Source organism: Aeromonas allosaccharophila (assembly GCF_000819685.1).
GTDB classification, from domain to species: domain Bacteria; phylum Pseudomonadota; class Gammaproteobacteria; order Enterobacterales; family Aeromonadaceae; genus Aeromonas; species Aeromonas allosaccharophila.
The window spans coordinates 1-57,671 of sequence record NZ_CDBR01000107.1; the positions used below are offsets into that span (position 1 = coordinate 1).

The window sequence follows — 57,671 nt, forward strand, 5'->3', positions numbered from 1 at the left end:
GTTCATGATCTTGCCCTGGGGTGGTGATACACCTTATATATAACAGCAGGAATGCTCTCTATGGAAGTTATTGAAACTAGTAACTACTACCAATTGCTCCAACATAAATCTTCTCGAAAGTTATTGGTGGTATGCTCTTCACTTGACACTCGGGCTCCCAAATTTACTTTTTGGAAGTTAGCACAAAAACTAAATTGCAATTGTTTGTTTCTGAATAGTCCAATGACTCATTGGTATAGGAATGGAGTTGTAGGCATTCCGAATGGAGTTTATGGTGTTAGAGATAAAATTTGGGATGTTCAAAAAAAGTTATTGATTGAGGAGACAATATTTTTTGGTGTAAGTATGGGGGGGTATGGGGCCATATTATTTGGTTCATTATCAAATGCAGACCACATAATATCTTTTTCTGTAGAACCACTACTTGGTGTGCCCGGTGGGCGTACAGAGGTTACTAGAAATAAATTTCAACCGTTATATCCGGACCTGCGGTCATTAAAAATACCTAAACTCACTCTTATTTATGGCGAAATGGATATCGCTGATACAATTGGCGCATCTCTTCTCAATGAGTACTGTGATAACATAATCGTATATAAGCTGCCATATGCCGAGCATGATGTGGCAAATAGCTTGAATTATAGAGGTGAGCTTCTTCCTCTTTTGGAGAAACTTATTTATGGGGGAGAGGTTACAAATACATCTATAGTGAGAACGTCTATATCACCAGGTGTTTTTAACCTCATTTACCATATTAATAATGATTACCGGGCTCGTAGATGGGAACTTGTAAAGACGACATTAGAAAATCATACCTCAGTTGTGAGGGAGTCATTGTTACTTAAATTTATATATGCCACATGCCAGTATAAAACAGGAAGTTTTAGTAGTGCGAAATACTTATTGGTTGATATCTTAAAAATAGAAAGGCAATGCCCACACGTTTGGGGGTTGATTTCATCATGCGACATTAAGCTTGGGCTATATGAAATGGCTGTTAAGAGTGCTGATACTGCTATACGATTAAAGCCTGCTTATAGTCTTTTCCATATGACCAAGTGCATGGCATTGGAGGGGCTTGGTCTTTATAGTGAAGCATATGAGGAAGTTAAAATAAGTTGCATGCTGAACCCAAGGCATAAAATGTATTTTGAGGTGCTAAATAAATTAGCGCGGTTATCAAGCCGAGAAACGGTTGAGCTTGCACCCTTGATTCAACAGAAAAAAGACACTGCATTTTTAAATAAGATAAATGCTCTATTTGATAATTCGCAAGCTTTGAACTTTGACCTGTCATTATTTAACTAGCCCTTCTGGCTAGAGGTGATTTAATAAAGTTTAAAAGCAATCTTGCTTTTCATAAAAATAACCATTTAAATTTATTTGTTGCACGCAAGTTTGTGCGCATTGATATGTATCGCCATCTTTTTTGAGAGTATTTAAATATGAAAATTGCGTTTTATATTGAACCGTGGATAGAAATGCAAAATCCTCAGTTTAGATTAGGTGCATTTACAAATGTAATATTGAAACAAGCCGAAATATTAGATAGAGATGGGCATGAGATCACTCTATTCACAAATGATAATATCAGGCTTTACATAGATTCTAGTAATGAGCTATATCAAAAGTTCAATAAGATACATATATCTCAAAATGAACTATCAAAAGTGTCTAATTCATATTATGAGGCTGCTGAATTATTGTATAATAGCACTGCAGACTCTATGAAAATAGAAGAGTATTGCCAAGCCTTTAGGTGTTCCTGTGGAAATTATAAGCCCGATATAATAATCTCATGGGAGTCATTGACTTCACATTTGAAGAACATTTATCCTGATGCGTTGATTCTCCATATGATGCCAGGAATATTCAGTCGATTACCATTCCCTCAGCTTATTTCTTTTGATACTGAAGGTTTATTTAAAGACTCTGTTTTAGTAAAAGATGCTGACAGGATAATTTCAAATGGTTTAACCATAGAAGAAAAAAAATTACTAGAAAAGGTCAGGGAGCATTATTTCAATCGGTATTTAACTGACCACTCTCCCTTTAAAAGAGAAATTGAAAGGCATTTAAGAAAGTTTAATAAAAGTATTCTAGTTCCTTTGCAGGTGTCAGGTTATTTTGCGTATGATCAAAATTGTGGATTTAAAAATCAATTTGATTTTTTAATCTATGCTTTAGAGAGAATTCCAAGTGATGTTGGGGTGTTAGTTACTCAATATTTCACTCACCATACTAAAGATATTGCAATTACTGAGGATAATATTGCATATATAAATGATAGGTATAAAAATGTTTTCTTTGACACTTCTTTTAATAAAGTTGATGGTATTTCACAATACTTGATGTCTTTAGTTGATGGCGTAATGACGGTTTCCTCTTCTATAGGTCTCCAAAGCTTGCTATGGGAGAAACCAATTTTTACTGTGGGCCATTCTCACTTATCCTCTCTTTGTCATGGGCAAACAACTGAAGATATCAGATCGGCTTTAAACTCTGGCTATAGAAAAGAATTAGATGCTGTTGCTGCATTTATTTTATGTAAAATGCATCCAATGTCTTCAGATTATCTATATAGTGGTAATAATTTATCACGCTATATCACATCAATATATAATAATTACAAGATGAATATGCGTGGATTTGAATTATATCAGCCTATACATAACATAGATAGGTATGCTAGATTATTGATTGAGAAAACAAAATTTAAGAGGGCAATTGTTAAATTAACACAAGAGAGTTTTTTAGGTGATAATGATATAAAAGAAATAAAATCATTTGCATCAAGAGTTAGTAATATACGTAAGCCTTCATTTAAAATCGTGTCATTTGATATATTTGATACACTTCTTGTTAGACCATACTCGAAACCAGTTGATTTGTTTAAGAAGTTAGATAGTGATGTATCATCATATACAAATGGACGCATTTTAAACTTTCATAAATTGAGGCAGGAGGCCGAAAAATCATTAAGAAATGAAAAGGGATTGTCAAAGTCAGTCTTTAAAGAAATAAAGCTTAATGAGATATATGATAGGCTTAATGCATTAACTAATAACGAACTTAGCTCAACTGAAATAAATTATTTAATTGATCTTGAGATTTCTGAAGAACTATCTTGTCTTTATCCAAGAGAATCTGGGATGAAGCTTTTTAGAGAGGCCGTACGGTGCGGCAAACGTGTTATTATTGTTTCCGACATGTATTTACCAGAAAGTGCGATTGTCGAAATTTTAAATAAAAATGGCATCGTTGGTTATGAGAAATTATTCTTGTCATCAACAATTGGTTTAAGAAAACATGAAGGTGATCTATTTAAATATGTAACGAAAGATTTAAAAGTCAAGCCAGAAGAAATTATTCACATTGGTGATAATGAACATGGTGATATACAAATGGCCAAGGAAAATGGTTATTCCACTCTTTGGACCCCAAGAACCATGGAACTTTTTTATAAAAACAAAAAATATAATAAATTATTTTGGAGGCATAGGAATTCAACATCAATATCAGAGAGTGTTGTAATCTCTATATGTGCGAACAAATTTTATGATGACCCCACGCATCATTTCAATGATGAGTCACACTTTAATGGAGATACCTATAACCTAGGTTATTTGGGTCTTGGTTGGCTAATGCTTGCTTATACCAAATGGCTGATTGAAACAGCCATCAAAGATAAGATAGATACATTGTTTTTCTTAAGCCGGGATGGCGAGATTATGATGGAAACTTATAATAAGTTATCATCTTTCTATCCGCTTGCGCCAAAAGCTAAGTATCTATATTGCTCTAGGCGTGCAGCCAGAGTTGCATCAATTTCCTCAGAGAATGATATAATCGAAATCTGTAACACTAGTTTTAGCTCTGGTGTATTAAGGGACTTTTTTTTAAATAAATTCAATATTGATATATGCTTGTTATCAGAAAGCGTGATGGCAAATTATGGTTTTAACTCTGTACTTGATGAGATTAAAAAACAAGATATCCCAAAGATAATATCTTTTGCTCTTGGCATTAAAGGTTTTATTTATAAAAACTCAAGCCATGAGCGAGTAAATTATAATAAGTATTTAGATGATATCGGATTTACCTCGGAAAAAAGTTCGGCTGTGGTTGATATTGGATATGCTGGGTCAATGCAAGCTGCACTAAAAAAAATAACGCAAAGAGAAGTTTTAACCGGATACTATTTGCTTACGTTCGCAGAGGCCAAGGACCTAGAACTTTCTGGGAATATTATAAAGGGGTTCTGCGGAGACTTTTTAAGAAAAGAGTACTCTTGGCATCCTATTTGTCGTCTTGGATTGGCCTTTGAAGTTGTCTTTAGCAGCAAAGCAGGCTCCTTTATTAAGATGGCTTTGGATAGTGATGGAATGACCTATCCTATATTGGAGTCTACAATAAATGAAGGTAAGAAGAAAAGTTTGATAGATGGCTTGCGAGCAGGCTCGCATGATTTCATCGATGATTTTTGCCGACACATGGGATATGACTTAGCTCGTATATCGTTCGATAATCAATCATGCTTATCTGTATATGTCGATTATTTAGATAACCCATCACTTAATGATGTGAATATAATGCATGAAATTAATTTTGACGATAATTTTTCTCTTGCGGGAGAAAAATATATGATCCCTCCCATAACAGATAAAAGTAAGTTGATTGATTTGCAACGAAAGTCCGTTTGGAAAAAAGGTACTGAAGTACTATTCAAATCAATGATGGATAATAAGAAAACACTTACCACACCGATTAAAAGTACTATAAATGCTCAACCAGCAGAGAGAGCATTAACTGTTATTGACTCAGAAATTCAAATGCATCATAGACTCGCAGCAAATAAATTTTTCCGTCTTGCTGTATTTCTATTCGGCGGCAAAAGTAAATATAGAAAGCTGACCACAAATCCGACACAGTTTTTTTTAGACTCAAAGCATTTCTAATATATATGCCTTATATAAAAGACGATATTAAATATCCATCTATTCAAACACCTGAACGATTACTGTTTAAGAATAGCCCGATATGTGAAACCCCAATAAGTATCGGCTGTTCAAGCCACTTTGATATAAAAAAGATAGGTGCTTTTACCTATATTCGTTCAGGCTGTACATTTAAAAATGTAGAGAGAATTGGTCGGTTCTGTTCAATCGCACCCAATTGCACTTTTGGACCAGAAGAGCACAATATGGAGTTTATAACAACATCATCAATTCTGAATAGTCAAGCCCAATGGAACTTTTCTGTTTTATTTAATGATTTTTGGAATGAAAACATTCAGTCATTAAAGCGTGTAAGATTGATGTTGAATGATCTAAATTTTAGAAATAACAAAAAAATAAGTATTGGTAATGACGTTTGGATTGGTCAAAATGTTACTGTGCTGCGTGGAGTAACAATTGGTGACGGTGCGGTAATTGGTGCAAATAGTGTGGTGACAAAAAATGTACCGCCTTACTCTATTGTTGCTGGGGTTCCCGCCAGAGAGATTAAAAAAAGATTCAATGATGAAACTATATCCTTATTGATGGAGGCTAAGTGGTGGAATTACTCTATAAGCGTTATTTCAGGAATTGATTTGTCTAACGCATTGAATGCAGCTAGGTTTATCATAAATAATCGAGAGAAATTATTAATCGCTACATATAACGAAGTCAGCATTAGGTGAACATATGTTTGTAATCGCAGGCCCCTGTGTAATTGAATCCGAGCAACTGGTGATGGATGTTGCCGGTCGTATTAAAGAGATTACCAACAAACTGGGTATGGAGTATATTTTCAAATCCAGTTTTGACAAAGCCAACCGTAGCTCAACTGGCAGCTTCCGTGGTCCCGGTATGGAGCGTGGTTTGCAGATCCTGCAAAAGGTGAAAGAGACCTATGGTTTGCGGGTGTTGACTGACGTTCATGAAGATACGCCAGTGGAAGAAGTGGCCAGTGTTGTCGATGTGCTGCAAACTCCGGCTTTTCTGGTTCGCCAGACCAACTTTATTCAGCGGGTGGCGCGCTGTGGCAAGCCGGTCAATATCAAGAAAGGGCAATTCCAGGCCCCTTGGGATATGGAGCAGGTGGTCAAGAAGTGCCATGAAGTGGGCAATCAGGATATCTGGTTGTGCGATCGTGGCACCTCATTTGGTTACAACACCCTGATCTCCGATATGCGTGGTTTGCCCGTGATGCGCCGTACCGGTTGCAAAGTGGTATTTGATGCAACCCACTCGGTACAACAACCGGGCGGGCAGGGTGCCACCAGCGGTGGTCAGCGCGAGTTTGTGCCCGTGCTGGCTCGTGCAGCGGTTGCGGTGGGTGTGGATGGTCTCTTTATGGAAACCCATCCCGAGCCAGCCAAGGCGCTAAGTGATGGTCCGAATATGCTGCCTCTTTCCGTCATGGAGGAGATGCTGACCGTATTGGCCGAGCTTGACAGTGTTACCCGTACTCATCGCTTCCTTGAAGACGCGCTGGTCTGAGTTATCTGATTGATGCCGTGCCGGTTTACTCACGCGATTGCGGTCGTGCGCCGTACTTTAGTGGCAAGTGTGAGCCGGTAAACAGGGAGTGCCTTGCGGTACTCCCTTTTATTTTTCTATTAAATGGTTGGTTCTGTTATGGCCTACAAAATTGTCATTCCTGCCCGATATGGCTCAAGCCGCCTGCCCGGTAAACCCCTTGCAATGATTGGTGCCAACCCCATGGTATGGCACGTCTGGCAGCGAGCTCTGGAAACCGGGTGTCCTGCCAGTGATATCTGGGTTGCTACCGATGATCAGCGGATCATGGATGTGGTCGCCGGTTTCGGCGCCAATGTGATGATGACCGGCATCCATCACAGTTGTGGCTCCGACCGGTTGGCTGAAGTGGCTGCCATCCGGGGGTGGGGAGAGGATGAGATTGTGGTGAATGTGCAGGGGGATGAGCCCTTGCTGCCAGCCGGGATGATCGGATTGGCGGCCACTACGCTGGCGAATGATGCGGAGTGTGGTATTGCCACCTTGGCATGCCCCATCACTGATATGGCACAGGTCATGGCCGCCCAGTGTGTCAAGGTTGTGACCAACAAGGCTGATCAGGCTCTCTATTTTTCCCGTGCTCCGGTGCCGTGGGCGAGGGAGCATTTCACCTCTTTGCAGCAGGGGGGCGTCATGCCAGATAGCCCCTCTACTCACTGGCTGCGGCATATCGGTTTGTATGCCTACCGCGTCAAGACGCTCAAGGCGTTGAGCCATTTACCACCAGCCCCTATGGAGCAGCTGGAATCACTCGAGCAGTTGCGTGCGCTTTGGCACGGTATCCGGATTGCGGTAGCGACTGTGGATCAAGCGCCTCCCCATGGTGTCGATACCCCGGAGGATTTGGCCCGTATTCAACGCCACTTCCAGCATGAGAGGGTGGCTGAACGTTAATCGAGACTGTTCAGTCGCTGTGCTGGTCACCTCAACCGGCCAGCCATCCTTTTATCTGCTCACCTGATTGTTCCATACAGGGGCTGTGGCCCTATTCCTCTGGACGATTTATGAAACCTGTTCTTGTTGTGAATCTGATAGCGACCTACCCAACCGGTCGCCACCCTGAAAGCTGTGCCCGCTCTTCGTGGCGAGTGGCCGCAGCTCGGGTGCCCGATATTGATACTGTGGTCGGTGTCTATGAAGGCATGGTGGTAGCGGTGATCCGCGGGTGCTCTCTGGTGCCGAGTACGCCCGAGGTGGTGGGTGATGATTGGGATGAGGCTTGTCGGGGACGCTATTACGCGTTGGGCGGCGAGGCTTTTACCGATCGGGATGTGTCTGTCTGGTCACTGACCCGCTGCCCACAGTTGCTGGCGCCCTTGTCGAGCGTACAGGGGATCCGTTATCTCTCGCGCGACGAGTTCGACAGGATCCCGATGGGAAATGTGCAGTTGAAGTGATCCGGATTGGCAAGCCCCTTGGTAGTCTATTTAACCGATATTTTTAAACCATCCTCCTTTTATCCCCCTTACTGAAATCCGAGATTTTTCATGACTCTATGGACACAATCCAGCGGCATTCTGGCGCGCAGGCGGCAGATCTCTGTCTGTCTCGGCCAACCATTGGCCCGACTTGAGCCCTCTTCTGAGAGCTTGCCACAAGCGGGCGATGTGCTGGTCGGCTGGGGCCAGAAGGCCAATACCGGTCAGATTAAACAGAAGGCGCAGGAATTGGGGTTGCCCTATTGGCAGCTGGAAGATGGTTTTATCGGTTATATCGGCCATCCCGCCAGAGAGGGGGTGGCGCTCTCTCTTATCGCCGATCCGGTGGGCATTTACTACGATGCTCGCCAGCCCAGCCAGCTTGAGCAGTTGATTGCCACCCCTTGTGATGCCGAGATGCTGGCGCGCGCCGAGCGGCTGATCAGAGAGTTGGTGCACCTTGGCATTACCAAATACAACTGTTATGCCACGCGTCCCGATGCCATTGCCACCCCGGCGCCGTATGGTGAAGAGCAGGGGTTGCCTGTCTCTTTGGCCGAGGGGTTGCTGCAAGATGGCAGACCCAGGGTATTGCTGGTCGATCAGGTGGCGGGGGATCTCTCCATCCCGGGGGCACTGGCCAGCGAGGCCGATTTCTTGGTCATGGTAGCGGCGGCACGCCGCAATCATCCTGGAGCTCGTCTGCTGCTGCGCACTCACCCTGACACCCGCTTTGGCAAGAAGCGCGGGGTGCTGGCGCGATTGACGCAAAAGCTCCCTGAGCTGGCAGATCTGGAGATAGTGAGCGAGCCCTGTCATCCCCATCTCCTGCTTAAGAGGGTGGATGCGGTCTATACCGTCTCTTCCCAACTGGGGTTCGAGGCGTTGCTAATTGGCAAGCCGGTCCACTGCTTTGGCATGCCTTTCTACGCCGGTTGGGGCTTGACCCATGACACCAAGCGCTGCGAACGGCGTATGCTGGCAAGGGCTGATGGGGCGATTTCGCTGTCACAACTGGTGGCGGCGGCGCTGATTTGTTATCCCCGTTATGTCGACCCTGTGCTGGGGGAACGCTGCGAAGTTGAAGATGTCGTCAAGCTGCTGGCCCGCCAGCAGATGGCGCCAGCCCGCTGGCGGCGGCTTTATCTGGTGGGTTTTTCGCTCTGGAAGCGTGCCTTTATGCGCACCTTTTGTGCCCATCTGGCCGATGAGTTGCGGTTTGTCAGGCGCTCACCCGGACGGTTGACCGGTGATGAGCAGGTGCTGGTATGGGGTAGCCGTTATCCCGAACTGGTCTCGGCCATCCGGGTCGAGGATGGTTTTATCCGCTCGAGTGGCCTTGGCTCCAATCTCTGTAGGCCGTCGTCACTCTCTATCGATCCGGTCGGGATCTACTTCGACAGTCGCCGCCCCAGTGCGCTTGAGCAACTGCTCAATTACGAGCCAATCGACGAGGCGCTGTTGGCTCGGGGCAACAGGCTGCTGGCGTTGCTGCGCCGATCTCGGGTCAGCAAATACAACGTGGGGACGAGCATGCCATTCCTGCCGCCACAAGATGGCCGCGAGTTGGTGCTGGTGGTGGGACAGGTTGATGGCGATGCCTCCATTCTCTGCGGCAGCCCGGTGATCCGTAGTAACGAGCAGTTGCTGTGGGCGGTGCGAGCCGCCAAACCGCAGGCGCATATTCTGTTCAAGCCCCACCCTGATGTGGTGTGTGGCAACCGGGAAGGGACCATCTCGGCAAGTTGCCTGGCCGAATGTGTTGATACTCAGGTGATCCAGTGCGATCTCGCTTCCCTCTATCCCCATATCGACGAGCTGCACACCATGACTTCACTCAGTGGCTTCGAGGCGCTGGTGCAGGGGGTCAAGGTCACAACCTGGGGGCAACCCTTTTACAGCGGTTGGGGCCTGACCCACGACATCCATCCGCCTGCCAGACGCGAGCGTCCCTTGCCGTTGGCGGCACTGGTTTGTCTGACCCTTGCCACTTATCCCCGTTATATCGATTGGCAATCAGGCTTATGGTGCAGCCCCGAACAGTTGATCCGCAAACTGGCGGCACACAAGCCCCTTGCCATGAGCGGTGCGAGCCGTTGGCGACGCTGGCACCTCAAGCTCCGCTTTCTGGTTGATACCCTCAAACCCACTCGCTCTCTGCTCTCCTGATGGACCCTCGTCGTATGAACGTGTTGTTGTTGCAGGGGCCACTTGGCCCCTTTTATCAAACCTTGAGCCAGCATCTGGTTCGGGCTGGCCATCAGGTGGTGAAGATCAATTTCAACGGTGGTGACGAGTGCTGGCCCTGTGCCGGGATCTCTATCAGTTATCACGGCGAGCCAGATGGCTGGAATACGTTTCTGCGACGGATGTTGAAGGAATATTCAATCAATACAGTGCTTTGTTACGGCGATTGTCGTTATTACCACAAGGTGGCGAGCCAGGTGTGTGAGCTCAAGGGATTGTCATTCTGGGCATTGGAGGAGGGGTATCTGCGTCCCGATTTTGTGACCCTTGAGCCGGGCGGCGTCAATGCGTTCAGCCCCTGGTATGAAGAGCGCGCCAGATTGCCGCGAGTAGACTGGCCCGCCGAGTTTATTGCACCTCTCAAGGTGGGCAAGACGTTTGCCGCCAGAGCCTGGTATGCCAGCCGCTATCACATCAACAAAGCAATCAAGCAGTCACGTTATCCCCATTTTGTCGATCACCGCCCCTGGACGCTCTGGCAGGAGGCGAGGGGGTGGCTGAGAAGTGGGTGGATCAAATATGGTCATCGGCATCGCGATCGAGCACTACTCCATCGCTTCAAGGAACATGCCGGGCAACTCTTCTTGGTGCCGCTGCAGGTGAGTGAAGATTTTCAAATAAGAGAGCACTCCGAGTTTGGTGACCTGGAGGAGATGATCTCGGAGGTGGTCAGTTCGTTTGCCCGCCACGCCAATCCGGATGATGTGCTGCTATTCAAACATCACCCAATGGACCGGGGGTATGTCAGCTACCGTGACTGTATCGATCGACTCATCGCCGAGCATGGTTTGGCGGGGCGGATCTTTTATGGTTATGAATGGCCGCTTCCGGCCCTTTACCCACTGCTCAAGGGGGTGATCACCATCAATAGCACGGTTGGGCTGTCAGCCCTGTTGCATCAGGTACCTACCATCTGCCTTGGCCGTGCGATCTATGACATTAAGGGGTTGACCACCACAGGTCCGCTTTCCTCTTTCTGGCAACATCAGAGCCCGGTTTGTGAAGCGACCTTTCAGCGAGCCAGAAATTCCCTGCTGCACCTCACCCAGCTTAATGCCAGCTTCTATCGCCATCTTGATACGGGGGCTGAGGCGGTGCTCGCAAGGATGCGGCTTGCCGAAACGGCGGTCACTCATGAACCTGCGTTGCACAGAGAGCCAACTCGTTCACGTGGAGCATAGATAAGCAGGGAAATTGATCACCAGAGCCATTCGCCCATAGGGACTCCGATATTTTCAACCCACGAATTTCATTCTCTTTCGTAAAAAAATAAATAACCATCAAGGATGCTGATATGAAAACTAAGCCATATATGTTGGCCATTCCGCTATTGTGCTTGCCTGTTGTTTCGCGTGCCGCGGATGATTTTTCAATTTTAATTCATGGAGCCGCAATTCATAGTGATTGCACCAAAGGAAAGGGAAAGAAAAGCAAGAGTTGTGAGTTTAATAATTTCAATCCGGGATTAGGGTTGGCCTGGGCTTTTGGGGGCGATAACGACACTGGCAAGCTGGCGGTGCGCGGAGGGGCATATAAGGACTCTTTCAGCGAGACGGCTTTATACGGTGCGCTCTCATATCGCAAGGAGTGGTATTTTACCGAGCATGCCTTTGCTGGCCTGGGGTTTCAGGCCGGTTATCTCAATGGTTCTGGCCTGGATGGCTTTGCTGCCTTGCCGATGGTGACGCTGGGCTACAAGTCAGTGGCGTTGGAAGTGGGATATGCGCCAAAGATCGATTTTGCATTGGGTAGCAAGCATGTTGCCGTGACGACATTCTCTTTACGCTGGAACTTGTAACTATAAGGGGTTATTAATGCATATATTATTTATTGGCATTCAATTCTGACGTGCTAATGATTTTTAATAAATTCAAACTATATGCTGATATATTCATGGGTGTATTTTGACAAAATCAGTCAATTTGAATTTTGAACTTATCTGCTCTCATGCAACATAGATATTTTTATGCGCAAAGGGGGCTCAAAAGGCGCTCTGTGCGGTTGATGGGGGCCACAACGCAGTTAATTTTTGTCACGATCTATGCGGTTGACATTTCATTATTTTTCTTTATAAAGGTATGATAGACATCATAGCAATGACCTGAGACAATCTTGCTGCTTTTGTAGCTATAGAGAATTGCGTAAGCTATTGAGTTTGAAGGTTATATTTGTGCTGCAACATGTGAGAGCGAGGGTTCGAATCCCTCCCTCACCGCCAAATTAAAAAAACCGACCTCAGGGTCGGTTTTTTGCTTTCCAGCAAATGCAAACACCTATGCCGACAAGGGAGCACAAGCCACGCAGTGGCGGATCATCCACGCTCTCACCACCCCGGTTTGCAAAGCCCTGATGGCAACATCAGGACTGTTCGTATTTCCAGCTCACGTCCCCCTATCCTGCTCTTGTGATTGCCCAACCCGACAAACGATCCCCCTGTCACGGCGCAGTGCAACAAGGTGATTGCAAGGCCATCTCATTAGCGCAACACACCTCCCCTTGCGAATGTTACTCAGCGCCCATTAATTGCTCAGCGATTGGATATCATTTTGAAAAACTGATACTTAAGTAGCTACACTAGCCATTATCAACATGCAGGGACGTGTAAAAAATGAGTTTGATTGGCTTGGTACTGGCGTTGATCGCCATCCTTGGCGGCAACATGATCGAGGGTGGTCACCCCAGTGCACTGCTCGATCTGCCCGCATTCCTTATCGTAATCGGCGGCACCATAGGTGCTGCGCTGACCCAGTTTCCTTTCTCCGTCGTCGGCAGCACCTTGAAGCGCTTCAAATGGCTGCTCTCCCCCCTCAAACTCGACATGCAGGAACAGGCCCAGTTGCTGGAGACCCTGGCAGGCAACGCCCGCCGCAGCGGTATGCTGGCGCTGGAAGGGATGATCGAGGAGATCAAGGATCCCTTCCTGAAGAAAGGGGTGCAGATGATGGTCGATGGCTACGAGAAGAACAAAATCCACGAGGTGCTGGAGAACGAGATCGAATTTGAACAGGAAGATCTCGAACAAACGGTCAAATTCTATGAAGCCATGGGGGGCTACTGCCCAACCATGGGGATCGTCGGCGCGGTATTTGGCCTGATCCACGCCATGGGTCTGCTGGATGCCCCAGACAAGCTGGGTGGCGCCATCGCGGTGGCCTTTATCGCCACCATCTACGGGGTATCCGCCGCCAACCTGATCTTCTTGCCGTTCGGCAACCGCTACAAGGGGTTTGCCCACCAGATCCGCCACTACAAGGAGATGACCCTGACCGGCATTCTCTGCATCGTGGATGGCGAGTCCCAAGCGCGCCTGCAAGTTACCCTCGAACCTTATCTGGGAGGCCATGGTGGCCAAAAAGAAAAAAGCTGAAGCGCCGGAGAACCACGAACGCTGGCTGGTCTCCTATGCCGACTTCATGACCCTGCTGTTCGCCCTGTTTGTGGTGCTCTACTCCTTTGCCATGGCCAAGCAGTCCGAAACGCGGGTGCTTATCCAGGGCTTTATCGAGTCACTGGGTAAAATCGGCCTCATCTCCCCGCCTGCCGGCTCACCCGTGATGCAGGGCGGTACCGGCATTCTTGAACCGGAATCGAAGACCACCCCCAGCAGCTCGGAAAAAGAGACCCTGCTGGATAAAGAGGCGCAACCCGCAGCATCGGACCCCTTCAACGAGACCATAGGTGCCTCGGAAAAACCGAGCGCCACCGAAGCCTGGCCCCACAAGACCAAGGAGCAGGAGTGGGTGCAGGTGACCAAGCAGAAGCTGGAACAGCAGCTCAAGGCCCAGATTGAATCGAAGGATCTGGAGGTCGAGCAGCTTGGCAGTCAGCTGGTGATCCGCATCGGCGAGAAGGCGCTGTTCCCCTCCGATTCGGCGTTCCTGCAACCCCAGTTCGTCCCGTTGGTCCACAAGATCTCCGGCATTTTGTCCAATATTCCGGGGCAGGTGGTGGTCACCGGTCATACCGACAACTCCCAGGCGCCGGTGGAGCTCTATCGCAATAACTGGGAGCTCTCGGTGCTGCGGGCCTCCTCCATCGTGCAGACCATGCTGGCAAACCCCCAGCTGGATGCCAGACGGGTCATTGCCCAGGGTGTTGCCGACACCCAGCCCCGTTTCGCCAATGACACTCCTGAACATCGCCAGGCGAACCGCCGGGTCGATATCACCCTCTCCCAAGGCAAGGCAGCAGAAGAGTCGCTGCAACTGCTCAAGCCCTAACCACCCCGCTCCCGCCTCGCGCGGGAGTCTCTTTTTAAAAACAAATAACTCAGTAATATCAACACCATAAGATCTTAATGATAATGATTGCCATTTATTGTCAAGTGGTCAGGCCTCTGCAATAATGCCGCCCCCCAGGCTTAAATAAAAACAATTATCATTATGAACAAACTGCTTCAGGCATGGCCGGCACTCCTGTGTGCCTCGGCTGGCGCGGCCAATCTTCCCCCTGTGGAGAAGGCGCGCAGCGACGACACCATCATTGTCACCGGGCAACGGGTACAACAGAAACTCTCCGATGTCTCCGGCTCCATCACCGTCATCACCCAGGAAGAGCTGGACCGTCAGGTCGCCAGCGAGCTGACCCATGTGTTTCGCAAGATCCCCGGTGTCTCAGTCACCGGCTCTGCCGGGCGACCGCAAAACATCAGCGTGCGCGGCATCGGGGGCAACCGCATCCTGCTGATCAAGGATGGGGTGCGCGTCAGCGACGGCTTTGGCGCCGACAACATCAATGACAAGGTGGGGCGCTTCAACTTCGACCTTGATGACATCAAGCAGATTGAGGTGGCCAAGGGGGCCGGTTCCTCCCTGCATGGCTCGGATGCCATCGGCGGCACCGTGGTGATGAATACCAAGCAGCCGGAAGATTATCTGCAACAGCAGGATAGCTATCTGGCGGCCAAGACCCTCTACGGTGGCGACAGCAACAAGAAGAAACTCAGCATGACCGGCGCGGTGCGGGCGCTGGAGAGCGAACATCTGTTGCGCCTCTCCGGCTGGCGCGGTAACGAAACCGCCAACTTTGAGGAGAGCCGCATTCCGGCAGATCTGGATGGCATGAGTGCCTCCACCAGCAGCCGCCTCCCCCTCAATGCCCATCACGCCCTGCGACTGGAGCTGGACTACTACGAGGATCACGCCAAACGCCTGATGGGCCCCAAAGCGGTGCCCCAACCCGATGGCAGCTGGAATGTGGTCGGCTTTCAGGAAAACAGTGATCAACGTACTCAGGGGGGTAAGTTCAGCTGGGAAGCCAACGATCTGGGCGTGGTCGATACCCTCAACTGGAGCCTGTTTGGCAATCAGTCCCGCAACGAGGCCAACCAGCGCCAGCTGCTGCGCAACGATGCCCTGAGCGGCTATCCCAGATATCGCAGCCAGCGCACCCTCTCCACGTTCGAGGAGCTGCGCCTTGGCAGCGAGCTGGAGCTGCAGAGCAAGCTGAGCACCGGCGCGCTGGATCACACCTTCAGCTACGGTGTGGAAGTGGAGCAGGCCAACCACGAGCGGCCGGTCAGCAATCTGACCCTGGAAGATGGCATCACCACCCAGGGACAGAAAGCCCCCTTCAGCAAGGCCGAGACCCGCCGCGATGGCATCTGGCTGAGCGATGTGATCGATCTGGGCAGCTGGCAGTTTACCCCGACCCTGCGCTTTGACCGCCAGCGCCTGCGCGCACCGGACAGTAATCTGGCCGAGAACCACAGCGACCACATCTCCCCCAGTCTGGCGGCCAGTTACCGCTTCAACGAGACATGGCGCAGCTGGCTCAGCTATGCCAACGGCTTCCGCGCCCCCGCTTACGATCAGGTTTACGGCAACATTCCCCACTACTTTGCCATGCCGCCGTTCGAGATCATTGCCAACCCCAACCTCAAGGAGGAGACCAGCCACAGTCTGGAGTGGGGAGTGAATGGCCAAAGTGACAACTGGAGCGTCAAACCAGCCGTTTTCTACAACCGCTACTACAACTTCATCGACTGGCGCCAGACCGGTTTCCGCCTCGATGACGGGGTCTTCCTGCGCCAGTATCGCAACGTCGCCAAAGCAGAAACCTGGGGCGCCGAGCTGGCCGCCAGCCTCTGGCTGAGCGACGAGTGGGAGCTTTCGACCAATCTGGCCTGGATGGATGGCAAGGATCACCGCGGCGAGCCGCTGCGCACCCAGACACCGCTGGAAGGCAACACCACCCTGCGCTGGCAACAGCTCGACTGGGGGGTTGAGCTCAGTGGCAACTATGCCGCCGCCATGACCAAGGTGCCCCAGTGCGCCAGCGCACAGACTGGCTACAGCGGCGCCTGCCAGAGCAGCGCGGGCTGGTTCAGCCTGGATCTCACCGGCGACTGGCAGATCACCGACGCGCTCAAGGTCAATGCCACCATCGGCAACCTGCTCGATACCCGCTACGTCCGCTATCAGGATGTGGCCGGACTCCCGGCTGGCAGCGACACCTCCCTCTACAGCCAGAGCGGCCGCTACCTGTCCGCCAGCCTCAGCTACCGTTTCGTGGGGATGTGATGAAGCATCATGCAATCATGGCGGCCCTGCTGGCCGCCCCGTTGGCGTGGGCGCAAGAGGCCCTGCCACCGCCGATCCCGTCCCAGCCACACCTGATTTCGGGCAATCCCGTACGCCAGGATCCCTACTTCTGGTTGCGGGACGAGAGCCGCAGCAACCCGGCCATTCTCGCCCTGCTCAAGCAGCAAAATCGCTGGAGCGAGCAGCAACTCGCCGCGCAGCAGCCGCTGGAAGCGACCCTGCGCGCCGAGTTTGCCCGCCATCCGGCGGGGGAACCTATGCCGGACAACTGGCTTGTGCGCGGCGATCAGGCATGGCAGCTGCGCCCGGACGGCTCTCTCTGGCAACGCCACGGGGTCAAGGTACAGCAACGGCTTCCCGCCAGAGCGGGTGAGGGCTATTACGACGCGGGCGGCTGGGCTCTGAGCCCGGATAACCGTACGCTGGCCATCGCCGAAGACAGGCGCGGCGATCTCGACTATCAGGTCACCCTGCTCGACCTCCAGAGCGGCAAGGCGCTGGCCACTTTGGCCCAGCGCAGCGCTGATCTCGCCTGGTCACAAGATGGCCGTACCCTTTACACCATCGCCAACGAGCGCGATACCCTGCGCCCCTGGCAGCTGCGCGGCTGGCAGGATGGCCAGGAGCAGACTCTCTATGAGGAGCAGGATCCCGCCTGGCTGCTCAGCCTCTATCGCACCACGGATGGCCAGCATCTGGTGTTGCAGGGCAACAACCACGATAGCTCGGAGCAGTACCTGCTCGACTCGGGCAAGCCGCAGCAGGTCAAACCCCGCCAGCGCGGGGTGGAATACTATCTGGACAGCCAATCCGGCTGGGTGATCAAGAGCAACCGGGAGGGGGCATTTGCCCTCTACTCAGCCAACACGCCGCTCGGTGAGTGGCAGCGCCTGTGGCCCGCCAAAGGGGAGGATCTCGGCGATCCCGACAAGTGGCGACTGTTTGATCGCCATCTGGTGGTGCAGTTTCGCCAGCAGGGGGAGGATTGGCTCGCCCTGCTCGATCGCAACGGCCATGAACGCCAGCGCCTGCCGCTGGCCAGTGGCGCCGGTACTGGCTGGCTGCAAGGAGAACATGACCCGGCCAGCGACCGCATTCTGGTGCGCAGTCAGGGCTTGAGCCAGCCCCCCGGCCAGCGCTGGCTGGATTTGAACAGCGGTCAGTGGATCAACGACCAGCACACCGGTGACGACAAGGCATTGCCCTATCAGAGCGAGCGACGCTGGGTCACCTCTGCCGATGGCACCCGGGTGCCTGTCTCGCTGGTGTGGCGCAAGGATCTGGCCCCCCGCGCCGTGCTGCTCTACGGCTATGGCGCCTATGGCACGCCGATGCGCCCCTACTATCAAAAAGAGCTGCTGAGCCTGCTGGATCGGGGCTTTGTCTACGCCATCGCCCATGTGCGCGGCGGCGGCATGCTGGGGGAGCAGTGGACCCGCGACGGACGGGGCATCCACAAGCAGAACGGCATCAGCGACTTTATCGCCGCCGGTAACGCCCTGCGCCACTGGTCGCTCGACTCAGCCCCTCTGCCCCTGTTCGCCATGGGTGGCAGCGCCGGTGGCACCCTGGTTGCTGCGGCCCTCAACCAGCAACCGACGCTCTTTAGCGGCGCCGTGTTGCAGGTTCCCTTCGTCGATATGCTCGGCACCATGAGCGATCCCGCCCTCCCCCTGACCCGTCAGGAGTACCAGGAGTGGGGCAACCCGGCCAAGCCCGCAGAGTATCAGGCGATGCGCCGCATCAGCCCCTACGACAACCTGCACCGCGCCCCCTACCCTCCCCTGCTGGTCACTACCGCCCTGCACGATAGCCAGGTTCCCTACTGGGAGCCGGTCAAGTGGCTGGCCCGCCTGCGGGAACATAGCACGGGTTCCGGCCCCTACCTGCTGCTGACCGAACTGGAGGGGGGCCACCGCGCCGGTGGTGGCGATCGGGCTCGTGAATTTGCCTTTTTGTTGCATCTGGCGGGGATCAACCAATGACCCTGCCGCTGATTGGGAGTACCACTATGAAACCCCTGTTGCCCGCCCTCTTGCTGGGGTTGGCTGGCTTTGCCACTCAGGCCGCCGAACTGCGTTTTGTCGAACAGGACGCCCCGGCCGATCCCCGCCTCTGGCTCGAACAGCAGCTCGGCGTCACCTTGAGTGATGCCCCGGCCTATCAGCGCCAAGGCAAGCTGGGCCACTATCTGCATTACCGCCAGCAGCTCAATGGCGCACCGATCGCCGGCCTCATGGCCGCCGTCAGTCTCGATGAGCAGGGTCGCCCGTGGCGTCTCTATCACAATACCCGACTGATGCAGGCACAGGCGACGCCATGTGACGACGCCAGCCGCGCCGGGGTGGATGCCTATACCGCCACGCTGGATGGCGCTGTGTGGCAATTCGCCGGCAGTGACGAGGCCCTGCCCTGGTACTGGCAGGATGGCGACACCCTGACACCGGCCTGGCGTCTGCTGGCGGTAGAAAGCCAGCCGGGCAACAGCAAGAGCAGCCACTGGCAACTGTTTGTCACTTGCGATGGCAGCGCCCTGCTGGGACGCACGCTGCAAGAGGCCAGCACCCACGCCGAACCGGCCCCACTGGCAGGGGATGCGGCCACGGTGCAGGCCCGCATCTTTGCCCTCGATCCACGCACCCAGCTGAAAGATGGCAACCTGCTGTGGCGCCATGATCTGGTGCTGGACAACGGGGCCTATCGCACCGTCCCGCTCACGGTACAGAAGGTGGATGACACCTACCTGCTGAGCGGCCCTCGCGCTCGGGTCGTGGATGGCACGGCGCCGGAAACCGTTCCCTTTAGCAGCCCTGATGCCGATGGCTTCCAGCTGGATCATCAGCAGCCCGCCTTCCTCGATATCAATGGCTACTACCATCTGGATCTGGCCCAGCGCCACGTAGAATCCCTGGGCTACCCGACGCTGATGGGCGGCCCCCTGGCCATCGATACCGATGCCGGGGAGCAGGACAACTCTCTCTATGACCCCTTCCTGCGCCGGTTGGAGATTGGCCGGGTCGGGGTGCCCGATGCGGAAGATCCCATGGTGATCTGGCACGAATTTGGCCATGCGGTGCAGCACCATATTCTGCCCGACATGGGAGACGAGGGTGACTGGGGCGCCATCGGCGAGGGCTTTAGCGACTATCTGGCCGCCAGCTGGCGCCAGCGCAGTCCCGAGGCCCGCCAGTTCGAGCCCTTCATGGTCTTCAACTGGGATGCCAGGATCAGCGGCCGGACGCCCCGTCAGCTCGATGATCTGCGGGCGCGCTATCACCCGGGTTTCCTCTATCCGGCTCACCTCACCATCAACGGCAGCAACGGCGACCAGCTGTGGGGCACCCCGCTCTTTACCGCGCTGCGTCAGGCCGTTGAACAATATGGCGAGGTAGCCCGTGACGAGTTCGATACCCTGCTGATTGAATCCCACTTCGGCCTCGGCCCGCAGGTGCGGATGCCCCAGCTGGCGCGCGTCACCGTGGATACCGCCAACCGCCTCTATCCGGACCGCAGCTATGGCAAGCTGCTGGAGCAGGCCTTCCGCCACCACGCCCTGCTACCCACCCCCATCATGGCCCGCCTCGCCGATGACAGCTACCTGCTGCCCGGGGAGAAAAAGAGCCTCGCCATCGAATTGACCAACCAGAGCGGTCGTCCCCTGACCGTGGCCGACGCCAGCCTGCTCCCGACCAAGGGGCTCATGGGTGACGGTCACTGGCAGGGAGAGCTCAACGCCGATGGCACCGCCCGCTGGATCCTGCCGCTGGAAGCGGCGAGCAACCTGACCTGTGGCGAGGCAGTCACCTTGCCACTGCAGTTCAAGCTCACCCTGCCCAGCCCCACCGAGCGCCAGACCCGCCTTGACCTGCAACTGCCGATCGGTGAACCGCTCTGGCAGCGGGCCATCGGCCAGGGTGGCCAGATCAAGGATGCGGTGAGCGATGAACGGCACGGCCTGTCCCGCTTCACTCTCACCCTGCCCGAGAGCAAGGCCCGCATCGACAGCGGATTCGTGGTCGCCCTCGATCTGGAGCACAGCAAGCTGGAGCAGCTGGAGATCTGGCTCACCTCCCCTTACGGCACCCGGATCAGCCTGTGGAACAAGGGCTACGCCAGCCATACCCGGCTCAAGGGGGAGTTCCCCCGTGAACTGGTACCGTTCGAATCGCTGGATAAGCTGCACGGTGAACCGCTCGCTGGCCGCTGGCTGCTGGAGATCAACGACACCAGCGCCGGTGACACCGGTCAGTTGCGCAACTGGCGTGTCGCCCAGCAAGTCGGCGCCCGCTGCGACAAGGATGAAGCCCTGCCCAACACAGGCATCATTCCCCTTGAGCAGGATGAAGGGGGCGGCGGCACGACTTCCCCCCTGTTGCTGTTGCTGGCCCTGTGGCCCCGTCTCTGGCGCCGGAGCAACCCGCGCCGTTGAACCCTGTACCACGGGGGTAACCACCCCCGTGAACCTGTGACCGAATCAAGGAATGTGAAGTGAAACCATCCGTACTGGTTATTGCAACCCTCTCAGCCCTGCTCAGCGCCTGTGGCGGCGGGGAAGATAACGCACCACTGGCGATCCCGGACTACCGTGTCGATGTCGCCCTGCCGACCGCCGGTACCCTGTGCGCCGATCTGGATCAGAACTGGCAATGTGATCCTGCCGACCCTGCCGTCAGCGGCGAAGGAGCGGTGGCCCTTATCAGCCGTTCGGCCAACATCGTCAACTCGCCCCTGCTGTTCGTACCGCGGGGCGGAGGGCTGCTGCTGGCACATCCGGCCGCCAAAGGGGAGCCACAACGGCTGCAACCGACCCTGCTCAGCACCCTGTGGCAGAGCCGTATTGCCGAAGGGGTGGCCGCCGACCGCGCACTGACGCAGCTACTGGCCGATCTCGCCCCGCTGCAACCGGGCAGCGATCGCGCGGCCCTCGCGGGTCTCGGCCAGTTTGATCAGGCGCTGCAGCAGGTGGCGATCAGCTTGCTGCAACAGGCCCGCACACGCCTTGCCAACGCCAAGGAGACCCAGTTGCTCACCACCAGCTATCGCGCCATCAGCCTGATGCTGGAGCAATTGGCTCAGGAGTGGCAGCGCAACGGCCAGTTTGCTGAAGAGACCCAAAGCGAACTGCTGACCCTGTTGGTGCAGCAGCAGTCACGCAACCTGCTGACCGTCACCGGCGTCACCACCTTCAGCGATGGCAACGATCCGCTGCTGGAACAGGAACCCGATGACTATCCGGGACAAGATGCCAGCTGGAATCGCACTCGTCCCCAACTTGCCTATCGCAAGCTCGATGATCGCGGTCAGGTGCTCCCCGACAACGCGCCGAGCTGGCAGTGCGTCAAGGATCTCAATACCGGTCTGGTGTGGGAGGTCAAATCGGATGATCCCTTGAGCCCGGCCTGGAAAAGCAGACCCTTTGCCTATGAGGATGAGCAATTCAAGGCGACCGCAGGCGAGCAGCAAGAGGCCTACCAGCATATTCATAACAGGATCGAACAGCTCACCGCCGAAGGGGATCTGGCTGCCCTCGCTCGGGCACAGGCGCTGACCACCATGCTGACCACCCGCGCGTATCAGCAGTGGCTCAATGGCGAGCAGCGCTGCGGCATCAGCCAGTGGCGGCTGCCCACCATGAGCGAGCTGATGTCACTGATGCACTACGGCAGCCTGGCCAAGGACCCGCTAGGTCAACGCATCATCGTGAATACCCGTTACTTCCCTGATGTCGCCCCCTCGGAAGATGGCTTCTTCCATGGCTACTTCTGGAGCACCACCAGCAACACCGCCCAGCGCTTCTCCGGTGGCCCCATCAGCAAACGCACGGCCCTGTTCCTGGGAGACGATGCGGGCACCACCTATCCCGCGCTGGTGCAGCAAGATACCTATATCGAACTGATGCAGGTACGACTGGTCGCTACCCCACAATAATTCGAGGAATATCATGAGCCTTTATCGTTTTTCGTTCGCCATGCTGGCACTGCTGGCCCCCCTTGCCCACGGTGCTGCCATTTGTGATGACAGCATGGATCGCACCGCCCCTTCTGCCCGGTTTCTTGACCATGGCAACGGCACCGTCACGGATCAACACACCGGCCTCACCTGGATGCGCTGCAAACTGGGGCAAACATGGAATGGCAGCAGTTGCCTGGGGGAACCGACCGTTTACTACTGGCAGCAGGGGTTGCAAGTGGCGGAGCGGATCCGCAGTGACAGCAGCCATGCACTCTATCACTTCGGCGGTGTCAGCCAGTGGCGCCTGCCCGACATCAAGGAGCTGGCGACCCTGGTCGAGCATGCCTGCTACAAACCCTCCCTCAATGAAGCCATTTTCCCGCGCGCCATGGCGGGGGGCGGTAAAGAGGTCAATGAGGGCTATGTCTATCTGATGAGCAGCACGGTAACCTCCGCCAATGGCCAGCGGGCGTATCTGGATATCACCTCGGGAGATATCGGTTTACGCGTCATTGGCGCCTACCCGGATCAGGTCTTGCTGGTTGCCAATAAACCCTGACCGCACCGCGCTCGACACCGGAACGTGATGACAGGAGAGGCTTGCGAGCCTCTCTTTTTATTGCTTTTTGATCGTGCCCGTCTCACCCGACCCCACTTTTCTCACCCCGGCTTTCCCTACCCGTAATACCGATCAGACCTGGCTTTACTCTCGGCATTTACCCCTTTCAGGTGATGACGAGGAGCAGGGTTCTGCGCTTTCCAAGCCTTTCCCGCCTCCCATAACCAACAAAAAAGTGCGCTTCTTAACAAAATTTAATTACCAGTTAACCGATTAATAATTAACCCATAAAAATGACATGTAAATCAGTACGAAAGTGTCATAATGCGTAACATTATTGTTAAGTCACTTGATTAATTTGGTTAGGAAAAACCTCTATGTTTGCTGATGTTTCTGCTCAACATTGGGCTTTTGCCATTTATGTCATCGGTGCCATCACCCTCTGTCTGGTGATGATAGGTCTTGCCGCCCTGTTGGGGGGCCGTGCCTACGGCCGGACCAAGAACAAGCCATTTGAATCTGGTGTCGACTCGGTCGGCAGTGCCCGTCTGCGTTTTTCCGCCAAGTTCTATCTGGTCGCCATGTTCTTCGTCATCTTCGACGTCGAGGCGCTCTACCTGTTTGCCTGGTCCGTTTCCGTGCGCGAAAGCGGCTGGGTCGGCTTTATTGAAGCCACCATTTTCATCGGACTGCTGCTTATCGGCCTGATCTACCTCTGGCGCATCGGCGCACTGGACTGGTCACCGCGCAAACCGCAGCTGAACAACAAAAACAGTGATTGAACCACAGACCCTTTCCTTGAGGTTGCACCATGAAGTACACCCTGACCCGGATTGACCCGGATGCACCCGTTGAGCGCTACCCCCAGGAGCAGCGCCAGACCGTCGATGACCCACTGGCGCAAGAGGCGACGCGCGGCATCATGATGGGCCGTCTCGAGGAGGTGCTGCAAGATACAGTCAACTGGGGCCGCAAAAACTCCCTCTGGCCTTACAACTTCGGTATCTCCTGCTGCTACGTAGAGATGTGTACCGCCTTCACCTCCCCCCACGATGTGGCCCGCTTCGGCGCCGAAGTTATCCGTGCCTCGCCGCGTCAGGCCGATTTCATGGTGATTGCGGGGACCCCCTTCATCAAGATGGCACCGGTGATCCAGCGCCTGTATGAACAGTTGCTCGAACCCAAGTGGGTGATCTCCATGGGGGCCTGTGCCAACTCGGGCGGCATGTATGACATCTATTCCGTGGTGCAGGGGGTGGACAAGTTCCTGCCGGTCGATGTCTACATTCCGGGTTGCCCGCCCCGTCCAGAAGCCTTTTTGCAAGCCCTGATGCTGCTGCAGGACTCCATCGGCAAAGAGCGCCGCCCCCTCTCCTGGGTGGTGGGCGATCAGGGGATCTACCGTCCCCAGATGCAGGCCGAAAAAGAGCGCAAGCGCGGCGAACGGATCAATGTGACCAACCTGCGCACGCCGGATGAGATCTGACCATGAAACTGACTCGTGATTTTCCCAGCAATTACGCCATGGCCCAGTGGCAGCCCAGCGACCACCAGGATGCCAAAGTCATTGGCGAACTGTTTGCCCACTTCGGGGCCGAGCACTTCACCGTGCAGACCACACGCACCGGCGTGCCGGTGGTCTGGCTCCCCCGCGAACTGCTGCAGGATGTGATGGGCTTTTTGCGCAAGGTGCCCTCCCCGTTTGTGATGCTGTTTGATCTCAGCGCCACCGATGAGCGGCTGCGCAGCCATCGTGACGGCCTGCCGCAGAGCGACTTCACCGTTTTCTATCACCTCATCTCCATCGACCGTAACACCGATGTGATGTTGAAAGTGGCGCTGGCCGAGAGTGACCTGCATCTGCCCACCATCACCAACCATTTCCCCAATGCCAACTGGTATGAACGGGAAGTGTGGGATCTGCTGGGCATCACCTTCGATGGCCACCCCCACCTGACCCGCATCATGATGCCCAAGAGCTGGCAGGGTCACCCGCTGCGCAAGGATTACCCGGCGCGCGCCACCGAATTCGATCCCTTCATGCTCGATGCCGCCAAACAGGACATGGAGCAGGAGAACCTGCTGTTCAAACCGGAAGAGTGGGGACTGGCCCGCGGCAACGAGAACGAGGACTACATGTTCCTCAACCTCGGCCCCAACCACCCCTCTGCCCACGGTGCCTTCCGCTTGGTGTTGCAGCTCGATGGCGAGGAGATCCGCAACTGCGTGCCCGACATCGGCTACCACCATCGTGGTGCCGAGAAGATGGGCGAACGCCAGTCCTGGCACAGCTACATCCCCTATACCGACCGGGTCGAGTATCTGGGCGGGGTGATGAACAACCTCCCCTATGTACTGGCAGTCGAGAAGCTGGCCGGCATCAAAGTGCCGCAGCGGGTCGACATGATCCGGGTGATGATGGCGGAGCTGTTCCGCATCCAGAGTCACCTGCTGTTCCTCGGGACCTATATTCAGGACGTGGGGGCCATGACGCCGGTCTTCTTCACCTTCACCGACCGGCAGAAGATCTACACCATCATCGAAGCGATCACCGGTGCCCGCATGCACCCGGCCTGGTTCCGCATCGGCGGTGTCGCCCACGACTTACCGAAGGGATGGCAGCGACTGGTACAGGACAACCTGCTGAGCTGGCTGCCCAAACGCTTGATGGATTACGAAAAAGCGGCGATGCGCAACAGCATTCTGCGCGGTCGAACCATAGGCGTCTCTGCCTACACCACCGAGCAGGCGTTGTCCTGGGGCACCACGGGGGCCGGATTGCGGGCCACCGGCCTCAACTTTGACGTGCGCAAGTGGCGCCCCTATTCGGGCTATGACCAGTTCGACTTTGAAGTGCCGGTCGGCAGCAATGGCGATGCCTACGACAGAGCCACCGTGCGGATCGAGGAGATCCGCCAGAGCATGTCGATCATCGAGCAGTGCATGAAGAACATGCCAGAAGGCCCCTTCAAAGCGGATCACCCGCTCACCACGCCGCCGCCAAAAGATCGCACCCTGCAAGACATCGAGACCCTGATCAACCACTTCCTGCAAGTGTCGTGGGGTCCGGTGATGCCCCCTGCCGAGTCGTTCCAGATGATTGAGGCGACCAAGGGTATCAACAGTTATTACCTGACCAGCGACGGCTCGACCATGAGCTACCGGACCCGGATCCGCACCCCGAGCTTTGCTCACCTGCAACAGATCCCCTCGGTGATCAAGGGCAGCATGGTGTCGGACCTCATCGTCTATCTGGGCAGTATCGATTTCGTTATGTCGGATGTGGACCGTTAAGTGATCCCGCCTCCCGGCCATGGTCGGGAATTGGGATCGCCGGACGAGCAGTAAAAGGACAAGCCACCAAAGGTCAAGTCATGAGCCAGCAATGTCAGTGTCACAATAATCAGACCCCACAGGGGCAAGGGGCATGCAGCAGCAAACAGGACGACTTCGTTCTGAGCCAGGCTGAACGCGATGCCATCGAACACGAGAAACACCACTACGAAGATCCCCGCGCCGCCAGCATCGAAGCGCTCAAGATCGTGCAGCAGGCCAGAGGCTGGGTACCCGACGGTGCCATTCACGCCATCGCGGCCGAGCTCGGCATTCCCGCCAGCGACGTGGAGGGGGTTGCCACCTTCTATAGCCAGATCTTCCGCCAGCCGGTAGGCCGTCACATCATCCGTGTCTGCGACAGCATGGTCTGCTACATCAATGGCCATGAAGATCTGATGGCCGGTCTCAAGGAGGTGATGAACCTCGGCCCCGGTCAAACCACCCCGGATGGCCGCTTCACCCTGCTGCCGGTTTGCTGTCTTGGCAACTGCGACAAGGGGCCAGCCATCATGATCGATGACGACACCTATGGCGGCCTCGATCCGGTGACCTTGCTGAAAACGCTGGAGGCTTACCCATGAGCCTGCCGCAAAACAAGATCCTCGCCTCTCTTGGCACCGCCAACCGCACCTCGCGTGCCGCCGAGACCCACCCGCTTACCTGGCGGCTGCGGGATGACGGCCAGCCGGTGTGGCTGGAGGAGTATCAGGCCAAACAGGGCTATGAAGCGGTGCGCAAGGCGCTCGGCCAGATGAGCCCGGACGAGATTGTCAGTACCGTCAAGGATGCCGGTCTCAAGGGGCGTGGCGGCGCGGGCTTCCCCACAGGTGTGAAGTGGGGGCTGATGCCCAAAGACGAGAGCATGAACATCCGTTACCTGCTCTGCAACGCCGACGAGATGGAGCCCAACACCTGGAAAGATCGCCTGCTAATGGAGCAACTGCCCCATCTGCTGATCGAAGGGATGATCATCTCGGCCCGGGCGCTGAAAGCCTATCGCGGTTATATCTTCCTGCGCGGCGAGTATGTCGATGCCGCCATCAACCTGCGTCGTGCGGTAGAAGAGGCAAAAGCCGCCGGTTTGCTTGGCAAGAACATTCTGGGCTCGGGTTTTGACTTCGAGCTGTTTGTTCACACTGGCGCCGGTCGCTACATCTGTGGCGAAGAGACAGCACTGATCAACTCGCTGGAAGGGCGCCGTGCCAACCCGCGTGCCAAACCCCCCTTCCCCGCCGTCTCAGGTGTCTGGGGCAAACCCACCTGCGTCAACAACGTCGAAACCCTCTGCAACGTCCCCGCCATTATCGGCAACGGAGTCGCCTGGTATCACGGGCTGGCGCTGCTGGGCTCGGAAGATCACGGCACCAAGCTGATGGGCTTCTCCGGCAAGGTGAACAACCCTGGGGTCTGGGAGCTGCCGTTTGGCATTACCGCCCGCGAGCTGTTTGAAAACTATGCCGGCGGCATGAAGAGCGGCTATCGCCTGAAAGCCTGGCAACCGGGCGGCGCGGGAACCGGTTTCTTGCTGCCGGAGCACCTCGATGCCCAGATGTATACCGCCGGTATCGGCAAGGTCGGCACCCGGATGGGGACCGGCCTCGCCATGGCGGTGGATGACTCCATCAGCATGGTCTCCCTGCTGCGCAACATGGAGGAGTTCTTCGCCCGCGAGTCATGTGGCTGGTGTACTCCCTGTCGCGATGGCCTGCCCTGGAGCGTCAAGCTGCTGCGCGCGCTTGAACGTGGCGAGGGGCAATCAGGCGATCTGGCTATGCTGGAGCAGCTCTGCAATTTCCTGGGCCCGGGTAAAACCTTCTGCGCCCATGCTCCGGGCGCCGTCGAACCGCTTGCCAGCGCGATCAAGTATTTCCGCTCCGAATTCGAAGCGGGGATCAAGGGCAGCGGCGATAACCGCAAGCCGGTCAAAGGGATCCAGCCCAATCTCTTGGGTGAACGCTGGTAAACGCCAAGCGCATCAGACAATAGCCGAATTCACAAAACAGGTTTCAGGGAAGTTGTATGGCGACCATTTATGTAGACGGTAAAGAGTACGAGGTAGACGGGGCAGATAACCTGCTGCAAGCCTGTCTGTCCCTCGGTCTGGACGTCCCCTATTTTTGCTGGCACCCGGCGCTTGGTAGCGTGGGAGCCTGCCGCCAGTGTGCGGTGAAACAGTATCAGAATGCCGATGACAAGCGCGGCCGTCTGGTCATGTCCTGCATGACCCCGGCCACCGATGGCAGCTACATCGCCATCGAGGATGAAGAGGCTAAAGAATTTCGCAAGAGCGTGGTGGAGTGGCTGATGACCAACCACCCCCACGACTGCCCGGTGTGTGAAGAGGGCGGCGCCTGCCACCTGCAGGATATGACGGTGATGGCAGGCCACAACAGCCGTCGCTACCGCTTCACCAAACGCACCCACCAGAATCAGGAGCTGGGCCCCTTCATCGGTCACGAGATGAACCGCTGCATCGCCTGCTACCGCTGCGTCCGTTACTACAAGGATTATGCCGGTGGCGAGGATCTCGGGGTCTATGGTGCCCACGACAACGTCTATTTCGGGCGGGTCGAGGATGGCACCCTGGAGAGCGAATTTTCCGGCAACCTGGTGGAGGTCTGCCCCACCGGCGTCTTCACCGACAAGACCCACTCCGAACGTTACAACCGCAAGTGGGACATGCAATTTGCCCCCAGCATCTGCCAGCAATGCTCCGTGGGTTGCAACATCAGTCCGGGCGAGCGTTATGGCGAGCTGCGCCGCATCGAAAACCGCTTCCACGGCAGCGTCAACCACTACTTCCTTTGTGACCGTGGCCGCTTTGGCTATGGCTATGTCAATCTGACGGACCGCCCGCGCCAACCGCTGCTCAAAGATGGCAACGACCAGCTGACCATCACGGTGGATGGCGCCCTCAACCGAGCCGCCGATGCCCTGCGCACGGCCTGCGGCCTCATCGGCATCGGCTCGCCCCGCGCCTCGCTGGAGAGCAACTTTGCCCTGCGCGAGCTGGTGGGTGAAGCCAACTTCTACGCAGGCGTCGAGCAGGCCGAGTGGGCCTGTCAGCTGAAGATGCTGCAGATCCTGCAACAGGGCGGCGTGCCGACCCCGAGCTTGCGGGACATGGAAGAGGCTGACGCTATTCTGGTGCTCGGCGAAGATGTCACCATGAGCGCCGCCCGTATCGCGTTGGCGCTGCGCCAAGCCGTCAAGGGCAAGGCTCGCGAACTGGCCCGCAAGATGAAGGTTGATCTGTGGCAAGTCGCCGCCGTTCAAACCCTGGGGCAGAACGAGCGCAACCCCCTGCTCATCACCAGTCTCGACACTACCCGTCTGGACGATGTGGCGGCCGACAAGCTGCACGCCCCCTATGCCGATCAGGCGCGCCTTGGCTTTGCCATCGCCAACCTGCTCGACCCGAGTGCACCGGCCGTGACCGATCTCGGCCCCGAACAGCAGGCACAAGCGGCTCGCTGGGCCGAACTGCTGGGCAACGCCAAAAAGCCGCTCATCATTGCAGGCTCTACTGCCCGCGATGCGGCGCTGGTTGAAGCGGCCAGCAACATTGCCCGCGCCCTGAAAGGCCGTGGACTGGAAGCCAGCATCGCGCTGGTTGGCCAGGAGGCCAACTCGCTGGGTCTAGCCATGCTGGGCGCTCACACGTTGTCAGACAAGCCGCTCGAAGCCGCCCTTGCGCGTATCGAGTCCGAAGAGGGGCTGGCGCTGGTCACTCTGGAGAACGATCTCTACCGCCGTGCGCCGCGCAACCGGGTGGATGCTGCGCTGGCACGACTGCAGCACCTGCTGGTCATCGACCATCAGGCGACCCTGACTGCCAACAAGGCTGACTTGGTGCTGCCTGCGGCCAGTTTTGCCGAAGCCGATGGCACGCTGGTGAACATGGAAGGGCGCGCCCAGCGCTTCTTCCAGGTCTATGCACCCGCCTTCTACAACGCCGACATTCAGGTACGTGAAGGGTGGCGCTGGCTTGCAGCCCTGCAAGGGGCGCTCGAACGCAAGCCGCTGCGCTGGCAGAACTTCGATCAGATCAGCCACGCTTGCGCCAGCAGCCATCCGCTGCTGACCACCATGCTGGAAGCGGCGCCCAACGCGGGCTTGCGGATCCGTGGCATGCGTCTGGCCCGCGAACCGCACCGCTACAGCGGTCGCACCTCCATGCTGGCGGATCAGAACGTCAGCGAACCACGGGTAGCGCAGGATCCCGACTCCCCCTTCAACTTCTCCATGGAAGGGTATGCCGGAGCCCGCCAGAACATGCCGCAAGTGCCGTTCGCCTGGGCGCCGGGCTGGAACTCCCCCTCCGCCTGGAACAAGTTCCAGGATGAAGTGGGGGGTCATCTGCGCGCTGGCGATCCGGGTCGCCGTCTGTTGGAAGCAACAGACCCGCAGGCAGAAGGCAAGGAGCCGCTCGGCTGGTTCACCACCATCCCCGCCCCCTTCAAGGCCTCAGAGGCGCTGCAGGTGGTCAACTATGCCCAGCTGTTTGGCGGCGAGGAGCTCTCCGCTCGCAGTCCGGTCATTCAGGCCCGGATGAACGAACCCGAGCTGGTGCTCAATCCCCTTGATGCACAGCGTCTGGCCCTGCATGCAGGTAATCAGGTCTCCTTCTCCTGGGGCGGGAGCCACTGGCAGTTGCGCCTGCGACTTAGTGCACAGCTGAGCGCCGGTCTGGTGGGGCTCCCCCTTGGGGTGAACGGCCTGCCGACGGCCCTGCAACAAGCCTCAATCACTAACCTGCAGGAGGTGATCGCATGAGCGAGTCGCTGATCGATCTGTTGCTGGAGGTGGGCAAGGCACTGATCGTGCTGGTGGGGATCGTGGGGGCTGGCGCCTTCATGAGCTTCATCGAGCGCCGTCTGCTAGCCCTGTGGCAGGATCGCTACGGCCCCAACCGGGTGGGGCCGTTTGGTCTGCTCCAGCTGGCCGCCGACATGATCAAGATGTTCTTCAAGGAGGACTGGATCCCGCCCTTCGCCGATCGCCGGATCTTTATCCTGGCCCCCATCATCGCCTTTACCGCCTTTATTCTGGCGTTTGCGGTGGTGCCCATCACCCCCACTTGGGGCGTGGCGGATCTCAATGTGGGGCTGCTTTACATCCTGGCCATCGCGGGGCTGGCAGTCTATGCGGTGCTGTTCGCCGGTTGGTCGAGCAACAACAAATACTCCCTGCTCGGCAGCTTGCGCGCCTCGGCCCAGACCCTCTCCTACGAGGTGTTTCTCGGGCTCTCCCTGATGGGGATAGTGATCCAGACCGGCAGTTTCAACCTGAGGGATATCGTCGAGGCACAGGCAGATTTGTGGAACGTGGTGCCCCAAATTCTGGGCTTTGTCACCTTCCTGTTTGCCGGTGTCGCCGTCACCCACCGTCACCCGTTTGACCAGCCGGAAGCCGAGCAGGAGCTCGCCGACGGCTATCACATCGAGTATGCGGGGATGAAGTGGGGTCTCTTCTTCGTGGGCGAGTATATCGGCATCGTGCTGATATCTTCCCTTATCGTGACCCTTTTCTTCGGTGGCTGGCACGGCCCCTGGTTGCCCCCATTCATCTGGTTTGCCTTGAAGACCGCCTGTTTCATGGTGTTCTTCATCCTGCTGCGGGCCTCCCTGCCTCGCCCGCGCTTTGACCAGGTGATGTCGTTTGGCTGGAAAGTCTGCTTGCCGCTGACCCTGATCAATATGCTGGTCACCGCGGCAGTTGTACTGATAAGTACGCAGTGAGGCACTCATTATGAAAATTGTTAGCATCATTCAGGGTGTCGGCACCCAGTTACGCAGCCTAGCCATGGTCTTCTCCCATGCCTGGCGGCCCCGTGAAACCCTCAACTATCCCGAACAGGCGGTCTATGCGGCCCCCCGCTACCGCGGTCGCATCGTGCTGACCCGTGATCCCGACGGGGACGAGCGCTGCGTGGCCTGCAACCTCTGCGCGGTCGCCTGCCCGGTCGGCTGCATCTCGCTGCAAAAATCCGAGCGGGAAGATGGTCGCTGGTATCCGGAATTCTTTCGCATCAACTTCTCTCGCTGCATCTTCTGCGGCCTGTGCGAAGAAGCCTGCCCCACCACCGCCATCCAGCTGACGCCGGATTTCGAGATGGGTGAGTATCGCCGCCAGGATCTGGTGTACGAGAAGGAGGATCTGCTGATCAGTGGGCCCGGCAAATACCCGGACTACAACTTCTATCGCATGAGCGGGATGGCCATCGATGGCAAGCCGAAAGGGGATGCCGAAAACGAAGCCAAACCCATCGATGTCAAGAGCCTGCTGCCCTGAGGAGTCAATCATGGAACTGGCATTTTATGCCTCGGCCCTGGTGGCCATTTACAGCACGCTGCGGGTGATCAGCACCAGCAATCCGATGCATGCGCTGCTCAATCTCATCATCTCCCTCATCGCCGTGGCCATGATCTTCTTCTGCCTGGGTGCCGCCTTTGCGGGCGCCCTGCAGGTGATCGTCTACGCCGGCGCCATCATGGTGCTGTTCGTGTTCGTGGTGATGATGCTGAACCTGGGGAGTGCCCAGGCGCAGGAGAAAAAGTGGCTCACCCCCATGACCTGGGGGGGGCCTGCCCTGCTCTCGCTGATCCTGCTGGGCTTCCTGGCCAACGGCATTCTCGGGGTGACCGGGGGCCTGATCGGAGTGACCGAGGTGACCGCCAAGCAGGTCGGTATCGAACTCTTTGGCCCCTATGTGCTGGCGGTGGAGCTCGCCTCCATCCTGCTGCTGGCGGGTCTGGTGACCGCCTATCACCTGGGTCGGGAAGACAAGAGCGGTGAAGTGCTCTCCGTCCCGCGCTCCGCATCCCGCTCTGCACAAGAAGGAGGTCAGCAATGAATGGAATCCCTATGGAGCACGGCCTCCTGCTGGCCGCGGTGCTGTTCTGCATCGGCTTGTGCGGTCTGCTGATCCGCCGCAACCTGCTCTACATCCTGATGAGTATCGAGATCATGATGAATGCCTCGGCACTGGCGTTTGTGGTGGCAGGTAGCCGCTGGGCCCAGGCCGATGGCCAGATCATGTACATCTTGGTGATTTCTCTGGCAGCAGCGGAGGCCAGTATCGGCCTCGCCCTGTTACTGCTGCTCTATCGTCGTTACCACACCCTGAACGTGGACATTGTGAGCGAGATGCGCGGATGAGCCTCTTATATCTGACTTTTCTATTTCCGCTGCTGGGATGGCTGGTGCTGGCCTTCTCCCTCGGCCGGTTTGGCGAGCGTACCTCGGCGCTGATCGGGGTAGGCTCCATTGGCCTGTCGGCCCTCACCACCCTGTGGGTGGGCATCGACTTTTTGGCCAACCCGCCCGAGGGCGGCGTCTATATCCAGCACCTGTGGCAGTGGATGGCGGTGGGTCACTTCACCCCAACCTTCAGCCTGGCACTGGATGGCCTGTCGCTGACCATGCTGGGGGTGGTGACCGGAGTGGGTTTCTTCATCCACCTGTTCGCCTCCTGGTATATGCGCGGGGAAGAGGGTTACTCCCGCTTCTTCACCTACACCAACCTCTTTATCGCCAGCATGCTGTTTCTGGTGCTGGCCGATGACCTGCTGTTTGTCTACCTCGGCTGGGAAGGAGTAGGGCTGTGCAGCTACCTGCTGATCGGCTTCTACTACAAGGATCGCAACAACGGCGCTGCGGCCCTTAAGGCCTTCATCGTGACCCGGGTGGGTGATGTCTTCCTCGCCATCGGCCTGTTTATCCTCTATCGGGAACTGGGCACCCTCAATATCCACGATCTGCTGGTGCGCGCCCCCACCATGTTTGCCGAGGGCTCCCCTGCCCTGTCACTGGCCTGCCTGATGCTGCTGGGTGGTGCGGTCGGCAAATCGGCCCAGTTGCCGCTGCAAACCTGGCTGGCGGATGCCATGGCAGGCCCGACCCCGGTCTCTGCGCTGATCCACGCCGCCACCATGGTGACCGCCGGTGTCTACCTGATTGCCCGTACCCACGGCCTGTTCCTGCTCGCGCCGGAGATCCTCCATCTGGTCGGGCTGGTTGGCGCCATCACGCTAGTGCTGGCCGGTTTTGCCGCGCTGGTTCAGACCGACATCAAGCGGATCCTCGCCTACTCCACCATGAGCCAGATTGGCTACATGTTCCTTGCTCTCGGTGTCGGCGCATGGGAAGGGGCCATCTTCCACCTGATGACCCACGCCTTCTTCAAGGCGCTGCTGTTCCTCTCCGCCGGTGCCGTCATCGTTGCCTGCCACCACGAGCAGAACATCTTCAAGATGGGCGGGCTGCGCAAGAGTCTGCCGCTGGTCTATGCCTGCTTCCTGGTGGGGGGCTCGGCGCTGGCGGCGCTGCCGCTGGTCACTTCCGGTTTCTACAGTAAGGACGCCATCCTGTGGCAAGTAGAGGCCTCGGGCCAAAGCGCGCTGCTGTGGGCCGGTCTGGCGGGGGCATTCCTCACCTCGCTCTATACCTTCCGGCTGATCTTTATCGCCTTCCATGGCAAAGAGCAGACCAAAGCCCATGCGGGCCACGGTCTGGTTCACCATCTGCCGCTGCTGGTGCTGCTGGTGCTCTCCACCGGCATCGGGGCGCTGATCACCCCGCCACTGGCCGGGGTACTGCCAGCAGGCCCGGGGGATCATATCGAAGAGGGTCGCCATGCGCTGGAGGTAGCCTCCGGCATCATCGCCATCGCAGGCATTGCGCTCGCCGCGTTTCTGTTCCTCGGTGAGCGCCGTCTGGCCACCTCGATTGCCAACAGCGCGCCGGGCCGTCTGCTCAGCACCCTCTGGTTCAACGCCTGGGGCTTTGACTGGCTCTATGACCAGCTGTGGGTCAAACCCTATCTGCTGGCGACCCGGCTGCTGGCCCGAGACCCGCTGGACTGGATGATGGGACTGCCCGCCTGGATTGCCCTGCGTGGCAACCAGCTGCTGGCCTGGACCGTGACCGGCAAGTTGCGCTGGTATGCCGCCTCCATGGGGATCGGCGCCGTGCTGGTGCTGGCGCTGTTGCTGCTGGGGTAACGCGATGAACAACCGGACAATCATACAGCCAGGCTGTTTGCTCTCCCTGATGGAACAGGGAGCGCAATCTCATATGAACTTGAACGAGAGCTGATACCGTGACCTTACTCTGGATCTTGCTAATTCCTTTTATCGGCGGCTTGCTCTGCTGGCAGATGGAGCGTCTCGGCGGGCAGTTTGTCCGCTGGGTTGCCCTGCTCTCCATGAGCGCCAGCCTGCTGCTCTCCTGTGCCATCTGGCTCGGCAGTGACTTCTCCCTTGCCACGACGGGTCTCGACAGCGCGGGCGTCACCGGTGCTGCCTCCGCCTGGGCTGCTGAGTGGCGCCTGCCGTGGATCCCCCGCTTTGGCATCTCTTTGCATCTGGCGGTGGATGGCTTGTCGCTCTTGATGGTGATCCTCACCTGCTTTATCGGGGTGCTGGCCATCCTCTGTTCGTGGAAAGAGATCGTGCAGCGCATCGGCTTTTTCCACCTCAACCTGCTCTGGATCCTGGGCGGCGTGCTCGGTGTCTTCATGGCACTGGACCTGTTCCTCTTCTTCTTCTTCTGGGAGATGATGCTGGTCCCCATGTACTTCCTGATTGCACTGTGGGGCCACTCGGTCACTGACGGAAAATCACGGATCAACGCCGCGACCAAGTTCTTTATCTACACCCAGGTGAGTGGCCTGATCATGCTGGTGGCTATCATCGGGCTGGTGCTGACCCACCAGCATGCCACCGGTGTCTTCACCTTCAACTATCTGGATCTGCTCAATACCCCGATGAGCAAGGGCGTTCAGTGGCTGCTGATGCTGGGCTTCTTCATCGCCTTCGCCGTCAAGATGCCGCTGGTGCCACTGCACGGCTGGCTGCCGGATGCCCACAGTCAGGCGCCGACCGCAGGCTCGGTGGACTTGGCCGGGATCTTGCTGAAAACCGCCGCCTACGGTCTGCTGCGCTTTGCCCTGCCGCTGTTCCCCGAGGCGTCCGCCGAGTTTGCCCCCTACGCCATGGTGCTGGGCCTGATCGGCATCGTCTACGGCGCCATCGTGGCGTTCGGTCAGACCGACATCAAACGGCTGGTGGCCTACACCAGCATCTCCCACATGGGCTTTGTGATGATCGCCATCTACTCGGGTAGCGAGCTGGCGCTGCAAGGCGCCGTGGTGCAGATGATCGCCCACGGGCTGTCTGCTGCCGGTCTCTTTATCCTCTGCGGTCAGCTCTACGAGCGGTTGCATACCCGAGATCTGCGCCAGATGGGTGGCCTATGGGGACGCCTGCGTTACCTGCCAGGCGTAATGCTGTTCTTCTCGGTGGCATCCCTCGGCATGCCGGGCACCGGCAACTTCGTTGGCGAGTTCCTGATCCTGGTCGGCAGCTTCCAGGTGGCTCCTGTCATCACGGCGGTCGCCACCTTCGGTCTGGTGCTCGCTTCGGTCTACTCCCTCATCATGCTGCAGCGCGCCTGCTTTGGCCCCGCCAAGGATGAGAGCGTGCTCAAGGGACTAGATCGCCGCGAGCTGACCATGATGATGGTGATCGCCGGTCTCCTGGTACTGCTTGGCCTCTATCCCCAACCCGTGATTGATACCGCCAGCAGCAGCCTTATCAACGTGCTGCACTGGTATCTGCTGCCAACTGCTGGAGCCCTGCAATGACTTTCTCCGCTTCCCAACTGCTGGCACTGCTTCCCCTGCTGTTGACCACCGGGGCCATGGCGGCCCTGATGCTGGCCATCGCCTGGCGCCGCTGTGTCACCACCGCCTTTACCGTGACCATTGTTGGCCTCAATCTGGCGCTGTTCTCGCTGCCCATCGTGATGGCGCAGGGGGATCAAGGGGTCACCCCGCTGCTGCAAGTCGACAGTTACGCCGTCTTCTACATGGGACTGGTACTGATCGGCGCGCTGGCCACCTGTACCTTCGGCCAGTCATGGTTGAAAGCCTACCCGGACAACCGGGAGGAGTTCTTCCTGCTGCTGTTGATCGCCACCGCCGGTGGTCTGGTGCTGGCTTGCTCCCGCCACCTCGCCTCTCTCTTTATCGGGATCGAGATGCTGACCCTGCCGATGTTCGGTCTGGTGGGCTACGCCTACCGCGAGCGCCACTCGCTGGAAGCGGCGGTGAAGTACATGGTGCTCTCTGCCGCCGCCACCGCCTTCCTGCTGTTTGGCATGGCGCTGCTCTACGCACAGGCGGGCAGCCTGAGCTTTGCCGCCCTGGGGCAGACCCTGGCCGAGAGCCCGGCTCACCATCCGCTGCTGATGGGAGGTCTGGGTCTGATGCTGGTCGGCTTTGCCTTTAAATTGTCGCTCGCCCCCTTCCACCTCTGGACCCCGGATGTCTATGAAGGTGCGCCGGCCCCGGTCGCCACCTTCCTCGCCACCGTGAGTAAGGTCGCGGTGTTTGCCGTACTGCTGCGCTTCTATCTGGCGGTACCGGCGGCGAGCGATCCCATGATCCACTGGCTGCTGGCGGCCATGGCGGTCATCTCTATCCTGGTCGGCAACCTGCTGGCGCTGGTGCAGACCAACATCAAACGGATGCTGGGTTACTCCTCCATCTCCCACTTCGGCTATCTGCTGGCGGTGATCGTGGCGAGCCGCATCGGCCAGATGCCGGTGGAAGCAGCCGGGGTCTACCTGCTGATGTATCTGTTCACCAGCCTGGGTGCCTTTGGGGTGGTGAGCATGATGTCGAGCCCCTATCGCGGCAAGGATGCAGACTCCCTGCACAGCTATCGCGGCCTGTTCTGGAAGCGCCCCTATCTGACTGCCGTGCTGACAGTGATGATGTTGTCGCTCGCGGGCATCCCGATGACGCTCGGCTTTATCGGCAAGTTCTACCTCATCGGCGTCACCGTCGAGGCGCAGCTCTGGTGGCTCTCCGGCGCCATCGTGCTCGGCAGCGCGCTGGGTCTCTACTACTACCTCAAGGTGATGGTGACCCTCTATCTGCGCGAACCGGGTATGCAGCAGCGCGATGCCAGCGCCGACTGGGCACTCTCCTCCGGTGGCGTGGTGGTACTGCTCTCTGCGGCGCTGGTGGTGTTGCTGGGGCTCTATCCCCAGCCGGTCATCAGTCTGGTACAAGGGTTCCAGCACGTGGTATTGCAGTAACCTTTACCGTCGTTAACCATCATCATTACCCGTCAAAACCGGCAGCCAAGGCTGCCGGTTTTCTATCTTTTTCGAACCGGATACGCGCAGCGCCGGCTCAAATTTATTCGTCTTTATAACGGCTTATGCAGGGTCACAAAATTTCGCAGGGTATTCAGCCAACCCCCTTGCTGATATATTGATAAAAGGCAGGAATGGAGTTCCGAGCGATGATGCAACCTTCTTTTCATCAATTTGATGTGCATCCACTGGCCGATGCATTGCTTCCCTACCAAGGGGAACGCCTCGATGTGTTGCTGGCCGAACAGGACGCCGCACGAGTTGCCGACCTGCAACAGCAGTGTCAGCGCCTCGACATTCAGCTCTGTGGCGCCATCTTTCCACGCCTGATAAGTCAGCATGGTTTTCATGAACGGGGGGCCTGGCTGCTGCCCCGCCCCGCCGCCCACAACCCACTGCTGATCCCGCTTCCCGCTACCGCAACTGCCGATGAACTGGCTAGTGTCATCTGCGAGCAGCTAACCTCCCGGCTCGCACAATGGCCGGATGCACAACAAGCCCCCACCCTCTTTCTCACCTTTGACGCCATGATCCCCAACATCGCCTCCATCCTTGAGGGGATCTATCTGCGACTGGCGGACAGGGTCAACTATGCTGGCGTCAACGCAGGCAGCGGCCAGTTCACAGCCATCCCCTGTCTGTTTGACAATCACAGTTTGCTGGCGCAGGCGGTCAGCTGCGTCCTGCTGCCCCATCACAGCTATCCCTTGCTGGAACATGGCTATCAACTCACAGCTCAGCCCATGCTGGCCACCAGCAGCGAGGGCAACAAGATCTCCTTTATCGACTGGGAGCCCGCCTTCAGCCGCTATCAATCCCTGATCCGGCAACAGTTCCAGCAACATCTCACCCCGGAGCAGTTCTACCAGTACGGCGTTCATCTGCCACTCGGGCTGCTCCGCGCCAATGGCGACGTGATCGTGCGGATCCCGGTCGCCGTCACCGAAGAGGGGGCGCTGCTCTGCGTCGGTGAAGTGCCGGATCACAGCATTCTCACCCTGCTCAAGGCGCCGCAGAGTCCGACCGCCCATGCCATCGAGCTGGCTGGCAAGCTCTGCCAAGATGGCGCCCCTGAACGCATCGAGCTCTACTACTGTGCCGGTCGCCAGCAGCACTTCGGCCAGCAGAGTCAGCTCGAAGTCACCACGCTCTTTACTCACTGTGGTGCCCACGAACTGGTGGGAGCCCTCTCCCTTGGCGAGATTGGCAGCCTGCGGCCGGGAGACTATCCCCTGTTTCACAATGGCGCCATTCTCTGCAACGGGGAGGGACGACGATGAACAATGACCACGCCATGGCCATCGTCTGCGATCTCGCCCTCTGCATCGGTCGCGAGGTGACCCTGGATGCCTTGCTGACCAAGGTGCTGCAGCGCTTTCTGTTTCATTGCGCCTGCCCGGTGGGTCTGGTACTGCAACAGTTACCGCAGGGGGAGTACAAGATCATCAAGGCGATCGGGGACGATCAGCTGCTGCAACATCAGGGAGTACCACTCACGCTGCCCCGCTGGCTCATCGATGGCGAGCAGTGCATCCTGCGCGCACCGCTGCCGCTGCCCGGCTCCCGCCCCTACTCCTTTGCCTATCGCTTGCAGATCGAAGGAGGATACCTGATGCTGCTGCTCTCCCCCACGCCGGAGCAGCAGGGAGAGCAACTTTGCCATCTGTTCAGTCCCATCCTCGGCAACCTGGCCCGCGCCATTCAACTGTGCCGGGACAGCGAACAGCTCGCCCTGCGTCAGCAGGCAGAGCTGGTCGACATGCAGCGCTTCAACGAATCCCTGCTCAAGGCGATCCCCATCCCGGTATGCTACAAGGATGTCGAGGGACGCTTCATCAGTTGCAACCCGACCTTCACCCAGATGACCGGCCTCAGCAAAGCCGAGCTGCAGGGCAAGCGGGTGAACGAAATTCTGCCCCCGGAGATGGCCGACGAATACAATCAACGTGACCTTGAGGTACTGCGCAGCAGGCAACCGCAATATTTCGAGCACACCCTGTTTGACCGGGAAGGTCGGCGCTATCAGGTGCTCAATTTCAAAGATCTCTTCTACGACCATCAGGGTGAAGTGGCAGGCATCATCAGTGCGCTGGTCGACATCACCCACATCAAGGAGAGCGAACTGCAGCAGCGTACCCTACTGTTCCAGACCATAGCAGCACTCTCCTCCGCCATCGCCCACAAGGATCCCGGCACCGCAGGTCACGAACGGCGCGTACACGACCTGGCACTGGCCATCGGCCAGCATCTGCAACTCTCGCAAGAACGCCTCGATGGGCTGGGCCTCGCGGCCATGGTGCACAACATCGGCCTGCTGCAGATCCCGGCAGAGATCCTCACCCGCCCCCGCAAATTGAGAGAGGTGGAGTTCGAGCTGATCAAGCAGCATCCGCAGGCTGGCGTGGAGATCCTGCAGCAAATTGACTTCCCCTGGCCCATCACGGCCATCGTGCAGCAACATCATGAAAACATGGATGGCAGTGGCTACCCACAGGGGCTGGAGGGGGATGCCATCAGTCTGGAGGCGCGCATCATCCGGGTCGCCGACTCCCTGGCGGCCATGACGGCCCATCGCCCGTTCCGACGGGCCATGTCCCTTACCGATGCCTTCGCCGAGCTGACCCGTTATGCTGGCGTCCACTATGACGAACGGGTGGTCAGCGCCTGCTTTGCCGTGTGGCAAGCGGGCTACCGCTTTGCCCCCCTTTGACCGAGACAGGATCAAGATGAGTTCAAGACCCGAACACCCCGTCACTCAGCCGCCCATCGTCACCTCGCTACCAACAGCGGTGTTGCTCAGTCAGGTGATGGATCAGCTGCCCTACCGCGTCCTGCTCAAGAATACCCACTCCGTCTTCATCGCCTGCAACCGGCTGCTGGCCGACGATCTCGCCCTCACTCCGGCAGAGCTGGTCGGCAAATGCGATACCGACTTCTTCCCGGCCGAGCTGGCCCAACGCTATCGGGATGACGATCTGAAGGTGATGGCCAGCGGTATCACCCAGCGCCACGAGGAGCCCTATCTCAAGGGAGGCGAGGATCGCTGGCTCAGCACCACCAAGTTTCCCCTGCGCGATGAGCTGGGGGACGTGATCGGGGTCGGCGTCTTCTTCGATGACATCACGGAAAAGAAACAACAGCAGGAGCGGTTGCAGCAATACACCTGGACGCTGGAGGCCATTAGTCGCGCCCATCACGCCATGCTCAGACAGGAGAACGAGCAGACGCTGCTGCAGGAGATCTGCGATGCCATCACCTTCGACGGCCGCTTCTCCCTCGTTACCGTGCTACAGGAGGCTGCCGACCAGCGTGCCTTGCAGGTGCGGGCGCAGGCGGGCAACGTGGCCTGGTTTGCCAGCGACGACTGGCTTACCCGGGATCCGGCGCTGCACCACAACATTCGTGAAGGGAGTCTGTGTAACGAAGCGCTGGCAACCGAGCTCACTCACCACTCAACTACCCTGCGCACCCGCCTGCTGCTGCCGCTGCAATGGCACCCGACCTTGCGCGGCGGCCTGCTCATCCACAGCGAACAGGCCAGGGCCTTCACCGATGAGGAAGTACACCTCTTCAGCCAGCTGGCCGACTACCTTGCCTATGGCCTGCAGGCACGTAGCACCCAGCAGGCTTACCTCGCCGCCCAGCGCGACAAGGTGCTGCATGCCCGCCAGCTGGAGCTGGCACTGGAGGATGCGCTGGGGGCCATCGCCGCCGTGCTGGAGCAGCGCGATCCCTACACCGCCGGCCACCAGAAGCATGTCGCTACTCTGGCGCTGGCTATCGGTCGCGAGCTGGCCCTGAACGACAAACAGTTGCGGGGGCTCTATCTCGGCGCCATGGTGCACGATATTGGCAAGATCCAGGTCCCGACCGATATCCTGACCAAGCCGGGCAGGCTGACCCCTCAGGAGTTCAATCTGGTCAAGGAGCACCCGACCGCTGGCTATCAGGTGCTGAAGGATATCGCCCTGCCCTGGCCCATCGCCCAGATGATCCACCAGCACCACGAGTTCATCGATGGCTCCGGCTACCCGGCGGGGCTCAAGGGGGATGAGATCCTGCTGGAAGCCCGCATTCTCACGGTGGCCGATATCGTCGAATCCATGTCCTCCGATCGTCCCTACCGCGCGGCGCTCGGCATTCCCCAGGCCAGAGCCCACATCATAGATCTGCGGGGCACCAAGCTGGATGCAGCGGTAGTGGACGCCTGCCTGCGCATTCTCGATCGCGGTGACTTCACCCCCCATGAGCTGGGCCACGGCCAAGCCTGAACTCGCTCATTGTCATAAAAAAACCGGCCAAATTTGGCCGGTTTCTGTTTTTATGCGCTTGCGCTGTCGCTATTAACCCAGGCGGACCCGGGCGTTGCGGAACATCCGCATCCAGGCGCCGTCCTCGCCCCAGTTGTCCGGGTGCCAGGAGTTGGCCACGGTGCGGAACACCCGCTCCGGGTGCGGCATCATGATGGTGGCGCGACCGTCCGTGGTAGTGACGGCGGTGATACCATCCGGCGAGCCGTTCGGGTTGGCCGGGTACTGCTCGGTCACGCTGCCGCGGTTGTCGACAAAGCGCAGTCCTACCAGACCGCTCTGTTGCAGTGCGTTCAGGTGAGCGGCATCGCGCACCTCGACACGCCCTTCCCCGTGGGAGACGGCAATCGGCATCACGGAGCCCGCCATGCCAGCGAAGAAGGCCGAGGGGGACTCCTGCACCTGCACCAGACTGAAGCGGGCCTCGAAGCGCTCGGAGCGGTTGCGCACAAAGCGCGGCCACAGATCGGCGCCCGGGATGAGGTCGCGCAGGTTGGACATCATCTGGCAACCGTTGCACACGCCCAGAGAGAGCGTATCGCCACGCTCGAAGAAGCGCTGGAACTGTTCGCGGGCGTTGTCGTTGAACAGGATGGACTTGGCCCAGCCTTCACCGGCACCCAGCACGTCACCGTAGGAGAAGCCGCCACAGGCCACCAGGGTATGGAACTCCTCCAGCTTGATACGACCGGAGAGAATGTCGCTCATGTGCACGTCCACCGCCGCGAAACCGGCACGGTCGAACGCCGCCGCCATCTCCACGTGGGAGTTGACCCCCTGCTCGCGCAGCACGGCCAGACGGGGAGAAACCCCGCGGGCAATGTAAGGTGCAGCCACATCCTCGGACGGGTTGTAAGTCAGCTTGGCATGCAGACCCGGATCGGTGGCGTCCTGACGGGCCGCATGCTCACTGTCGGCGCACGCCGGATTGTCACGCAGACGCTGCATCTGCCAGCTGGTCTCGCCCCATATGGTGCGAAGGGCAGTGCGGCTGGCGCGATAGACCTCCTGACCGGCGCGCTGCAGGGTGATGAGATCCCCTTCGCGCACAGTGCCGAGCACATGAGAGCAGGCCGCCAGACCGTGACCGGCCAGCAGGGTCATCACCGCTTCTTTATCTTCACGGCGCACCTGAATGACGGCGCCCAGCTCCTCGTTGAACAGCGCCGGCAGCAGCTCGCCACCGATGCGATCGAGCTGGATGTCGAGGCCGCAGTGACCGGCAAACGCCATCTCGGTCAGGGTGACGAACAGGCCGCCATCAGAGCGGTCGTGATAGGCGATCAGCTTGCGATCGGCCACCAGCGCCTGAATGGCGTTGAAGAAGCCCTTGAGCTGAACCGGATTGTCGAGATCCGGCGCCTTGTCGCCCAGCTGGCGATAGACCTGCGCCAGCGCCGAGGCGCCGAGGCGCTGCTTTCCGTTGCCAAGGTCGATGAGGATAAGGTCGGTTTCACCGAGATCGGTACGCAGCTGCGGCGTGACTGTGTTGCGCACATCCTCAACCCGAGCGAAAGCGGAGATGAGCAGGGAGAGCGGCGAGGTGACGCTTTGCTCCTTGCCATCCTGCTGCCAGCGGGTCTTCATCGACATGGAATCCTTGCCCACCGGAATGGTGATGCCCAAGGCCGGGCAGAGCTCTTCGCCTACCGCTTTGACCGCCTCATAGAGACCGGCATCTTCACCCGGGTGACCGGCAGCGGCCATCCAGTTGGCGGAGAGCTTGACCCGCTTGAGTGACCCGATGTGGGTTGGCGCCAGGTTGGTGAGCGCTTCCGCTACCGCCATACGGGCAGAGGCGGCGTGGGAGAGCAGCGCGACCGGCGTGCGCTCACCCATCGACATGGCTTCGCCGTGATAGCTGTCGTAGGTGGCGGCGGTGACGGCGCAATCGGCCACCGGGATCTGCCAGGGGCCAACCATCTGGTCGCGGTTAACGAGACCGGTCACGCTGCGATCGCCGATGGTGATGAGGAAGGATTTCTCCGCCACGGTCGGCAGGCGCAGTACCCGCTCGGCCGCGTCACTCAAAGTGATGCCATCGAGCTGGAGCGCTTTGCCTTGCGCAGGCAGGGTCACCACATCACGGTGCATCTTGGGCGCCTTGCCGAGCAGCACATCCAGCGGCAGATCGATGGGCTGGTTGTCAAAGTGGCTGTCAGAGAGGGTGAGATGCTTCTCTTCGGTCGCGGTGCCGATCACGGCGTAAGGCGCTCGCTCACGCTCGCACAGGGCCTTGAACAGCGGCAGCTTGTCCTGCGCCACCGCCAGCACATAACGCTCCTGGGATTCGTTGCACCAGATCTCCAGCGGGCTCATGCCCGGCTCGTCGCTCTGGATGGCGCGCAAATCGAAGCGACCGCCGCGCTCGCCGTCGTTGACCAGCTCCGGCATGGCGTTGGAGAGACCACCCGCCCCCACATCATGGATAAAGACGATGGGGTTGTCGTCACCCAGCTGCCAGCAGCGATCGATCACCTCCTGACAACGGCGCTCCATCTCGGGGTTGTCGCGCTGCACCGAGGCAAAATCGAGATCTTCGGCCGACTGGCCGGAGGCCATGGATGAAGCCGCGCCGCCGCCCAGACCGATGTTCATCGCCGGGCCACCCAGCACGATCAGCGCAGCGCCGACCGGGATCTCCCCTTTCTGGACATGTTCGGTGCGGATGTTGCCGATGCCGCCCGCCAGCATGATGGGCTTGTGGTAGCCACGCACCTCGACGCCGTTGTGGCTCGGCACCTCCTCTTCGAAGGTACGGAAGTAGCCGAGAATGGCCGGACGGCCGAACTCGTTGTTAAACGCGGCGCCGCCGAGCGGCCCCTCCTGCATGATGTCAAAGGCGCTGACGATGCGGCTCGGCTTGCCGAAATCCTGCTCCCAGGGCTGCTCGAAGCCGGGGATGCGCAGGTTGGAGACGGAGAAACCGACCAGACCCGCCTTGGGCTTGGCACCGCGACCGGTGGCACCCTCGTCGCGGATTTCGCCGCCGGAGCCGGTAGCGGCGCCCGGGAAGGGGGAGATGGCGGTCGGGTGGTTGTGGGTCTCCACCTTCATCAGGATGTCGACCTGCTCCTGGTGATACTGGTACTCGCCGCTGGCCGGGCTTGGGAAGAAGCGGCCACCCTGGCTCCCTTCCATCACGGCGGCGTTGTCTTTATAGGCAGAGAGGACATAATCCGGCGTCTGCTCGAAGGTGTTCTTGATCATCTTGAACAGCGACTTGGGCTGCTGCTCGCCATCGATGGTCCAGTCGGCATTGAAGATCTTGTGACGGCAGTGCTCGGAGTTCGCCTGGGCGAACATGTAGAGCTCGATGTCGTTGGGGTTACGACCCAGCTTGGTGAAGTTCTCCACCAGATAGTCGATTTCGTCGTCGGCCAGCGCCAGACCCAGCGCCACGTTGGCCTCAGCCAGTGCGGCGCGGCCACCGCCCAGTACATCCACCTGGGTAAAGGGACGCGGCTCATGGTGAGCAAACAGGGCAGCAGCTTCGCTCATCTCGGCAAACACCACTTCCATCATCCGATCATGCAGCACGGCGGCAATGGCGCTGCGCTGGGCGGCACTCAACTCACCCTTCATCGTCAGGTAATAAGCAATACCACGCTCCAGCCGCTTGACCTGTTTCAGGCCGCAGTTGTGGGCGATGTCGGTTGCTTTGGAAGACCAGGGGGAGATAGTGCCGGGACGGGGGGTAACAAGAAACAGCTGACCGCTGGGGGTGTGTTCGGGGATGGTCGGGCCGTAGCGCAAGAGCTGGCCCAAGGTCGCTCGCTCGGGGGGAGAGAGGGGGCTTGTCAGCTCGGCAAAGTGCACATACTCGGCATAGACATCCTCTATCTCTACTCCGCTCTCTACTCCGCTCTCTACTCCACTATCATTTCTCATCTGTGCGAAGCGTTGCAGCAGTTTTTGGACACGAAAATCAGACAGTGCTGGGGCACCACGCAAGATATCCATATGACCTTTCTCACCAAGTTTTAAAGTGGGGGGGAATTGAGACGCGCGTATTATAGGGATCTGGCTCACGCCGGACAAACGTTTTTCTCACTTCGTGCAGTGTGACTCTGCGCACACTCTCTGGTATAAAGGTGCCTCTTTTTTGACAAATGCCGATTTTTTCAACAAAGGTACTCACCTACTTGCGCTGCATTTTTCGACTGTTTATCGGGCTGTTGTTGACGCTGACGCTAGTTGGCTGCGACTTCTATAGCCCCTCGAGCCAGCTGGAGCAGATCCGCCAGCGAGGCGAGATCCGGGTTGGCACCATCTATGGTCCCACCTCTTATTACCAGCGTGATGACCTCGCCCAGGGGTTCGATTACGAGCTGGCGCAAAACTATGCCGACTGGTTGGGGGTGAAACTCACCATCATCCCGGTCGACACCACTGACGAACTGGTCGCCCTGCTCAAGAAGGGCAAACTCGATCTGGCCGCCGCCGCCATCATGGTCACCCCCGAGCGACGCGAGCTGTTTCGCTTTGGCCCGGGCTTCTATCAGGTCTCCCCCAAGCTGGTCTACCGTAACGGCAAACCCAAGCCGGCTTCGTTGAACGACATCAAGGGCAAACTGGTCGTTGCTGCCGGCTCCACCGGAGAAGACCTGCTCAAAGAGATGAGCAAGGAGAATCCGGCACTGACGTGGAGCACCAGCCACAATGCCGATGTGGAGGAGCTGCTCAAGCAGGTGGTGGATGGCAAGATTGACTACACGGTGGTGCAGGATACCGTGCTGGCCCGTACCCAGCGCTACTACCCGGAGCTCACCGAGGGGCTGACCCTGGCCCAGAAGCAGACCGTCGCCTGGGCCATGAGCAAGCTGCCCGATGACAGCCTCTATGCCAGCGTGATCGACTTCTTCGGTCAGCGCTTCATGGATGGGGCCATCGCCAAGCTGGACGAGAAGTACTTCGGCCACGTGCAGAACTTCGACTTTGTCGATACCCGCACCTTCCTCAAGCGCGCCAAGAGCCTGCTGCCCAAGTACCAGCCGCTGTTCCAGACCCACGCCAAGAATATCGACTGGCGCCTGCTCGCCGCCATCAGCTATCAGGAGTCCCACTGGGACCCGCAGGCCCGCTCCTACACCGGCGTGCGCGGCATGATGATGCTGACCGAGCCCACCGCCAAGGCGATGGGGGTCAACGACCGGCTCCATCCGGAAGAGAGCATCAAGGGGGGTTCCCTCTATCTGCAACAGATGATGGAGAAGGTGCCGGACTCGGTGCCCGATGACGAGAAGGTGTGGTTTGCCCTCACTGCCTACAACATCGGTTACGGCCACATGATGGATGCCCGCCGCTTGGCCAAGGATCTTGGCAAGAATCCCGACGCCTGGAGCGACGTGAAAGAGGTGCTGCCGCTGCTGCAACAGGCGCGCTGGCATCGCAAGGTGCGTTACGGCTATGCCCGTGGCAGCGAGGCGCGCAACTATGTCAACAACGTGCGCCAGTACTACCAGAGCCTGCTGTGGCTCGACAACGAGCAACAGAAGGCGCACCAGCGGGAGAGTCTCGACAACGACAGCGAGCCGGAGCTGGCCGAGCGCCCCACCATCATCGCCGAGGTGGTCAATCAGATCACCTTGCGCTAACCAGCCATTATTCGGCTGTTTTCAAGCAAATTTCTCTGTTACCATCGATTCACATCGGAGCCTATCCGAAATCGCATTGTTTTCATTATGTTGAGAGATTAAATAACAGCAATTTCGGATGGGCTCCATCAATGACCCAAGGCCGGGACGGCCACCCAGTTGGGAGGAGACCAAGATGCAAAAACGTAGAAAAATCAGTCTGGTCAGAAAAGCGAAGTGCAGCTGGAGCCCCAGACGCAAACTCAAGCTTAATGACATCAAGCGCAACCTGTGGCGCAGAAATCGATCCTATACCCTGCTTATTGCAGAGCACACAGCATAAACCCGGCATTCGCCGGGTTTTTTTATCTTCTTTCTCACCTGACTACCGTCTTACTCCAGCGCAGCCTTGAACTGTACCGTCCGTTTGGATACCAGCGAGTTGCAGTGGTTGCAGAAATAATCCACCGCACCGCACGCCTTGAGACGCTCCAGCTCCTGCTGGCAGGTGGGACAGATGGCCGTGACGCGAACAGGTGCCTGGCACTGACCACAGGTCTGTTCCTTGCTGCGGGTATCCAGTTCAGCCTGGCATGACGGGCAAAGCAGGGCTTTCATTGTCGACTCCTCATAAAGTGAACCTGCGATGGGCTTGCCCATGGCGGGTTCCCCTCCCCGCCGGACATCACGCCACTGCAGGGGGAATAACAAAGCGGCTGCCGGTGAGGGCAGCCGCAAGGACTTATTTCTTCTTCATTTTCAGCAGGCGTTTGCGCTGACGTTCCTGACTCAGGGTCATGGTGTTCTTCTTGCCTTCAAACGGGTTGACCGACTCCTGGAACTCGACCCGGATCGGCGAGCCCATGATCTTGAGGGACTTGCGGAAGTAGTTCATCAGGTAACGCTTGTAGGAATCCGGCAAATCGTTCAGCTGGTTGCCGTGGATCACGATGCGCGGCGGGTTGTAGCCACCGGCGTGGGCGTACTTGAGCTTGACGCGGCGACCGTTGACCATCGGCGGCTGGTGATCTTCCTGCGCCATCTGCATGATGCGGGTCAGCATCGCCGTGCTGGTACGACGGGTGGCGGACTGGTAAGCCTCCTGAATGGATTCAAACAGGTGGCCAACACCGCTGCCGTGCAGGGCGGAGATGAAGTGGACGCGCGCGAAGTCGATGAAGCCCAAGCGACGATCCAGCTCGTTCTTCACATCCTCTTTCACCTTCTGATCCAGACCATCCCACTTGTTCACCACCAGCACCACGGAGCGGCCGGAGTGGAGCACGAAGCCGAGGATGCTCAAATCCTGATCGGTGATGGTCTCCTGGGCGTCGATCACCAGCAGACAGACGTTGGCATCTTCGATGGCTTTCAGGGTTTTGATGACGGAGAACTTCTCCACCGTCTCGTGCACCTTGCCACGACGACGCACACCGGCGGTGTCGATAATGACGTACTTCTGCTCGTCACGCTCCATCGGAATGTAGACGGAGTCGCGGGTGGTGCCGGGCATGTCATAGACGATGACCCGATCTTCACCCAGCATGCGGTTGGTCAGGGTCGATTTACCGACGTTGGGACGACCGACGATGGCAAATTTGATGGGCAGGTCGGCAAACGGGGTCTCTTTGGTATCTTCCCGGGTGTCCAGATCACCGGCGGCTACCATGCGCAGCAGGGCTTCTTCGTCGAAGTCCTCCTCTTCCTCATCCTGCGCATCTTCATCGGTAGCGGCTTCGACCAGGGTCTCCAGATGGGGAGCCAGGGCCAGTTCCAGCAGGCTCAGCACACCACGACCGTGGGCGGCCGCGATCTGGTAGACCTCGCCCAGCGCCAGACCGTAGAACTCGGAAACCGCGGAATCACCGTCGATGCCATCGGTCTTGTTGGCCACCAGAAATACCTTCTTGTGGGCCTTGCGCAGGTGTTCGGCGATGGCTTGATCCGCCGCGGTCAGACCGGCACGGGCATCCACCATGAACAGCACGACATCCGCTTCTTCGATGGCCAGCAGGGATTGCTCGGCCATCTTCAGCTCGATCCCCTCTTCGGTACCATCGATACCGCCGGTATCGACCACGATAAATTCCAGCTCGCCCAACTTCGCCTGACCGTATTTACGGTCCCGGGTCAGACCGGGAAAATCGGCAACCAGGGCATCCCGAGTACGGGTCAAGCGGTTAAACAGGGTGGATTTCCCCACGTTGGGGCGGCCCACCAGGGCTACTACAGGAGTCATAAAAGCCTCATTCTCAAGACGACAAAGGCTCCGGGTCCGAAGACCAGGAGCCGGATATTCACATTATCGGACGATCAAGGACGCTTGAGGGCGTACAACTTGCCGTCACGGCTCTGCACATACAGGGTCTCGCCATCCACCAGCGGGGCGGCGTAGAGGCCACTGCTATCGAGCTGCTGCATCGCCTTGATGGTACCGTCGGTACGATCAAGCCAATACAGGTATCCTTCCACATCACCCACCACCACATAGTCACCGAAGATGACAGGTGCAGTGACGGTACGATTCTCCAGCTGGGTGTTGGACCACAGCTCCAGACCATTGCGACGATCGACCGCAAACAGATGGCTGCGGCTGTCGGTCAGCACAATGGCATTGCCGGTCATCGCCAGGTCGCGATAGCCGGAATACTTGCGCTTCCACACTTCGTCGCCAGTCATCAGCTTGCGTGCCATCAGCTGACCGTTGTAAGCGATGGCATAGAGCTCATCACCGGCGATCAGCGGGCTGGCATCGACATCGACCATACGGTCCAGTTCGGTAGCACCGCGGGCATCAGCCACCTTGGACTGACGCACCGGCTGGCCATTGCTCAGCAGGGCAATGCCCACCTTGCCATCGGCACGGCCGTAAATCACGGCGCCGTTGGTGATCACCGGCGCACCGGCACTGCGCAGGGTCAGCGGCGGCTGCTCTTCGGAGAGCGACCACTGCAGCTTGCCTTCGTCAGTATCGAGCGCGATCAGGCGACCGGAGGTGGTCAGCACCACCACGCGGCCATCTTCCACCGCGGGGCTCGCCACCACTTCGCCGGGCACATTGGTCTGCCACAGCACTTCACCGTTCTCTTCGTTCAGGGCATAGACCACCCCGTTCTCGGAGCCGAGGAACAGCTTGCCGTAACGGGAGACCAGACCACCGGAGAGGCGGGCGCTGCGCTTGTCGGCATTGACCGGCAAGTCAGCCAGATCGACGGTCCAGAGGCGATCGCCACTGGCCCGATCGAACGCGGTGACATCACCATCACGGGCGGCCGCATAGATGCGATCTTCTTCCACCACCGGCTTGAGCTGGGAGTAGAAGTCACCGATGCCATCACCTACGGTGGATGACCATGCGGTATCGGCCGAAAAGGCAGATTCAACCTTGGGCAGCGGTGCCATCGGGTTGAGATCCTCTTCCGAACTGAACAGGGAGCAACCCTGCAGAGCGAAGGAGACCGCAGCCCCCAGCGCCACCATCTTGAATAGATTACGCATCCGGTGCCTCACCAGTCGCAACGGCCGGCAGGGCCAGATCGTCCATTTTCAGCTTGAGCTCGGCGCTACCCTGCAGGCCGCCGGCATCGGCCGCCGCCTGATAGGCGTCACGAGCCTCTTCGGTCTTGCCCTGCTTTTGCAGCACATCACCACGGGCTTCGGCTACCTGCGCCTTGAAGGCCTCATTCTGGATGGTCGCCAGCTTGGCCAGCGCTTCGTCCGCCTTGCCCTGATCATTCAGTACACGAGCCAGACGCAGCGCCGCGATGGGACGAATGCTCTCGTCACCTGTGGTGGCTACCAGATTCAGTTGCTCGACAGCCAGATCCAGCTTGCCCGCCTTGACGGCAGCGGTAGCCAGTTGCAGGGCGGCCAGCTCGGCGTAAGAGTCGCCCTTGTTGGCGTTGACAAACTGCTGTGCCTGCTCGAAACCGGCGGCATCGCCCTTGGCCAGCTGCTCAATCACCTGATTGTAAGCCTGGGAGGAGGCCTCCATGGTCTCTTGCTGGTGCTGGTTGTAATAGCGCCAGCCAAAGAGTCCGATCAGACCGATCACGGTCCCGGCAATCACCGAGGTTCCGTTCTCTTTCCACCACTCCTTGATAACCTCAACCTGTTGTTCTTCGGTGGTATAGACTTCCACAGCTTACTCTCCTTTGGCTGCCAGCAGGGCAATGGCGGCGTCAACCTTGACGGTCTGTTGCTCGGCCTGACCACGCAGATATTTGATAGTGATCTCCCCGTTTTGCACCTCGGTCTCACCAAGGATCAGGGCGATTGCCGCGCCGCTCTTGTCGGCACGTTTGAGTTGTTTCTTGAAGTTGCCACCACCACAGTGGCTCATCAGGCGCAAGTCCGGCAGGGCATCGCGCAGACGCTCGGCCAACTGGAAGCCAGCCTGCTCGGTCCCCTCGCCCACCATCGCCAGATAGACATCCACCGCCGGGCGGATATCGGCGTTGAGCTCGAGGGTCTCCAGCATCAGCACCAGACGCTCCATGCCCATGGCAAAGCCCACGGCCGGGGTCGGTTGACCACCGAGCTGCTCCACCAGACCATCGTAGCGGCCACCGGCACAGACGGTGCCCTGGGCTCCCAGACTGCTGGTGACCCACTCGAACACGGTCAGGTTGTAGTAGTCAAGACCACGCACCAGACGCTCGTTCACTTCGTATTTGATACCGGCAGATTCGAGCAGGCGCTTGAGCCCCTCGAAGTGGGCAAGGCTCTCTTCGCCCAGATGGTCGAACAGACGCGGGGCACCGACCAGAATGGCCTGTACTTTTTCGTCCTTGGAGTCGAGCACCCGCAGCGGGTTGCTGTACATGCGGCGCTGGCTCTCTTCGTCCAGCTGATCCTTGTACTGCTCCAGATAGGCTACCAGCGCATCGCGGTAAGCGGCGCGTTCGGCGCTCTGGCCCAGGGTGTTGAGCTGCAGGGTGACATGTTCGCTGATGCCAAACAGACGCCACAGGCGGTGGGTCAGCATGATCAGTTCTGCGTCAATATCCGGCCCGTTGATGCCAAACAGCTCGACACCGAACTGGTGGAACTGGCGATAACGGCCCTTCTGGGGACGCTCGTGACGGAACATGGGGCCCATGTACCACATCCGGCGTTCCTGGTTGTAGAGCAGACCGTGCTCGATACCGGCACGGACGCAGCTGGCGGTCCCTTCCGGACGCAGGCTCAGGCTGTCGCCGTTGCGGTCTTCAAAGGTGTACATCTCTTTTTCGACCACGTCGGTCACTTCACCGATGGCGCGTTTGAACAGATGAGTCTGCTCAACAATCGGCATGCGCACTTCGCTGTAGCCATAGCTGGCAACGACCTGGCGCAGGATCTGTTCAACCTTCTGCCATACCGGGCTCTGCTCCGGCAGGCAATCATTCATACCGCGAATAGCTTGGATCTGTTTTGCCACGTTGATACTCGAGAAAAAGAGGTAAAATTTGGCCGCATTATAGGGATTTTCCCCCCCAAGGTAAAATCAGGGAATCCGGATGCGGGATTTAAAATCAGTCACCTGGAAAAAGGGCCACCCAGTGTGGCCCCGATTTGCTCAATCCTTGTCCATCAGGATCCGGTTGGCGGGATCCATCATGGCGGCCCGGGCGCGAATGCGTCGCTCCAGCACCGGAATGAGATTCTTGTTGTCGAGCCGATCGACCCGCTGGCCCCCTTCATAGAAGGCACTCTTGTTGGCAGCCCCTGCCAGACCAAGATCAGAGACCAGCGCTTCGCCCGGGCCATTCACCACGCAACCGATGATGGAGACATCCATCGGGGTGATGATGTCCTCGAGCCGCTCTTCCAGCGCGTTGACGGTGGCGATCACGTCGAACTCCTGCCGTGAGCAGGAGGGACAAGCGATGAAGTTGATGCCACGGGAACGAATACGCAGGGATTTGAGGATATCGAAGCCGACCTTCACCTCCTCCACCGGATCCGCCGCCAGCGAGATACGCAGGGTATCGCCGATGCCGTCGGTGAGCAGCATGCCCAGACCGATAGCAGACTTCACCGCGCCGGCACGGAAACCGCCCGCTTCGGTGATGCCCAGATGGAGCGGCTGCTCAATCTGTTTGGCCAGCAGGCGATAGGCACCGACCGCCAGGAACACATCGGAGGCCTTGACGCTCACCTTGAAATCCTGGAAATCGAGGCGATCGAGATAGTCCACGTGACGCATGGCGGACTCCACCAGCGCTTCGGGGGTTGGCTCGCCGTACTTCTCCTGAATATCTTTCTCCAGCGACCCGCCATTGACCCCGATACGGATCGGGATATTGAGGTCGCGCGCGCAATCGACCACCGAGCGCACCCGCTGCTCGTTGCCGATGTTGCCCGGGTTGATACGCAGGCAGTCGGCACCGTACTCGGCCACTTTCAGGGCGATGCGATAGTCGAAGTGGATATCGGCGACGATGGGAATGCGGGTCTGCTGTTTGATGAGCCGGAACGCTTCCGCCGCTTCCATGGTGGGCACGGAGACACGGACGATATCGGCACCGACCCGCTCGATCCGCTGGATCTGCTCGACGGTGGCGGCAACATCGGTGGTCTTGGTGTTGGTCATGGTCTGCACGGTAATGGGGGCATCGCCCCCAACCGGTACATTACCAACCATGATCTGTCTGGATTTACGACGAATGATGGGAGATTCGTGAGAAGACATGAGAAACAGGTTACTCCTGCGGCAGTGAGAAGCGGGCAGTACGACCGTTGTTGTAACGGCTCATATCAAACGACTGCCCCTTGTAGTCAAGCTTGACGGCCATCGGCGCGCCAATGATGAACTTCAGGGGCTCGGCGCCTTCCAGCACCAGCTCGTCGTTGGCCTTCTTCAGACCACTGAACAGGGTCTTGCCGTTGGCATCCTTCACATCCAGCCAGCAATCGGCGGTGAAGCTCATCTTCAGTTGCGGTGCCGTCGCCGGATCAACGACAGCCTCTTCAGATTCAGAGCCATTGGCGCCGGATACTGCAACATCGGTCACCGCGCCAACATCAGCGTTGACATCGGTCGGGGCCACGGCCGCAGAGGCCGGTGCCAGCGTGGCGCTCGCCTCGGAAACCACCGCAGGGGCAGTCACGTCCGTGGCGGCAGGTGCGATGGCAGCGCCTTCCACCGGAGCGGTGTTGATCGCATCGGGCGGCGTGATAGCAGGCGCAGCAGGGGTCGAGCTGGTCGCACTCATCTCGGTGGCAGCCAGGGCTTCATCACCGGCGGAGCGACGTGCGGTACTCTGCCACCACCAGGCGACCGAGAGCGCAATCAACACCAGGATCACCAGCCAGGTCACCACCTTGAGCCGACTGTCGTTGGCTTGCTGGCGGGAGCGACGGGAGAAGCTCTGCATGTCGATATTATCGGGCGGCGTCAGACCCAGCTTGTCGTATGCGGCCAGAATGGTCTCTTCGGGGATCCCGACCAGCTTGGCATAGGTACGCAGATAGCCCCGGATAAAGGTATGGGACGTGTGCTTGTCGTAGGTATCCGATTCGATAGCGGCGATCAGGGTCAGACGAAGGTGAATGCGGGACGCAACCTGTTCTCGTGTCCAGCCAAGCTGTTCACGGGCGTTGCGCAGCAATTGGCCTGGGCCTGCTGCCTGGGAGTCGTCTTGGAAATCGTGTGGCTGTTCAATAGTCATTGGCTAAATAACGCTTGGCTTGTTGCGAAGTGGGATATTGCCTTACCAGCTCAGTCCCGAATTGGTGAAGTAATGCCGGCTTGTCCATCGCCTGTGCCAGCCGCAGTCTCAACCAGAGACTCTCCTCATTCTCGTCTGACACATCGGCAAAACGGGCGAGGTAGGACTGCACATCAGGCAGCTTGCCATCTTTCATGGAAAGCTCGGCCAAGTCCAGCAATAACCCTGGATTGCGGGGATTATACCCCAAGGCCAGGCGATAGTACTCGCCTGCTTTATCATTTCTGCGATTTTGCAGCGCACAAAGTGCCGCATTTTCATAGGTATCGGCAATTTTTACATAGCCTGGCTGAATAACCGCCTGGTTGAACGCCTGATCTGCCTCGGCATACCTGCCGCGATCACAGAGGAAGGCACCATAGTTGTTCATTGCGTCAGCATTGGACGGATCCATGGCAAGGGCGTTCTTGTAATGAGTCTCGGCTGCCTTGAAATCCCCTACCTTCTGGTAAAAGTAGGCAAAACCGATCTGCACCTGAGGATTGGAGGAGTCATATTGGAGGGCGCGGTCAAGATTGAACTTGGCCTGCTCGGCATTGCCCTGACGCAGGTACTGAATACCCAGGTCGAGACGGGTCTGGGCTGCCGCCTTGAGGTCGGGGCCCACTTCACGCTGGGTCGAATTCTGGCCAGCGTAAGTGGTCTCGGTCACACAGCCAGGCAGCGCGCAGAGCGCTGCCACTACGATCAATGTACGTGTATCCATTCCCTGTCTATACAATGGCTTAGCATTTAAACCATTTTGACGGAAATCCCATCCTGTTGCATCCGATTTTTGATAGTTCGCTTGGTACGGTCAATTACGTCACCCACCAGCTGACCACAAGCGGCGTCGATGTCATCGCCACGGGTTTTGCGGACGATAACGGTGAAACCGTACTCCATCAGCACCTTGGAGAAGCGATCGATACGGCTGTTGCTCGGTTTGCCGTAAGGGTTGCCCGGGAAGGGGTTGAACGGGATCAGGTTGATCTTGCTCGGGGTGTCCTTGAGTACCTTGGCCAGCTCGTGAGCATGTTGCATATCGTCATTGATATGATCGAGCAGCACATACTCAACGGTCACCCGACCGCCATTGGCATTGGACTTCTCGAGGTAACGACGGACACCGGCGAGGAACTCCTCGATGTTGTACTTGTCGTTGATCGGCATGATCTCGGAACGCAGCTTGTCGTTCGGGGCATGCAGAGAGATAGCCAGCGCCACGTCGATCTGGTCGCCCAGCTTGTCCAGCGCAGGTACCACACCAGAAGTGGAGATGGTCACCCGGCGCTTGGAGATGCCAAAACCGTAGTCATCCATCATCAGACGCATGGCGGGCACC

General features: G+C 57.7%; 43 protein-coding genes (1 of these 43 running past the window's edge). 33 read left to right on the forward strand and 10 right to left on the reverse strand.

Annotated features, from left to right (window positions below):
* Positions 1-60: 60 nt before the first annotated feature.
* From BN1115_RS22470 to BN1115_RS19325, 32 genes are all read left to right on the forward strand, one after another.
* The gene (locus BN1115_RS22470; protein ID WP_128821642.1) at positions 61-1,308 is read left to right on the forward strand and encodes a tetratricopeptide repeat protein; all 1,248 of its coding nucleotides are present in this window, start codon (positions 61-63) and stop codon (positions 1,306-1,308) included.
* 137 nt (positions 1,309-1,445) lie between these two features.
* A complete protein-coding gene (locus BN1115_RS22000; protein WP_082034902.1) occupies positions 1,446-4,958 on the forward strand; it encodes an HAD-IA family hydrolase in 3,513 nt (1,170 codons plus the stop codon).
* A gap of 5 nt (positions 4,959-4,963) precedes the next feature.
* Positions 4,964-5,683: a CatB-related O-acetyltransferase gene (locus BN1115_RS22990; protein WP_082034903.1), complete on the forward strand. Its 720-nt coding sequence runs from the start codon at positions 4,964-4,966 to the stop codon at positions 5,681-5,683.
* A 4-nt stretch (positions 5,684-5,687) separates the two neighbouring features.
* Positions 5,688-6,485: a 3-deoxy-8-phosphooctulonate synthase gene (gene kdsA / locus BN1115_RS19185; protein WP_042658424.1), complete on the forward strand. Its 798-nt coding sequence runs from the start codon at positions 5,688-5,690 to the stop codon at positions 6,483-6,485.
* 138 nt (positions 6,486-6,623) lie between these two features.
* Complete coding sequence (gene kdsB, locus BN1115_RS19190; RefSeq protein ID WP_042658464.1) at positions 6,624-7,418, forward strand: 3-deoxy-manno-octulosonate cytidylyltransferase; 795 nt, start codon at positions 6,624-6,626, stop codon at positions 7,416-7,418.
* A 110-nt stretch (positions 7,419-7,528) separates the two neighbouring features.
* Complete coding sequence (locus BN1115_RS19195; protein WP_167335571.1) at positions 7,529-7,921, forward strand: hypothetical protein; 393 nt, start codon at positions 7,529-7,531, stop codon at positions 7,919-7,921.
* Positions 7,922-8,011: 90 nt separating this feature from the next.
* Positions 8,012-10,111, forward strand: coding sequence for a capsular polysaccharide biosynthesis protein (locus BN1115_RS19200; RefSeq protein ID WP_042658426.1), 2,100 nt, complete (start codon positions 8,012-8,014; stop codon positions 10,109-10,111).
* Between the two features lie 14 nt (positions 10,112-10,125).
* Positions 10,126-11,370, forward strand: a complete 1,245-nt coding sequence (locus tag BN1115_RS19205; protein WP_042658427.1) for a capsule biosynthesis protein — start codon at positions 10,126-10,128, stop codon at positions 11,368-11,370.
* Between the two features lie 113 nt (positions 11,371-11,483).
* Positions 11,484-11,987: a hypothetical protein gene (locus tag BN1115_RS19210; RefSeq protein WP_042658428.1), complete on the forward strand. Its 504-nt coding sequence runs from the start codon at positions 11,484-11,486 to the stop codon at positions 11,985-11,987.
* An 810-nt stretch (positions 11,988-12,797) separates the two neighbouring features.
* Positions 12,798-13,556, forward strand: coding sequence for a flagellar motor protein (locus BN1115_RS19215; RefSeq protein ID WP_042658429.1), 759 nt, complete (start codon positions 12,798-12,800; stop codon positions 13,554-13,556).
* Positions 13,531-14,409: a flagellar motor protein MotB gene (locus BN1115_RS19220; RefSeq protein WP_042658430.1), complete on the forward strand. Its 879-nt coding sequence runs from the start codon at positions 13,531-13,533 to the stop codon at positions 14,407-14,409. The genes BN1115_RS19215 and BN1115_RS19220 overlap by 26 nt, the downstream gene beginning before the upstream one ends.
* Before the next feature lie 162 nt (positions 14,410-14,571).
* On the forward strand, positions 14,572-16,710 hold the full coding sequence (locus BN1115_RS19225; protein WP_042658431.1) for a TonB-dependent hemoglobin/transferrin/lactoferrin family receptor: 2,139 nt from the start codon (positions 14,572-14,574) through the stop codon (positions 16,708-16,710).
* Positions 16,710-18,716 (forward strand): prolyl oligopeptidase family serine peptidase, encoded by a 2,007-nt coding sequence (locus BN1115_RS19230; RefSeq protein WP_042658432.1) that lies wholly within the window; start codon positions 16,710-16,712, stop codon positions 18,714-18,716. Before BN1115_RS19225 ends, BN1115_RS19230 begins: the two co-directional genes overlap by 1 nt.
* On the forward strand, positions 18,713-21,160 hold the full coding sequence (locus tag BN1115_RS19235) for a proprotein convertase P-domain-containing protein (RefSeq protein WP_082034904.1): 2,448 nt from the start codon (positions 18,713-18,715) through the stop codon (positions 21,158-21,160). The genes BN1115_RS19230 and BN1115_RS19235 overlap by 4 nt, the downstream gene beginning before the upstream one ends.
* A gap of 59 nt (positions 21,161-21,219) precedes the next feature.
* Complete coding sequence (locus BN1115_RS19240; protein WP_042658433.1) at positions 21,220-22,659, forward strand: Lcl C-terminal domain-containing protein; 1,440 nt, start codon at positions 21,220-21,222, stop codon at positions 22,657-22,659.
* Between the two features lie 13 nt (positions 22,660-22,672).
* The gene (locus BN1115_RS19245; RefSeq protein WP_042059371.1) at positions 22,673-23,242 is read left to right on the forward strand and encodes an Lcl C-terminal domain-containing protein; all 570 of its coding nucleotides are present in this window, start codon (positions 22,673-22,675) and stop codon (positions 23,240-23,242) included.
* A 377-nt stretch (positions 23,243-23,619) separates the two neighbouring features.
* A complete protein-coding gene (locus tag BN1115_RS19250; RefSeq protein WP_042658434.1) occupies positions 23,620-24,024 on the forward strand; it encodes an NADH-quinone oxidoreductase subunit A in 405 nt (134 codons plus the stop codon).
* A 29-nt stretch (positions 24,025-24,053) separates the two neighbouring features.
* Positions 24,054-24,728, forward strand: coding sequence for a NuoB/complex I 20 kDa subunit family protein (locus BN1115_RS19255; RefSeq protein ID WP_005344917.1), 675 nt, complete (start codon positions 24,054-24,056; stop codon positions 24,726-24,728).
* 2 nt (positions 24,729-24,730) lie between these two features.
* Positions 24,731-26,536: an NADH-quinone oxidoreductase subunit C/D gene (gene nuoC, locus BN1115_RS19260; protein WP_042658435.1), complete on the forward strand. Its 1,806-nt coding sequence runs from the start codon at positions 24,731-24,733 to the stop codon at positions 26,534-26,536.
* Between the two features lie 80 nt (positions 26,537-26,616).
* Positions 26,617-27,159 (forward strand): NADH-quinone oxidoreductase subunit NuoE, encoded by a 543-nt coding sequence (gene nuoE / locus BN1115_RS19265; RefSeq protein ID WP_042658436.1) that lies wholly within the window; start codon positions 26,617-26,619, stop codon positions 27,157-27,159.
* Positions 27,156-28,541, forward strand: coding sequence for an NADH-quinone oxidoreductase subunit NuoF (nuoF, locus tag BN1115_RS19270; RefSeq protein ID WP_042658437.1), 1,386 nt, complete (start codon positions 27,156-27,158; stop codon positions 28,539-28,541). Before nuoE ends, nuoF begins: the two co-directional genes overlap by 4 nt.
* A gap of 56 nt (positions 28,542-28,597) precedes the next feature.
* The gene (nuoG, locus tag BN1115_RS19275) at positions 28,598-31,354 is read left to right on the forward strand and encodes an NADH-quinone oxidoreductase subunit NuoG (RefSeq protein WP_042658438.1); all 2,757 of its coding nucleotides are present in this window, start codon (positions 28,598-28,600) and stop codon (positions 31,352-31,354) included.
* Entirely contained in the window at positions 31,351-32,319 is a 969-nt protein-coding gene (gene nuoH, locus BN1115_RS19280; protein WP_005337244.1) for an NADH-quinone oxidoreductase subunit NuoH, read from the forward strand. The genes nuoG and nuoH overlap by 4 nt, the downstream gene beginning before the upstream one ends.
* 10 nt (positions 32,320-32,329) lie before the next feature.
* On the forward strand, positions 32,330-32,872 hold the full coding sequence (nuoI, locus tag BN1115_RS19285; RefSeq protein WP_005337245.1) for an NADH-quinone oxidoreductase subunit NuoI: 543 nt from the start codon (positions 32,330-32,332) through the stop codon (positions 32,870-32,872).
* A gap of 10 nt (positions 32,873-32,882) precedes the next feature.
* Positions 32,883-33,434 carry an NADH-quinone oxidoreductase subunit J gene (gene nuoJ / locus BN1115_RS19290; RefSeq protein WP_042658439.1) on the forward strand — a complete coding sequence of 184 codons (552 nt, stop codon included), beginning with the start codon at positions 32,883-32,885 and terminating at the stop codon, positions 33,432-33,434.
* The gene (gene nuoK, locus BN1115_RS19295) at positions 33,431-33,739 is read left to right on the forward strand and encodes an NADH-quinone oxidoreductase subunit NuoK (RefSeq protein WP_042019042.1); all 309 of its coding nucleotides are present in this window, start codon (positions 33,431-33,433) and stop codon (positions 33,737-33,739) included. The genes nuoJ and nuoK overlap by 4 nt, the downstream gene beginning before the upstream one ends.
* Complete coding sequence (gene nuoL / locus BN1115_RS19300; RefSeq protein WP_042658440.1) at positions 33,736-35,583, forward strand: NADH-quinone oxidoreductase subunit L; 1,848 nt, start codon at positions 33,736-33,738, stop codon at positions 35,581-35,583. The genes nuoK and nuoL overlap by 4 nt, the downstream gene beginning before the upstream one ends.
* Before the next feature lie 98 nt (positions 35,584-35,681).
* Positions 35,682-37,226: an NADH-quinone oxidoreductase subunit M gene (gene nuoM / locus BN1115_RS19305; protein WP_042658441.1), complete on the forward strand. Its 1,545-nt coding sequence runs from the start codon at positions 35,682-35,684 to the stop codon at positions 37,224-37,226.
* Positions 37,223-38,686 carry an NADH-quinone oxidoreductase subunit NuoN gene (nuoN, locus tag BN1115_RS19310; RefSeq protein WP_042658442.1) on the forward strand — a complete coding sequence of 488 codons (1,464 nt, stop codon included), beginning with the start codon at positions 37,223-37,225 and terminating at the stop codon, positions 38,684-38,686. The genes nuoM and nuoN overlap by 4 nt, the downstream gene beginning before the upstream one ends.
* A gap of 209 nt (positions 38,687-38,895) precedes the next feature.
* Positions 38,896-40,026, forward strand: a complete 1,131-nt coding sequence (locus tag BN1115_RS19315) for an FIST signal transduction protein (RefSeq protein WP_042658443.1) — start codon at positions 38,896-38,898, stop codon at positions 40,024-40,026.
* Positions 40,023-41,456 carry an HD domain-containing phosphohydrolase gene (locus BN1115_RS19320; RefSeq protein WP_042658444.1) on the forward strand — a complete coding sequence of 478 codons (1,434 nt, stop codon included), beginning with the start codon at positions 40,023-40,025 and terminating at the stop codon, positions 41,454-41,456. The genes BN1115_RS19315 and BN1115_RS19320 overlap by 4 nt, the downstream gene beginning before the upstream one ends.
* Before the next feature lie 16 nt (positions 41,457-41,472).
* Positions 41,473-43,017: an HD domain-containing phosphohydrolase gene (locus tag BN1115_RS19325; protein ID WP_042658445.1), complete on the forward strand. Its 1,545-nt coding sequence runs from the start codon at positions 41,473-41,475 to the stop codon at positions 43,015-43,017.
* A 72-nt stretch (positions 43,018-43,089) separates the two neighbouring features.
* On the opposite strand, the gene purL is transcribed toward BN1115_RS19325, so the two are convergent.
* Positions 43,090-47,019 (reverse strand): phosphoribosylformylglycinamidine synthase, encoded by a 3,930-nt coding sequence (gene purL, locus BN1115_RS19330; RefSeq protein ID WP_042658446.1) that lies wholly within the window; start codon positions 47,017-47,019, stop codon positions 43,090-43,092.
* Positions 47,020-47,168: 149 nt separating this feature from the next.
* On the opposite strand from purL, the gene mltF reads away from it, so the two are divergent.
* On the forward strand, positions 47,169-48,653 hold the full coding sequence (gene mltF, locus BN1115_RS19335; protein WP_042658447.1) for a membrane-bound lytic murein transglycosylase MltF: 1,485 nt from the start codon (positions 47,169-47,171) through the stop codon (positions 48,651-48,653).
* 372 nt (positions 48,654-49,025) lie between these two features.
* Here the strand turns inward: mltF and BN1115_RS19340 are convergent, their stop codons facing one another.
* The 9 genes from BN1115_RS19340 to rlmN form a co-directional block, all read right to left on the reverse strand.
* Entirely contained in the window at positions 49,026-49,250 is a 225-nt protein-coding gene (locus tag BN1115_RS19340) for a zinc ribbon domain-containing protein (RefSeq protein WP_042658448.1), read from the reverse strand.
* Positions 49,251-49,374: 124 nt separating this feature from the next.
* A complete protein-coding gene (gene der, locus BN1115_RS19345; RefSeq protein ID WP_042063432.1) occupies positions 49,375-50,871 on the reverse strand; it encodes a ribosome biogenesis GTPase Der in 1,497 nt (498 codons plus the stop codon).
* A gap of 74 nt (positions 50,872-50,945) precedes the next feature.
* A complete protein-coding gene (gene bamB / locus BN1115_RS19350) occupies positions 50,946-52,130 on the reverse strand; it encodes an outer membrane protein assembly factor BamB (protein ID WP_042658449.1) in 1,185 nt (394 codons plus the stop codon).
* Entirely contained in the window at positions 52,123-52,773 is a 651-nt protein-coding gene (locus tag BN1115_RS19355) for a YfgM family protein (protein WP_042658450.1), read from the reverse strand. Before BN1115_RS19355 ends, bamB begins: the two co-directional genes overlap by 8 nt.
* A gap of 3 nt (positions 52,774-52,776) precedes the next feature.
* Positions 52,777-54,054: a histidine--tRNA ligase gene (gene hisS / locus BN1115_RS19360; protein WP_033136069.1), complete on the reverse strand. Its 1,278-nt coding sequence runs from the start codon at positions 54,052-54,054 to the stop codon at positions 52,777-52,779.
* A 138-nt stretch (positions 54,055-54,192) separates the two neighbouring features.
* On the reverse strand, positions 54,193-55,308 hold the full coding sequence (gene ispG / locus BN1115_RS19365; protein WP_042658451.1) for a flavodoxin-dependent (E)-4-hydroxy-3-methylbut-2-enyl-diphosphate synthase: 1,116 nt from the start codon (positions 55,306-55,308) through the stop codon (positions 54,193-54,195).
* A gap of 10 nt (positions 55,309-55,318) precedes the next feature.
* Positions 55,319-56,287 carry a cytoskeleton protein RodZ gene (gene rodZ, locus BN1115_RS19370; RefSeq protein ID WP_042658452.1) on the reverse strand — a complete coding sequence of 323 codons (969 nt, stop codon included), beginning with the start codon at positions 56,285-56,287 and terminating at the stop codon, positions 55,319-55,321.
* Positions 56,277-57,068 carry a PilW family type IVa pilus biogenesis/stability lipoprotein TapF gene (tapF, locus tag BN1115_RS19375; protein ID WP_128821638.1) on the reverse strand — a complete coding sequence of 264 codons (792 nt, stop codon included), beginning with the start codon at positions 57,066-57,068 and terminating at the stop codon, positions 56,277-56,279. The genes rodZ and tapF overlap by 11 nt, the downstream gene beginning before the upstream one ends.
* Before the next feature lie 11 nt (positions 57,069-57,079).
* Positions 57,080-57,671 carry the 3' portion of a dual-specificity RNA methyltransferase RlmN gene (gene rlmN / locus BN1115_RS19380; protein WP_033136073.1) on the reverse strand. The gene runs 512 nt beyond the window's last position, so only the last 592 of its 1,104 coding nucleotides appear in the window; its start codon lies off the right edge, out of view — the gene reads right to left on this strand; the stop codon is at positions 57,080-57,082.

Excerpts from the sequence above, each read along its gene's own strand:
- BN1115_RS19315 (WP_042658443.1), top strand. The coding sequence starts at position 38,896 with ATGATGCAACCTTCTTTTCATCAATTTGATGTGCATCCACTGGCCGAT.
- BN1115_RS19220 (WP_042658430.1), top strand. The coding sequence starts at position 13,531 with ATGGTGGCCAAAAAGAAAAAAGCTGAAGCGCCGGAGAACCACGAACGC.
- BN1115_RS19210 (WP_042658428.1), top strand. The coding sequence starts at position 11,484 with ATGAAAACTAAGCCATATATGTTGGCCATTCCGCTATTGTGCTTGCCT.
- BN1115_RS19320 (WP_042658444.1), top strand. The coding sequence starts at position 40,023 with ATGAACAATGACCACGCCATGGCCATCGTCTGCGATCTCGCCCTCTGC.
- BN1115_RS19235 (WP_082034904.1), top strand. The coding sequence starts at position 18,713 with ATGACCCTGCCGCTGATTGGGAGTACCACTATGAAACCCCTGTTGCCC.
- nuoK (WP_042019042.1), top strand. The coding sequence starts at position 33,431 with ATGAATGGAATCCCTATGGAGCACGGCCTCCTGCTGGCCGCGGTGCTG.
- mltF (WP_042658447.1), top strand. The coding sequence starts at position 47,169 with ATGCCGATTTTTTCAACAAAGGTACTCACCTACTTGCGCTGCATTTTT.
- ispG (WP_042658451.1), bottom strand. The coding sequence starts at position 55,308 with ATGTCTTCTCACGAATCTCCCATCATTCGTCGTAAATCCAGACAGATC.
- BN1115_RS22000 (WP_082034902.1), top strand. The coding sequence starts at position 1,446 with ATGAAAATTGCGTTTTATATTGAACCGTGGATAGAAATGCAAAATCCT.
- BN1115_RS19230 (WP_042658432.1), top strand. The coding sequence starts at position 16,710 with ATGAAGCATCATGCAATCATGGCGGCCCTGCTGGCCGCCCCGTTGGCG.
- bamB (WP_042658449.1), bottom strand. The coding sequence starts at position 52,130 with ATGCGTAATCTATTCAAGATGGTGGCGCTGGGGGCTGCGGTCTCCTTC.
- BN1115_RS19200 (WP_042658426.1), top strand. The coding sequence starts at position 8,012 with ATGACTCTATGGACACAATCCAGCGGCATTCTGGCGCGCAGGCGGCAG.
- BN1115_RS19340 (WP_042658448.1), bottom strand. The coding sequence starts at position 49,250 with ATGAAAGCCCTGCTTTGCCCGTCATGCCAGGCTGAACTGGATACCCGC.
- nuoC (WP_042658435.1), top strand. The coding sequence starts at position 24,731 with ATGAAACTGACTCGTGATTTTCCCAGCAATTACGCCATGGCCCAGTGG.
- BN1115_RS19245 (WP_042059371.1), top strand. The coding sequence starts at position 22,673 with ATGAGCCTTTATCGTTTTTCGTTCGCCATGCTGGCACTGCTGGCCCCC.
- kdsB (WP_042658464.1), top strand. The coding sequence starts at position 6,624 with ATGGCCTACAAAATTGTCATTCCTGCCCGATATGGCTCAAGCCGCCTG.
- nuoJ (WP_042658439.1), top strand. The coding sequence starts at position 32,883 with ATGGAACTGGCATTTTATGCCTCGGCCCTGGTGGCCATTTACAGCACG.
- nuoH (WP_005337244.1), top strand. The coding sequence starts at position 31,351 with ATGAGCGAGTCGCTGATCGATCTGTTGCTGGAGGTGGGCAAGGCACTG.
- BN1115_RS19325 (WP_042658445.1), top strand. The coding sequence starts at position 41,473 with ATGAGTTCAAGACCCGAACACCCCGTCACTCAGCCGCCCATCGTCACC.
- BN1115_RS19195 (WP_167335571.1), top strand. The coding sequence starts at position 7,529 with ATGAAACCTGTTCTTGTTGTGAATCTGATAGCGACCTACCCAACCGGT.
- nuoG (WP_042658438.1), top strand. The coding sequence starts at position 28,598 with ATGGCGACCATTTATGTAGACGGTAAAGAGTACGAGGTAGACGGGGCA.
- BN1115_RS22990 (WP_082034903.1), top strand. The coding sequence starts at position 4,964 with ATGCCTTATATAAAAGACGATATTAAATATCCATCTATTCAAACACCT.
- kdsA (WP_042658424.1), top strand. The coding sequence starts at position 5,688 with ATGTTTGTAATCGCAGGCCCCTGTGTAATTGAATCCGAGCAACTGGTG.
- BN1115_RS19255 (WP_005344917.1), top strand. The coding sequence starts at position 24,054 with ATGAAGTACACCCTGACCCGGATTGACCCGGATGCACCCGTTGAGCGC.
- nuoF (WP_042658437.1), top strand. The coding sequence starts at position 27,156 with ATGAGCCTGCCGCAAAACAAGATCCTCGCCTCTCTTGGCACCGCCAAC.
- BN1115_RS19250 (WP_042658434.1), top strand. The coding sequence starts at position 23,620 with ATGTTTGCTGATGTTTCTGCTCAACATTGGGCTTTTGCCATTTATGTC.
- BN1115_RS22470 (WP_128821642.1), top strand. The coding sequence starts at position 61 with ATGGAAGTTATTGAAACTAGTAACTACTACCAATTGCTCCAACATAAA.
- nuoL (WP_042658440.1), top strand. The coding sequence starts at position 33,736 with ATGAGCCTCTTATATCTGACTTTTCTATTTCCGCTGCTGGGATGGCTG.
- rodZ (WP_042658452.1), bottom strand. The coding sequence starts at position 56,287 with ATGACTATTGAACAGCCACACGATTTCCAAGACGACTCCCAGGCAGCA.
- nuoE (WP_042658436.1), top strand. The coding sequence starts at position 26,617 with ATGAGCCAGCAATGTCAGTGTCACAATAATCAGACCCCACAGGGGCAA.
- BN1115_RS19205 (WP_042658427.1), top strand. The coding sequence starts at position 10,126 with ATGAACGTGTTGTTGTTGCAGGGGCCACTTGGCCCCTTTTATCAAACC.
- purL (WP_042658446.1), bottom strand. The coding sequence starts at position 47,019 with ATGGATATCTTGCGTGGTGCCCCAGCACTGTCTGATTTTCGTGTCCAA.
- BN1115_RS19225 (WP_042658431.1), top strand. The coding sequence starts at position 14,572 with ATGAACAAACTGCTTCAGGCATGGCCGGCACTCCTGTGTGCCTCGGCT.
- der (WP_042063432.1), bottom strand. The coding sequence starts at position 50,871 with ATGACTCCTGTAGTAGCCCTGGTGGGCCGCCCCAACGTGGGGAAATCC.
- nuoI (WP_005337245.1), top strand. The coding sequence starts at position 32,330 with ATGAAAATTGTTAGCATCATTCAGGGTGTCGGCACCCAGTTACGCAGC.
- nuoN (WP_042658442.1), top strand. The coding sequence starts at position 37,223 with ATGACTTTCTCCGCTTCCCAACTGCTGGCACTGCTTCCCCTGCTGTTG.
- BN1115_RS19215 (WP_042658429.1), top strand. The coding sequence starts at position 12,798 with ATGAGTTTGATTGGCTTGGTACTGGCGTTGATCGCCATCCTTGGCGGC.